Genomic DNA, 47,878 nt, shown 5'->3' with positions numbered 1-47,878 from the left:
GGGGCGCAGGGCGTCGCCAGGCGCTACGCGCTGAGGCGCCGCTACGGGGCGAGGCGGTCGGCGCGGCGGGTGAGGTGGCGGCGTTCGGGGGCGCTGGTGGCGCGGCGCGCGGCGGCGCGGTACGCCCCGGCGGCCTCGGACGTCCGGCCCTGGAGTTCGAGCAGGTGGGCGCGGGTGGCGAGGAGGCGGTGGTGGTCCCTGAGGCGCTTGTCCCGCTCCAAGGCGGCGAGGAGGGCGAGCGCCTCCTCCGGGTCCCGGGCCTTCGCGACCGCGACGGCCCGGTTCAGGGACACGACCGGGTTGTCCGGATCGGCGAGTTCGAGCAGGTCGTAGAGGGCGAGGATCTGCGGCCAGTCCGTCGCGTCCGGGGACCCGGCCTCGTCGTGGACGGCGGCGATCGCGGCCTGGAGCTGGTAGGGGCCGACGTCGCCCCGGGGGAGTGCGCGGCTGACCAGGTCGACGCCCTCGGCGATGAGCGCCCCGTCCCAGAGAGAGCGGTCCTGCTCGTCGAGCGGGACGAGTTCGCCCGACGGGCTCGTGCGCGCGCGACGGCGGGCGTCGGTGAGCAGCATCAACGCGAGCAGGCCGGACGTCTCGGCGTCGTCCGGGACGAGCCCGTGCAGCATCCGGGTCAGCCGGATCGCCTCCGCCGACAGCCCGGGCGCGGTGAGGTCCGGACCGCCGGACGCCGTGTACCCCTCGTTGAAGATCAGGTACAGGACGTGCCGGACCTCCGCCAGCCGCGCGGAGCGCTCCGCGTCCGGCGGCATCCCGGACGCCTTCAGCGACTGCTTCGCCCGGCTGATCCGCTGCGCCATCGTCGCCTCGGGCACCAGGAACGCGGCGGCGATCTGCGCCGTCGTGAGGCCGCCGGCCGCGCGCAGCGTCAGCGCCACGCGGCTCGGCTGCGACAGCGACGGATGGCAGCACAGGAAGAGCAGGAGCAGCGAGTCGTCCCGGTCGAGCGCGGGATCCGGCGCGGCGGGCTCCGGCTCGGCGGCCCGGGCGTCCTCCCGGCGGCGGCGCGCCTCGTCGCTGCGGATCTCGTCCACCAGGCGGCGGGACGCGACGGTCAGCAGCCACCCGCCGGGATTGTCCGGGACGCCCTCCTCGGGCCACTGCAGCGCGGCCGCGAGCAGCGCCTCCTGGACGGCGTCCTCGCACGCGTCGAACATCCCGTGCCTGCGCACGAGCGCGCCGAGGACCCGCGGCGCGCACTCGCGCAGCAGGTCCTCGACGTTCTGCCCGCTCACGACGGGCCGGTCGCCCGAGGAGGGGTGCCCGCCAGCGGAGGGTCGCCCGCCTACGGGGGGTTGCCCGCCCACGGCCGGCCGGGGGCTCACGGGCTTCCGGGGGCCTGGTGCAGGACGGGCCAGAGCTCGACCGGGTCCCGGTCGGACATCGGCATCTCGGCGACGATCTCCTGCGCCCGCTCGGCGCTCTCGACGTCGAGCAGGTAGAGGCTGCCGATGTACTCCTTGGTCTCCAGGTAGGGACCGTCGGTCACGACGGGCGCGCCGTTCTCGCGCCGGACGAGCCGCGCGGTCGCCTCGCTCCCGAGCCCGTAGGCCGCGAGCAGTTCACCGGTCGCCTGGTACTTGGCGTTGAAGGCGTCCTGCTTCGCGGCGACCTCGGCGAACTCCTCCGGCGAGATCGAGTCCCATTTCTCCTGGTTGCCGTAGATCAAGGCGAGGTACTTCACGGTGGGCCCCTCCCGGTTCTGGGGCCCCCATTCTCCCTGGTCCGGGGTCAGGCGGAGAACCCGCCGTCCACGCTGATCGCGGTGCCCGTGACGTACGCGCCGCCCGGACCGGCCAGGTGGACGATCACCGAGGCGATCTCCTCCGGCGTGGCGTAGCGGTTCAGCGCGGTGAAGCCCGCGAACGTCGCGGCCATCTCGCCGTCGGCCGGGTTCAGCTCGGTGTCGGTCGGGCCGGGGTGGACGACGTTGACGGTGATCCCGCGCGGGCCGAGGTCGCGCGCGAGGCCCTTCGCCATGCCGACCAGCGCCGACTTGCTCATCGCGTAGAGCGAGAAGCCGGGGAACGGCACGTGCTCGGCCACGTTGCTGCCGACGCTGACGATGCGCCCGCCGTCCTTCATGTGCCCGGCGGCGGCCTGCGACGCCAGGAACGGCGCCCGGATGTTCAGCGCGATCGTCTGCTCCAGCTCGCCCGTGCCGAGCCGGTCGACGGGCGCGACGATGAACGCGGCGGCGTTGTTGACCAGGATGTCGAGCCGCCCGAGCGTCGCGGCGGCCTCGTTCACGGCCGCGACGACGGCCGCCGCGTCCGCGCCGTCGGCCTTGATCGCGAGGGCCCGGCGCCCGGTCTCCTCGATCGTCGCGACGACCTTCGCGGCCGCCTCCTCGTTGCTCCTGTAGGTGAACGCCACGTCGGCCCCGGCCTCCGCGAGGCGCACGGCGACCGCCGCGCCGATGCCCCGGCTTCCGCCCGTGACCAGTGCGACCTTGTTCTCGATCTCGTTGCTCATGGGGATGAGTCTGCGTCGCTCCGGCGCCTCGGGCTGGCGGGAATCCGACACCTCGTTGAACGCGCAACCACCGTGATCCAGGTCACGGGAACGTTCCCGCTCCCCGCCTCCTCTTCCACGCGACACCACTTCCTGTGAGAGGCGCGAATCGTGAGCGGTGACCTTCGGCGGCGGACGGCGGGACGAGCCGTCGCCACGCTGCTGGCCGTGGACGGCGTGTTCCACCTGTACTGGGCGACCGGCATGACCTGGCCCGCGACCGACGACCGGTCGCTGTCGCTGGCCGTTCTGGGCGGCGAGGTGCCGTTCACCCCCGGCGTCCTGTTGCCCCTGGTCGCCGTGCTTTTCGGCGCCGCCACGGGCGTGCTGCTGTTCAGCCAACGCCGGTTCCCGCGCTGGACGGGCCTGGTGACGTTCGGCGTCGCGACCGGGATGCTGGTGCGCGGGCTGGTCGGCATCGTGTGGGCGTGCGGCGTCCTGGACGGCTCCGGAAGCACCTTCTTCTGGCTCAACCTGCTGCTCTACACGCCCGTCTGCCTGCTCTTCGGGACGGCCGCGGCCTGGCTCGCCGGGGTGCACCGCCACCTCGGACGCGCCGTGGCGATCACGCTTCCCCTGGTGCTGACGGCCGCCGCGATGGTCGGGGCGTACGGCTGGCGGCCCGCTGAGCAGCGCGGATACCGGTCGCCGTTCCTGGCGTCCGTCCCGTCGCGGTACCTGGAGACGCCCGTCGCGCGGTTCCACTACGTCCAGGCGGGGACGGGCGGGTCGCCGGTCGTGCTGCTGTCGCCGGGCGCGGCCTGGGCATTCGCGTGGCAGGAGCAGCTCACGGCCCTGTCCCGGACGCACACCGTGTACGTCCTCGACCTGCCCGGACAGGGGTACACGACCGTCCGCGACCCGCGTTTCACCTGGGACCTCAAGGGCATGACGGCCGCGATCGACGCCTTCCTCACCGGCATGCGGCTGCCCTCGGTGGCGCTCGCCGGGAACTCGTGGAGCGGCGGATGGGCCCTCGCCTACGCGCAGCGGCACCCCGACCGGGTCGGGCGGCTCGCGCTCCTCGCGCCGTCCGGACTGCACGAACGCGACCCGATGACCTGGGAGATCATGAAGATGCCCCTGGTCGGGGAGCTGCTGACGAACCTCGCCGCCGGGCGGGGCACGGTGGCGCCGTCCGTCCGGGCGCTGTTCGTCCACAAGGAGCGCGCGACCCCCGCGATCATCGACGAGATGTGGGCGCCCGGCACCGCGAACGTGAACCTGCGCTCGAACTACCGCCTGGAACGCGGCCTCGACTGGCGCGAGACCCAACGCGCGCTGCCGTCCACCCGGCAACCCGCCCTCGTCATCTGGGGACGCCAGGACACCGTCCTCCCCGTCGCCCAGGCCGGGCGGTTCGGAGCCCTGCTCCCGAACGCCGACGTGCGCGTCCTGGAAGGCTGCGGGCATGCCCTCACGCTCGACTGCCCCGGCCAGGTGAACGGCCTGATGGAAGCGTTCCTCCGGTGACGCCCCTGTCGGAGACCGATCCGCACGACCCGGGCGTCTCGCTCGCCCGGGCGGCGCTCGCGGGCGACACGCTCGCCATGCAGGACCTGCTCGCCCACCTCGCCCCCTACGTCGCGCGCGTCTGCGGCCCGATCGCGCTCGACGGCGGCCCGGACGCGGCGCAGGAGGCGCTCGTCGCGGTGTTCCGGTCGCTGCGCACGCTGCGCGACCCGGCGGCCCTCTACGGCTGGACGCGCGCCATCGCCGTCCGGGAGGCCGTCCGGGTCGCCCGCCGGGACGCCCGCGCGCGGCCCGCCGAACTCGCCGACGTGCCCGCCCCGGACGACCCGGAACTCGCCGCCGACGTGCGCGACGTCCTCACCCGGCTGTCGCCCGAGCACCGCGCCGTGCTCGTGCTGCGCGACCTGGAGGGCCTGGACGAGCGGGCCGCCTCCCGCCTGCTGGACATCCCCGCGGGCACCGTCAAGTCCCGGCTCCACCGAGCCCGGGAGAGCTTCCGGAAGGCGTGGTCGGCATGAACGGAGAAGCGCGTATGAGCGGCGAGAACGGTTGGCCGACGGCCGAGCTGGACGACGTCCGGCGGCTGCGGGTGATGGCGGAGGCGATCCCGGGCGCGCGCGTGAGCGAACGCGTCCTGCCGCACTCCCTGGACGAGGTGTGGGCCGTGATGGGCGACCTCGAGGACGGCTTCGGGCGGTTCCAGCCGGACATGCGGGACGTCCGCGTCCTGCGGGCGGAGCACGGGCGGGTCGTCGCGCTCGCGCGCAGCCGGTTCGGGATGCGCGCCCGCCTGGAGGGGACGCTGCGTCCCGGCTGGTGCTGGCTCCAGAGCCGCTTCCTGATCATCGGGATGGCCGCCGCGCCCGAACCCGGCGGCGGCACGCGGGTGGCGGTCACGGGCGGCGTCCGCGTCCCGTCCCGCGCCGCGATCGTCCCGCTCGGCGCCCGCCGCGAACTCGACCGCGCCCTGACCCGCCTCGAAACGATGTTCTAGCTGGTCAGGGCTTGTGTGGGACGCGTCGGGCGGACGCGTCCCACACGCGCGTCAGGACGGGATGGCCGGGAATGGCCGGATCCGGCCACCGCCCTCAGGTGTACCCGCCGCCGAACGCGAGGCCCCGGGAGGCCGCGGAACGGCCTCCCGGGACGTCCCCGCAGGTCAGCTCGTGCGCTTACGACGCGTCCAGGCGACACCGCCGCCGATCGCCGCGAGCACGACCACGCCGAGCCCGACCCACAGCCACCCCGCACTGCCGCCGCCGCTCGACGACGACTTCGACTCCGCCGACGGAGACGCGGAAGCGGCCGCGGATGCCGACGCGGACGCCGGGGGCGAGGCCGACGTGGTGGACGAGCCGGTCACGGTGAACGTGAAGTCGCCCGTGACCGGATGCCCGTCCGCGGACACGACCCGCCAGCCGACCGTGTAGACGCCGTTCGGCAGCGGGCCCTTGACGTCCTCGGTGACGACGTTGTCCACGGCGCGCGCGGAGCCCGCCTCGTGCCGTCCGCCGGACGCGTCCGTGAGGACGATCTTCGGGTAGCCGACCGGCTCCGCGTACGTGAGGGTGATCTTCGCAGGGGAAGCGATCTTCGCGCCCGCCGCCGGATCCGACGACTTCAGCGCCGTGTGCGCCGACGCCGGAACGGCCGGCAGCCCCAGCATCGCCACCGCCGCGACCCCGACCGTCAGCCGCCGCGCCCTCACGAGCCGCTCCTCGCGTTGCGGGCGCGGACGAGGCCGAACGCGCCGACGCCGATGCCGATGACGCCGACCGCGATGCCGACCCCGCCGAGCGTCCGGGCCGTCCCGTCGTCGGACGTGGCGGACGCGGTGGCGACGGGCCCGCCCCCCGCCTCGGTCGTCTCGGTCGCCGCCTTGGGCGTGAGCTTCAGGACGGGCGAGGGGTGTTCGGGCTCCTTCGTGCCGTCGCCCGGGTCCTGGTCCCAGTTCACGACGCTCTTGTCGGAGTAGGTCTGGACGGCCTTGAACACCAGCCGGTCGGCGTCCTCGGGCAGCGGCCCGACCGACATGTCGAACTCCTGGAACTGGCCGGGGTCGATGCGTCCGCCCGACCAGGTCACGCTGGACACCGCCTCGGTCAGCTCACCGCCCTCGGACTTCAGCGGAGTGGCCAGCTTCGTCTTGGTGACCTTGACCGCCCAGCCCGGGAGGGGCCGGACCGACACGAAGGCGACCGGGTGGTCGGCGGGAAGGTCCACCGTGACCTGGGTGGTCCCGGCGTCCGGCTTCTCGTTCGGGACGCGGAAGGAGACCTTGGTGAAACCGCCCTTCTCGGCGGTCCCGGGGGTGACGCTGACGTGCGCGGACGCGGCCGTGGCGAAACCGACGAGCGAGACGCCCGCGAGCGCGGCGACGGCGACGGCACGTCGCGCGCGGATCGTGGAAGACATGGGAACTCCGTTCAAGCAGGAGGATCCGGACGGCTGAGAGCACGTCCGGAAGTGATCCGGGGGCCGCGCGTGGGTGATGCGCCGCGCGCGGCGGCGACCGGCCCGTCCGGAGGTGGGTCAGGCGGTCGCGGGGATGCGTGAACGGAGAAGCGGCGGCCCGCGCCGGACGACCTGGTGCCGCAGCGCGCGCCGGAGCGCCGCCATGGGCTCGGACTGGACGACCGGAACCCGCACGAGAGGCGCGACGACCTCTGACGCGGCGGCCAGCAAGGCCCGCAGCGCCAGCAGGAGCCGGACGGGACGATCCGCGAACGAGGCGGCCCGGCGGGCCAGCGACCACGCGGCGCGCTCGCCGCGCCACAGCCACCAGCCGGACACCAGACCCGCCGCGACGTGCGCGAACGTCATCCCCGCGCCCGGCCCGTGCGCGGGGATGACCACCGCCATGGCATGGCCGTCGTGGATCGACGAGACCGCGCCCCCAGGGTGGGACGCGGGCGCGCACGGGCCGCAGGCGCTCGTGTACAGCGTGTGCAGGGCGAACTGCCCGCCGACGAGCCCGCCCACGATCGTCGGCAGCGACCGCTCATGCCCGGTGAGCGCGTACGTGACCGCGAGGACCCCGGCGAATCCGGTCAGCGCCGCCCACGCCGGGACGGCCGCCGAGGCCGCCAGGGCATGCCCGAGCGTCGCCAGGGCGACGCACACGGTGGAGAACACCAGGGCGCGCGCGAGGCGGAGCGTCGGCCGGTCGGGCGGGGCGGCCGACCCGTGCGGTGGGGCGGTGGACATGTCGCACTCATGGTGCCATCCCCGCGCCGCGCCGACGACCTGACCCCCCGGATAGGACTTCGGACACGCCCAACATGTTGGGGTTGCAATGTGAGCCGCCTCAAGATGTAGGGTCAAGCCCCGTGCTGGTTCGCCCGCACCGCCGCTCCGCGCCGCCACGCGTCGAGCGGTGGTGCGGGCGTCGTAAGAGGGAACCCGGTGGGAGTCCGGGACTGCCCCGCAGCGGTGAGTGGGAACGACCGCCGTCATGAGCACTGGATCCGCCGCGCGCGGACCGGGAAGCGACGGCCAGTAGGCCAGGCGACGCGACGCGAGAAGCGCCGGCCGTGCCCGCGAGTCCGAAGACCTGCCCGCACGACGGATCGTCCGAGAGCCTCGCGGGAGGCCGAGGACGAGCGCGCGAGCCTGCCCGGACACGGGGCGCCGCCCGCGGACCCGGCACGACGCCGGGGCCCGGCGGCCGACGACGGGAGGGTGACGCGCGCTCGCCCCGGCCGTCCCCGCGAGGGTGGTGTGAGGGGAAGAGGGGCACATGACGCAGCAGCTGGACGCGCCGGTGGAGACCGCACGGGGTGTGCTCGAGGCCGAGGTCGGACGGGCCTGCGCGGGACTCGCGGACGCCGAGCCCGGCCGGGTCCTGGCCGCGGTCCGCGGCGCGGACGGCGCGGACGCGACGGCCCTGCGGGAGCAGGCGATCGCCGAGGCCGCCGCCCTGGTCGCGGTCGAACCCGCCTACTCCAGGGTCGCCGCGCGGCTGCTCAACGCGCACATCGCCGACGAGGCCGCGGGCCAGGGCGTCCGCACGTTCGCCGAGTCGGCCGCCGCCGCGCACCGCGAGGGCCTCATGGCCGACGCCGCCGCCGCGTTCGTCGCCGCCAACGCCGGCGCGCTGAACGCGCTCGTCGACGACACGGCCGACGACCGGTTCGAGTACTTCGGCCTGCGGACCGTCTACGACCGGTACCTGTGGCGGCACCCGCGGACCCGCAAGGTCCTGGAGCGGCCGCAGTTCTTCCTGATGCGGGTCGCGGTCGGGCTGTCGGAGACGGTCGACGACGTCCGGGAGCTGTACGGGCTGCTGTCGACGCTGTCGTACCTGCCGTCCTCGCCGACGCTGTTCAACAGCGGCGCGCGCCGCTCGCAGCTGTCGTCCTGCTTCCTGCTGGACGCGCCGCGCGACGAGCTGGAGTCGATCTACGAGCGGTACGCGCAGGTCGCGCGCCTCAGCAAGTACGCGGGCGGCATCGGGATCTCCTGGACGCGGGTCCGCTCGCGCGGCTCGCTCATCCAGGGCACCAACGGCCTGTCGAACGGGATCGTCCCGTGGCTGCGGACGCTCGACTCGTCCGTCGCGGCCGTCAACCAGGGCGGACGCCGCAAGGGCGCGGCCTGCGTCTACCTGGAGCCGTGGCACGCCGACGTCGAGGAGTTCCTCGAGCTGCGCGACAACACCGGCGAGGACGCCCGCCGCACGCACAACCTGAACCTCGCCAACTGGATTCCGGACGAGTTCATGCGCCGCGTCGAGCGCGACGAGGACTGGTCGCTGTTCGACCCCAAGGTCACCCCCGAGCTGACCGACCTCTACGGCGACGACTTCGACCGCGCGTACCGCGCGGCCGAGGCCGACGGGAAGGCCGTCCGGACGATCTCCGCGCGCCGCCTCTACGGCCGCATGATGCGGACCCTCGCCGAGACCGGCAACGGCTGGATGACCTTCAAGGACATCTCCAACCGCGCCTGCAACCAGACGGCGGAGAAGGGCAACGTCGTCCACCTGTCGAACCTGTGCACCGAGATCCTCGAGGTCACCAGCGACGGCGAGACCGCCGTCTGCAACCTCGGCTCGATCAACCTTGGCGCGCACGTCGTCCCCGGCGGGACGGGCGGGATGGGCGGCACGATCGACTGGGAGCGCCTGCGCGCGACCGTCCGCACCGCCGTCCGCTTCCTGGACCGGACGATCGACCGCGGCTTCTACCCGACCGCCGAGGCCGAGAAGGCGAACAAGAAGTGGCGTCCCATGGGCCTCGGCGTCATGGGCCTCGCGGACGTCTTCTTCAAGCTCCGCCTGCCCTTCGACTCGGACGAGGCCAGGACGCTCTCCACCCGCATCGCCGAGGAGATCTCGCTCGCCGCGTACGGCGCGTCCGCCGACCTCGCCGAGGCGCACGGCCCGCACCCGGCCTACGACCAGACCCGCACCGCGCGCGGCCAGCTCCACATCGACCACTTCCCGGACGCCGCGATCACCCGCCCGGACGCCTGGGACGCCCTGCGCGCCCGCGTCGCCCGCACCGGCCTGCGCAACTCGCTGCTCGTCGCGATCGCCCCGACCGCGACGATCGCGTCCATCGCGGGCTGCTACGAGTGCATCGAGCCGCAGGTGTCCAACCTGTTCAAGCGCGAGACGCTGTCCGGCGAGTTCCTGCAGATCAACCAGTACCTCGTCCGGGACCTGAAGGCCGAGGGCCTGTGGCTGCCGGAGGTCCGCGAGGCGATCAAGCGCGCGAACGGCAGCGTCCAGGGCCTCGCCGACCTGCCGGACGACGTCCGCGTCCTCTACCGGACGGCGTGGGAGCTGCCGCAGAAGGCCGTGATCGACCTCGCCGCCGCCCGCACCCCGTTCATCGACCAGTCGCAGTCGCTGAACCTGTTCATGGAGACCCCGACCATCGGGAAGCTCTCCTCGATGTACGCCTACGCCTGGCGCAGCGGCGTCAAGACCACCTACTACCTGCGCAGCCGTCCCGCGACGCGCATCGCGCAGACGACCGTCTCGGCCACCGAAGCCGTCATCTGCTCGCTCGAGAACCCCGAGACCTGCGAAGCCTGCCAGTAAGGCCCTGCCGGAACGACCTGGAGACCACCGAAATGCTGCTCGACCCCGGCATGGACCTGACCCTGCGGCCCATGCGCTACCCCGACTTCTACGAGCGCTACCGCGCCGCCATCCGCAACACCTGGACGGTCGAGGAGGTGGACCTCGCGTCCGACCTCGCCGACCTGGAGCGCCTCACGCCCGAGGAACTGCACCTGGTCAACCGCCTGGTCGCGTTCTTCGCCACGGGCGACTCGATCGTCGCGAACAACCTCGTGCTCAACCTGTACAAGCACGTGAACGCGCCGGAGGCCCGCCTCTACCTGTCGAGGCAGCTGTTCGAGGAGGCCGTCCACGTCCAGTTCTACCTGACCCTGCTGGACACCTACCTGCCCGACCACGACGAGCGCGTCAAGGCGTTCGCCGCGATCGAGCACATCCCGTCCATCCGCGCGAAGGCCGAGTTCTGCTTCCGCTGGATCGACTCGATCGGCCGCCTGGACGCGCTGACCACGCGCGACGAGCGCCGCGCGTTCCTGCTGAACCTCATCTGCTTCGCGGCCTGCATCGAGGGCCTGTTCTTCTACGGCGCGTTCGCCTACGTCTACTGGCTGCGCTCCCGCGGCCTCCTGAACGGCCTCGCGTCCGGGACGAACTGGGTCTTCCGCGACGAGTCCATGCACATGGAGTTCGCGTTCTCCGTCGTCGACACCGTCCGCGCCGAGGAGCCGGACCTCTTCGACGCCGAGCTGACCGCCTCGGTCACCCGCATGATCGAGGAGGCCGTCGAGGCCGAGCTGGCCTTCGCCCGCGACCTCTGCGGCGACGGCATGCCCGGCATGAGCGCCGACGACATGCGCCGCTACCTGGAGTACGTCGCCGACCAGCGCCTCACCCGCCTCGGCCTCCCGCCCCGCTACGGCACCGCGAACCCGTTCGCGTTCATGGAGCTCCAGGACGTCCAGGAGCTGTCGAACTTCTTCGAGCGCCGGGTCTCGGCCTACCAGATCGGCGTGGAGGGCACCGTCGCCTTCGACGAGGCCTTCTAGTCACACCCCGGGCGGGCGCGGGTGCGCCCGCCCGGCGCGGACGACGATCGTGCCGGCCCGCCGGTCGTGATCACACCGCCGCAGTGCCCGGTCGGACGTCAGGGACAGGAGGTCGTCCAGGACGCCGAGCGAGGCTCGCGACCGGCGCACGTACCGGCGGCCGGCCGCCGCCCGCCATCCCCGGAAGGGCTCGCCGGTCCCGGCGTCCACGACCCGCGTCCCCGCGAGCCGCTGCCCGACCGTCCACCCGAACAGCGCCAGCGCCCCCGTCCGCAGCAGCAGGACGACGGCCATGTCCGCCACCGTCATGACCCCCATCACAGCCGCGGCGCCCTTGGGCCCGGCCACCTCCATGACCCGCGTGGCGACCAGCGCGATCAAGGCCACGGCCGCACCCATGACGACCACGTCCAGAACCCGCCCCACCACGCGCCGCGTCACCCCGGCCACCACCAGCACGGGCCGCCCGCCCTCCACCGGCTCCCCGCCGTCCCTGACCAGGACGAAGATCGGCTCGACACTCATGCCCGCCATGCAACCACGCCCCGAGTGTGCGCTGAAGCCTTCCGTCATGTATCCCATACGGGATGGAAACTGCCGTGACGACGTCCGCCGCGCTGGTGCGGCTCGACTGCACCGTCCGCTGCTATGCCTGGGGCTCGCGGACGGTGCTGGCCGAGCTGCTCGGACGCGTGCCCGGGGACGAGCCGCAGGCCGAGCTGTGGGTCGGGGCGCACCCGGAGGCGCCGGCGCGGCTGCGGGCGGACGGGCGGACGCTGCCGGAGTACATCGCGGGGGACGCCGGCGCGGCGCTGGGGCCGGACGCGGGGGAGCGGCTGCCGTTCCTGCTGAAGGTGCTGGCGGTGGAGCATCCGCTGTCGCTCCAGGTGCATCCGGACGAGCGGCAGGCCCGGGAGGGGTTCGCGCGGGAGAACGCCGCGGGGCTCGCGCCCGACGCGTCCGACCGGAACTACCGGGACGACTCGGCCAAGCCCGAGATGGTGTGCGCGCTGACGCCGTTCGACGCGCTGTGCGGGCTCCGGGAGCCGCGGGAGGCGGCCGGGCTGGTCGGGGCGCTGGGGGTCCCGGCGCTGGACCAGGTCGTGGCGGCGCTCGCGGCGGGCGAGGCGAAGCGGGCCGTGGAGATGCTGCTGACCTGGCCGTCCGGGCGGCGGGGGGCGCTGATCGAGGACGTCCGGAAGGCGTGCGCCGGCCTTTCCGGCGAGCCGTACCGGGTGGTCGAGCTGCTCGCCGGGCTGCATCCGGACGACACCGGCCCGGTCACGTCGCTGCTGATGAACCTGGTCCGGCTGGAGCCGGGGCAGGCGCTGAACGTGCCGCCGCGGACGCTGCACGCCTACCTGCGCGGGACGGCCGTGGAGATCCTCGCGAGCTCGGACAACGTGCTGCGGGGCGGGCTGACGCCCAAGCACGTGGACGTCGCGGAGGTGCTGGCCGTCGCGGACTTCGGGGCGTTCGACCCGGTGCCGCTGAGGGCCGTGCCCGCGCCGAACGGCGAGGGCGTGTTCCCGTCCCCGTCGGCGGGGTTCCGGCTGACGCGGTGCGTGCCGGGGGCGGAGGAGATCGTCCTGGACCGGCCGGGGCCGAGCGCGCTGCTGTGCCTGGACGGCGCCGTGACGGTGACCCGGGACGGCCGCCACGAGGAGCTGCGCCGGGGCGAGGCGCTGTTCGTGCCGTTCAAGGGCGGGCCGGTCGCGCTGACCGGCGAGGGCGAGGTGTTCCGCGCGACCCTGGCGTGAGGGGGCTCGCGTGGTGACGCAATCGCCCGCTTACTAGGCTCGGCGGGCATGAGCGGCGATTACCTGTACTGGGAGACGGTCCCGACCCGGTGGAACGACAACGACGTGTACGGGCACGTCAACAACGTCGTCCACTACATGCTCATGGACACCGTGATCAACCAGTGGATGATCCGGACGGCCGGGTTCGACCCGCTGGGCGGCGGCGCGATCGCGATGTGCGTGGAGTCGCACTGCGTGTACAAGGCCGAGGTGTCCTTCCCCGACACGATCCGGATGGGGCTGCGGGTCGGGAAGCTGGGGCGGTCCAGCGTCCGCTGGGAGATCGGGATGTTCCGGTCGGACGGGACGCTGGTCGCCGAGGGGCATTTCGTGCACGTGTTCGTCGGCCGGGAGAGCCGCCGTCCGCAGGAGATCGCCGATCCGATCCGGTCGGAGATGCAGAAGCTGGTGATCGCGTGAGCCTGACGACCCGGGCGGCCGTGCTGGTGGAGTCGGGACGGCCCGCGCCCTACGCGGAGTCGCGTCCGCTGGAGGTCGCGGAGCTGCGGCTGGATCCGCCGGGGCCGGGGGAGCTGCTGGTCCGGGTGGGCGCGGCGGGGCTGTGCCATTCGGACCTGTCGGTGATCAACGGGTCGCGGCGGCGGCCGCTGCCGATGGCGCTCGGGCACGAGGCGGCCGGGGAGGTCGTCGAGGCGGGCGAGGGCAGCGGGTTCGCGCCGGGCGACCGCGTGGTGCTGGCGTTCGTCCCGGCGTGCGGGGAGTGCGAGCGGTGCGTGTCCGGACGGCCCGCGCTGTGCGGTCCGGGCGCGGCGGCGAACGGGGCGGGAACGCTGCTCGGCGGCGGCCGCCGGTTCGCCCACGCCGACGGGACGCGTCCGCACCACCACCTGGGCGTCTCGGCGTTCTCGGAGTACACGGTGGTGTCGGCGAAGTCGGCCGTGCGGGTCGACGCGGACCTGCCGATGGAGATCGCGGCGCTGTTCGGCTGCGCCGTCCTGACCGGGGCGGGCGCCGCCCTGTACAGCGCGAACATCGTCCCGGGCGACACGGTCGCGGTGTTCGGGCTGGGCGGGGTCGGCCTCGCCGCGTTGCTGGCGGCCCGCGCCGCCGGGGCCGCGCGGATCGTCGCCGTGGACGTCGTGGACCACAAGCGCGACCTGGCGCTGCGGCTCGGCGCGTCCGGGGCGGTGGCGGGCGGGCCGGACGCGGTGGAGGCCGTCCGGGAGCTGACCGGCGGGGGCGCGGAGAAGGTGATCGACACGACCGGGGTCGCGGCCGTCCTCGCGCAGGCGTACGCGGCGACGCGGGCGGGCGGGACGACCGTGACCGTGGGGCTGCCCGATCCGTCCGCGCCGCTGACGCTGCCCGCGCTGAGCCTGGTCGCCGAGGAGCGGACGCTGCGCGGCAGCTATCTGGGGTCGTCGGTGCCGCGCCGGGACGTCCCGCGGTTCGTCGGCATGTACCGGTCGGGGGTGCTGCCGGTGGACGCGCTGCTCTCGCACCGGCTGACCCTTTCCGAGGTGAACGCGGGGTTCGACCGGCTGGCCGCCGGGGACGCCGTCCGCCAGGTGATCACCTTCTGATCGGACGGGCTTTCCGGCCGCGGGAGTTTCTCCTGACCGTTCGCCAGGTAGGTCCGGATCATGACTGTGTACCGGGTGGTGTACGGACCGGCGGAGCAGCCGGTCACCGAGGAGATCGAGGCCGACCAGATCGTGGAGGAGGGCGGGATCGTCACGTTCTTCAAGGGCGACGACGCCGTCCTGCGCGTCCAGAAGGCGCACATCCACAACCTGCCGGACCTCCCGATCCAGAGCTGAGGACCGGGAGGCCCGGGACGCCTACCGCGCGCCGGCGTCGCCGTTGAGGCGGGAGCGGCGCCGTCCGTAGCCGAAGTAGACGACGCAGCCCAGGACGAACCAGACCGCGAACCGCACCCAGGTCTGCCACTGGAGGAAGGTGATCAGCCAGATCGAGAAGCCGATCCCGACCAGCGGGACGACCGGCATGAGCGGCGTGCGGAACTCCCGGGGCAGGTCAGGGCGGCGGTAGCGGAGCACGATCACGGCCGCGCAGACGACGATGAACGCCAGCAGGATGCCGATGTTGGTGAGCTCGGCGGCGTCCGCGATCGGGAAGAACCCGGCGATCAGCGCGGAGCCCGCGCCGAGGATCCAGGTGATCCGGGTGGGGACGTGCCGGGTCGGGTGGGTGCGCGCGAACCAGCCGGGGAGCAGGCCGTCCCGGCTCATCGCGAACCAGATCCGCGCCGCGCCCATCATGAAGGTGAACAGCACGGTCAGGATGCCGATGATCGCGCCGGCCGCGATGACGAACCCGACGCCGTTCATCCCGACGCTCTTGAACGCCGAGGAGAACGCGGCGGTCGGGTTGATCTCGGTGTAGGGGATCATCCCGGTCAGCACCAGGCAGGCCAGGACGTACAGGACCATCGAGACCGCGAGCGACAGCAGGATCGCCTTCGGCATGTGCCGCTGCGCGTCCTTGGACTCCTCCGCCGCCGTCGACATGGCGTCGTAGCCGAACACGGCGAAGAACACCGTCGCGGCCCCGGTGAACGCGCCGCCCCAGCCGTGCGGGAAGAACGGCGAGTAGTTCCCGGCGTGGATCTTGAAGACGCCGACCACGATGACCAGAAGCACGATGCCGATCTTCAGGTAGACGGCGGCCGTCTCGAACCGCGCCGCGCTCTTCATGCCGAGGTTCAGGACGTAGGCGATGAGCAGGCAGAGCAGCGCCGCGAACAGGTTGATCTTGTAGCTGTGCGCGGCGACCCCGGCCGGTTCGGTGCCGGGCGCGCCCATCATCCAGGCCGGCAGGTGGACGTGCAGGAAGCCGAGCAGGTCGTTGAAGTACCCGGAGATCCCGATCGCGACGACCGCGACGATCGCGGTGTACTCGAGCAGCAGGTCCCAGCCGATGGCCCAGCCGGTGAACTCGCCGAGCACCGCGTACCCGTAGGTGTAGGCGGATCCGGCGCGCGGGATGAGCCCGGCGAACTCGGCGTAGGAGAACGCGGCGGCGGCGCTCGCGACGCCCGCCACCAGGAACGAGATCAGGACGGCCGGTCCGGCGTCCTTGTGCGCGACCGCCCCGGCGAGGGAGAAGATCCCGGCGCCGATGATGCCGCCGATGCCGATGGCGGTGAGCTGCCAGAGGCCGAGCGTCCGGGTGAGCGCGGCCCCGCCGCCCCCGCCCTCCTCCTCGATCCGGTCGATGGGTTTGCGTCGGGTCAGGTCGCCGAACAGCGCCATGGGCCGTGCCCTCCTCCGCGGTGTGTCCCCCGACTCGGAAAGGTCTCCAAGATCGTCACATATCGCTATCGAGAGGGGAAGGTCCCCCTGACCGGCCGTTAACCCGCGGCGCGCGATCCTGCGTCGATGACCAGCCGACGGACGCTCCTGGGCGCGGCGGCGGCCGCGCCCCTCCTGGCCGCCTGCGAGGGGGCCCGGCACGGCGCCGCGAGCGCCGCGGGCTCCGGCGCCGACCTCGTGATGATCATCCGGCACGGTGAGAAGCCGCCCGCGCAGGGCGCCCCGTACGGCGTCACCGAGGACGGCGTCCGCTCGGACGGGTCGCTGACCGTCCGCGGCTGGACGCGCGCGGGCGCCCTGGCCGTCCTGTTCGCCGATCCGCGCCGTCCGGGGCTGCGCCGTCCGGACCGGATCTTCGCCGCGAGCCCCGGCGGCGGCGCCGGCGGTGCCGGTGGCGGCAAGGCCCTGCGCCACAGCCAGACCGTCACCCCCCTGGCCGGACGCCTCGGGCAGCGCCTCGACCTCACCTACACCAAAGGCGAGGAGCGGAAGCTCGGCAAGCACCTCGCCCGCCTCACCGGTGTGACCCTCGTGGCCTGGGAGCACAAGGCCATCCCCGACATCGCCCGGGGCCTCGGCGCCTCCGTCCCCGCCTGGCCCGACGACCGCTTCGACCTCGTCTGGCTCTTCGCCAGATCGTCCACCACCTGGAGGTTCTCCCAGGCCTCGCAGCTCCTTCTCCCCGGCGACCGCCCGGTGTGACGGTCACTCCTCGGGGAGGTAGAGCAGGGCGTGGACGGCCCGCCGCTGGACGCCCGCGTCCCACAGCGCCACCGCGCCCGCGACGAGACCGTCCAGTTCGGCGAGGTGGTCGGCCCGGCCCGTCCGGCGCTCGGCGTCCCACGCGCCGACCCAGCGGGCGTGCGCCGCGTTCAGGTCGATCAGCCGGACGGCCGTCGTCTCGCAGAACGCCCGGACGCCGTGCCGCCGCATCGTCCCCCACGCGGACGCGGGGGACGAGACGAGCGGACCCGTCCAGCGTTCGGCCAGGTCGGAGAGGTCGAGACGGCCGACCCGCTCGTCCAGCTCACCCCAGAGCCGGGACCGGTCGCCGTGCTCCAGCAGGCGGGCCAGCAGCGCTTCGGCCCGCTCCAGGTTGACGGCCTTGGCCCGGAGGACGCCGTCCACGCCGCGCCGCGTCCGCGCGGCCCCCGACCGGACCGCGTGGACGGCCTCGCCGAGCCGGACGGCGTACCCGCCCTCCAGCGACAGGCACCGGGAGAGCCGGTCCCAGGCGTCGACCGGCCCCCTCTCCGCATAAGATCGGAGAATTGCATTTCCCTGGAATCCCATGAAGAACACCCTCCCGAGGCAGTGGAGAACGCGGGTGTCTCCATTCTGGGAGCGGTGATCTGAGGGGGCCACACAGCCGTCAGCCCAATTATCCACACAAGGCTGGATCAATCGGAGACCCCGGCGGACACTAGCGTTGTGTCGGAATATCGGGGAAATGACTTGCTTCGTCGAGCCCGGACCGCCCTCGGGTACTCACAGCATGAGTTCGCCGAGCGACTCGGCGCGTTCATGCGTGAGAATCTCAAGATCAATGTCGCCCCCAACGGTAATCTCGTCGGCCTCTGGGAAAGGGGTGAAGTCCGTCCGGGCCGGAAATATCGGCAGGGGCTGAGCTCCTTCACCGGCCTGTCCGAGACGGATCTGGGGTTTCCGGAGGCTTGGGTTGGCAAAGCGCCGATCGTGTCGCGAGTGACGGCGCGGGTCGTCGGGCAGGATTCCCGGGACGACGAAGAGGCGGGTGAGAACGTGCTCCGGCGAGAACTGCTGATGCTGGGCGGCGTGACGCTGGCCGGGGGGCTTGTCGGCTCGTCCGCCGATCCGGTGACCGGCCCGATCGAAGCGGTTCTGGTCGCCGCGCCCGAGCGGATCGCGACACCGGGCGTCCCGGTCCTGCGGCGGGTGCTCGACCGGGCGTGGCGGGCGTACGCCGACTGCCGGTACGCCGAGGCGGCCCGGGGGCTTCCCCGGCTGATCAACGCGGCCTCGGTGGGACGCGACGACGGCGTGGGCGAGGAACGGGCGCGGTACTCGGCGCTGCTCGCGCAGGCGTACATCCTGTCGTGCGAACTCGCGGTGAAGCGGAACGAGAACAGCCTGGCCTGGGTGTCCGGCGACCGGGCGCTCCAAACCGCGCGCGCGAGCGGCACCCCGTCCGTCGTGGCCGCCGCGTCGCTCGCCGTCGGAATGTCCATGCGCCGCGTCGGACGCTGCGACTCGGCGACCCGGCTTCTCGCCGGGACCGCGAACGACCTGGTGCGGCACGCCCGGCCCACGCCCGAGACCCTCGCCGACTACGGGTCGCTGCTGTGCGCGGCGTCCTACGCGGCGGCGCAGGGCGGTCGCGACGGCGTCGCCCTGGACCTGCTGGACGAGGCGGAGCGGGCGGCCGTCCGCATCGGCGGGACGTCCGCGCGGACCGCCGGGCACCGCTCGTTCACGCCGACGAACGTGGACGTCTACCGGATCAGCGTGTGCACCGCGCTCGGCGACACCGCCGCCGCCCTGGACGCCGCCGACCGGGTCCGTCCGCACCGCCTCGCCTCGGCCGAGCGCAGGCAGCGCTTCGTGATCGACAAGGCCCGCGCCCTCGTCCGCCACGGCCGCACCGCGGACGCGTTCGTCCTGCTGAGGACGGCGGAGGCGACCGCCCCGGAGGAGTACCGCCGCCCCTCCGTCCGCGCCCTGGTGGGGAACATCATCCAGGCCCCCGGCCCGAAACCGCACGGCCTGTACGAGATGGCCGCCCGCATCGGCGCCCCCCGCTGACAAGCACTCGGGACGCTCGACGTCCCGACGGCGCGAAACGCGATGAGTTTTCGGGGAACCCGCGGTCTGAGCGTGCGAATGATCGGAGCACGCACGTGCCCCTCCCCGGAAGGAAGAGCCCATGGCCTCACTGGTCCTCAAGATGTCGGTCTCGCTGGACGGCTTCGTCGCACCGGCCGACGGGAGCGGCGACTGGATCGCCGCAGGGGGCTCCGCCGACGCCCTGAGCTGGAGTGTCGAGACCGTGAGCAACGCGGCCGCGCACCTCATGGGCTCCGCGTCCTACAAGGTGATGGCCGCCCACTGGCCCGGCGACTCCGGGCCGTTCGCGAAGCCGATGAACGAGATCCCCAAGATCGTGTTCTCCGACTCGCTCACGTCCGCCGACTGGCCCGAGACGACGATCGTCCCCGGAGACCTGACCGAGGCCATCACCCACCTCAAGAAGGAAGAGGAGGACGGATACCTTCTCGCCCACGGCGGCGTCCGTTTCGCCAGGTCACTGGTCGCGACGGGCCTGATCGACGAGTACCGCCTCATCGTCCACCCGGTCATCCTGGGCACAGGCGAGCGCATCTTTCTCGAGCGCCTCAACCTCACCCCGACCAGCACCACCGCCTTCACCGCCGGAGCCGTGGCCCACACCTTCACACCCCAGCCCTGACCAAACGCACAAGGGCCCCGGCCGCACCCAGCGACCGGGGCCCACCAAGCCCGAAGGGACGTCCGTCAGGCCGCAAGTTCCCGAACGGACCGGACGAACGAACGCCACTCCCGCCCGTCCAACACCAGCCGACCCCGATCAGGCGCCTTGGAGTCCCGCACCCCCACTGATCCCGTCAGATCCGCAACCTCCACGCACTGCCCGCCCTCGTGTCCGCTGTGACTGCTCTTGCGCCACTGTGCCGCTGCCTGATCCACCAGCTTCACAATTCCTCCAGGAGTCTCCTGATCAGAGCAAGTGACTCTGATACGGAAATGGCATATCCCCTGAGCGTCTCGTAACGCAACAGGTATTTGGCGACCTGCGTGCGTTCGTTGATCAACATCCCGGTTCCTGCGGATTCCGTGTAGCCAACGTGGGTGCCATCCTCTAGGCCAAGGACAGTGAAGCTCCCGGTCAGGCCCGGGTGGTATCCGGTATCCGCCGGAATCACGCTGATCGAGACGTTCGGAAGCTGCGCGGCATCGATCAGGGCCTGATACTGCTCGCGCATCACCTTCTTGTCGCTCACCTGCCTGCGCAGGGCGACCTCGTCGATGACGAAGAAGCAGTAAGGGGCGTTCGGCTTCGTGAAGATCTCCTGGCGCTTGAGTCTCTCTGCCAACAAGCCCTCCGCCAAGTCCGGGAACTCGTTGGCGCTGAACACAGCGCGCGCGTATGCCTCGGTCTGAAGCAGGCCATTGATCAGGTTCGCGTCGAAGAAGCGGCAGGACGTCGCCGTGCCCTCGTAGATCAGGTACTCGGGGAAGCCCGGGGGGACGGCGGCGTGGAGCTCGATCTCCTTGGAGAGCTCCCACATGCGGAGGAAGATGCCGTCCGTCTTGAAGAACGTGTCGAGGTCTTCGGCGCTGTCCTTCGAGATCTTCTTTCCGCTCTCCATTTTTGATACCCATCCGGGGGAGCAGCCGAGTTTGGACGCGAGCTGCTCCTGTGTGAGATCGAGGCGAGTGCGCATGCGCTGCAACTCGCGGCCGAAGAACGCGCAGGCGGGGTTGAGGACGTTCGACATTCGACCCTCCCGGGGAGCTTGACCGGACGCGCCGGTCACGTTGGATCCCACCTGACCAGGGGGCTGGTCGGGCGGTGGTCTTGCCCAAGCCCTTCCGAGAATAACCCCGTGACTGTGATGGTGTTCACACGAATTCGAAACGGTTCTCAAACGCGAAGGTTCTCCCGATATGGACATGCGGCGCATCCCCGACGGCGCAGCTCTTGCCGCCCTTGAAGAGGATTTCCCGGCGTGGAGATTCATCCTCAGCGATAAGGGACGCTGGTGGGCACTAAGAGGCCCGCTGTCGATGGACGAACTGCACGAGCGGGACGCGTTCGACGCCGATACCGCCACCGAACTGCGGGCCGCGCTGCGCGCGCACGGGTGGGGGAACGGGAAGTTGGGAGGCTCCCGATGACCCCGCCTTACGGCCACAGCCCGGCTCGCCGGGGGGAGGGGACGGCGTGGCCGGTGAGTGGGCCCCCACCCTCACCGTCCGCGCCCCCTCCCCCCACTCCACCCCGCCCGTCCGGCGACGTCTCGTACATCCTGAGGAGGGACGTCCCGGACGGGCGGCACCCCACGCCCATCGCGCGTCTGCGCGCGTGCTTTCCGGGCATCCACTGTTGGTGGGGTGTCTTCACGTTCAGCTGGTGGGCCTACGTTCCCGGCCCTGGCCTCGGCTACCTGATCGAAGCCGAAACCCCCGACCAACTCGGCGACCGCCTCGCCCGCCTACGCGCCCAGTCCGGCCTCTGAACAGACGTGGTGGTGATTTCGCGTGAGCTCGTTCGACTATGACTTCTGGAAGTGTGAGCCCGAGGTGTGGACGGGCATGCAGGTTCACTGGCATTGCCATTTGTGGCGGGCTACCGGGGATCAGTACCGGAGTGACGCCCAGCGGCGGGATCCTTCGTCCGACCTCGCGCCGCTCGTGGTTCAGGAATGGCTTCAGAAGTCCCCGCGGCTCATCGATCACGTCGCGCGGACGCCGGAGGACGGTGTCGCCTGGTTGTCCCGGCAGTGGGACGACCTGAAGTCGAAGGTCGCGGGCGCGTCCGCCCCTTCGGATGAGACGCGGCTCGGGACGGCCCTCTACGAGCTGCGTCTGGGCCAAGGGGTGGCGTGGGGGTTCTGGACGCTCGACTCGTCCTACTTCGTCGGCCTGTACGTGGTGGCCGCCGAGCAGGACTGCCACTGACCCGGAGGTAGCGTTCACTTCCAGTTCAATGCAACGATAGTGAGAGTGTTCGTTGCGTTAGCGTCGAGGGCGTTGCAACAATATTGCGGGCATGAACTGCGGTGATGTTTGTTTCATGCAACGTCGAGCTTGTAGAGATGTGGAAAGCAACGTAGCGTTTGCATTGTTCGAAACGACGGGCGGCATCGGTCGCCCCAGTCCCTCAGGAGCTCACGATGCAGAAGTTCGACACCGCCGCCCCGATCGCCCTCGTCCTGGACGTCCCCGCCGGGCGGGTTCGGATCATCGCCGTCGAGCAGGACGAGACCACCGTGGTGGTCCTGCCCGCGAACGACTCCAAGGGCCGCGACGTCAAGGCCGCCGAGCAGACCACGGTCGAGTTCGCGGACGGCGTCCTGCGGATCGGCGCGGCAACCGCCGGCAACCAGTACTTCGGCTCGTCCGGGTCCGTCGAGGTCACGGTGCAGCTGCCCGCCGGGTCCACCGTCGAGGCGAAGTCGGGCAGCGCCGAGCTCGTCACCACCGGACGCCTCGGCGACGTCGCCTTCGAGGGCGCGTACCGCGAGATCAAGCTCGACGAGGTCGCGGGCCTGCGCCTCAAGGCCGTGGACGGCGATGTCGAGGTCGGGCGGATGAGCGGCTCCGGTGAGATCTCCACCTCGCGGGGAGACATCACGGTCGGCGAGGCCCAGGGCGGCAAGGTCGTGCTGGCCACCCAGACCGGTGACATCACGGTCGGCGCGGCCGCGGGCGTCTCCGCCTCGCTGGACGCGGGCGCCGGCAACGGCCGCGTCACCAACTCCCTCAAGAACGACGGCACCGTCGCGCTGGAGATCCACGCGACCACCCCCAACGGCGCCATCACCGCCCGCAGCCTCTGAGTGGGCGGGCGCGACCGACCGGCCGATCAGCGGCGATCGAGGTTCCCTCGGTCGCCGCTTCGGTCGTCCGCCGGCTTGAGGCCTGTAGGTTCCGGGCGTGAGCGACGACAAGATCCGGATCCGGGACGCGGAGGCGGCGGACGCCGCTGTGATCGCGGAAATCCACATGACCTCTCGGTCGCAGACCATGCCCTATCTGCCCCCACAGACGCATACTCGCGAGCAGGTGACGCAGTGGGTCCGGGACGTCCTTTTGAAACAGTGCCGTGCCTGGGTCGCCGTGCGCGATGCGGAGGTCGTCGGCTACGCGGCTCTGGACGGCGACATGCTCGACGACCTCTACCTACGCCCGGACGTCCGGCGACAGGGAATCGGCACGCTCCTTCTCGACGAGGTCAGGCGGCATAGCCCCGACGGGCTGTCCCTGCACGTCTTCCAGCAGAACACCGACGCCCGCGCGTTCTACGAGCGTCGCGGCTTCACCGTCCTGGACACCAACGACGGTGAGCGCAACATGGAGAACCTGCCCGACATGACACTTCGCTGGACGCCGGACACCACTCGGTGAGTGCTGGTGGGACGGGCGGCCGCAGGCCGATGGCGTCGAGCGCCATCGGCCTATGGACGGGACGAGGTCACACGCGCTGGAGCTCGGCGACGGCCTGTTCCGGGACCTCGATGACGACCGAGTGCAGCGAGTCGATCCGGGAGACGATCGCCTCCCGGGGGCCGTGGCGCCACTCGTCGCTGGAGTAGAACGCGTCCTCCTGCTCGCGGTGCTGCTCGACCGAGGTGAACGCGCGCAGCAGGTACGCCTCCTCGTGACCGTCCTCGGCCACCAGGGACGGCCCGCAGTCGACCACGCGCAGCCCGGCCTTCTCCAGCAGCGGCATCGCCTCCTCCCGCATCACGCGGAGGAACTCGTCGCGGGTGCCTGGCTTGAGGCGATATGTACGCATCTCGAGAATCACGAGGGTCATCCTTCGCAGGGGGTCCGATCGGCCGCGACCAGGTTCCTGATCATGGCGATCGGACTCTACAAGCCGCCGCCCGGGGTGGTCTCCGGAAGCCCGGAGGCCACCCCGGGCGGTCAGGCCGGGGAGGCGACGGCGATGTGCGGACGCCCGGTGAGCGGATGCGGGCCGATGTGGGCGCGCACGCCGAACACCTCGGCGATGAACGCGGGCGTCAGCACCTCCAATGGCGGCCCGGACGCCTGGACGCGTCCGTCCCGCAGGACGACGACGTGGTCGCAGTAGGCGGCGGCATGGTCGAGATCATGCAGCGCCGCCACGACGGTGAGCCCCAGCGAACGGACCAGGTCGAGCAGGCCGAGCTGCGCGCCGACGTCCAGGTGGTTGGTCGGCTCGTCCAGGACGAGCAGCGGCGCGCGCTGCGCCAGCGCCCGCGCCAGCAGGACGCGCTGCCGCTCGCCACCGGACAGCGTCGCGAACAGGCGGTCGGACCTGCCGTCCATCCCGACCCGCTCCAGAGACTCCGCGATGACCGCCCGGTCGGCCTCGGACTCGCGGTCGAGCAGCCCCTGGTGCGGGCCGCGTCCCATCGCGACGACCTCGGCGACCGTGAACTCGCCGCCCGGATCGCCGTGCTGCGTGACGGCGGCGCGGCGGAGGGCGGCCGTGCGGGGACGCATCCGCCACAGGTCGTCCCCGTCGAGCGACACGACACCGGTGGACGGACGGAGCGTCCGGTACACGGTGCGCAGCAGCGTCGACTTGCCGCTGCCGTTCGGGCCGATGAGCCCGACGAACTGCCCCGGTTCCGCGGTCAGCGCGACGCCCGTGACGATGTCGGTGCCGTCGACCGTGGCCGTGACATCGGAGAGATCGAGACGCATCAGGCCGTCCCTCCCGTCCGGCGGCGCAGCAACCACAGGAAGAACGGCACGCCGATCGCCGTCGTGAACACGCCGACGGGCAGCTCGTTCGGACGGTCCACGGTGCGTGTCGCCAGGTCGACGACGACCAGGAACACCGCGCCGAGCAGCGTCGCGACGGGCAGGACGCGCCGGTGGTCGGCCCCGACCACGAACCGGGCCGCGTGCGGGACCATCAGCCCGATGAACCCGATCCCGCCGACGACGCTGACCGCCGTCGCCGTGAGCAGCGACGCGATGGCGAGCAGCGTGATCCGCAGCGTCCGGACCGGGGTGCCGAGCGAGGTCGCGGCGTCGTCCCCGGCCAGCAGCGCGTTCAGCTTCCGGGCCTGGGCGAGCAGGTACAGCGTGCAGGCGGCGATGACGGCCGCGGGCAGCCGCAGGTCGTTCCAGGTCGCGCCCGCGACGCTCCCCATCAGCCAGAACATCAGCTTCTGCAACTCCGACGGGTCCAGCTGCAACTGGACATAACTGGTCGCCGCCTGGCACAGGTACCCGACGGCGACCCCGGCCAGGACGAGCCGCGAGTCGAGCAGCCGCCCGCCGCGCTGCGCCAGCACGTACACCAGCAGGACGCTGACCAGAGCCGCCGCGAACGCCGCGCCCGTCACGCCGAGCCCGCCGAGCGCGGGCGCCCCGAGCGCCGCGACCAGCACCGCGCCGAGCGACGCCCCGGACGAGACGCCGAGCACGTACGGATCGGCGAGCGGGTTGCGCACCAGCGCCTGAAGCGCGACGCCCGCCGCGCTCAACCCGGCCCCGACGAGCGCCGCGACCAGCACGCGCGGCGTCCGGATGTCCCAGATGACCTGGTCGTGCAGCGGATCCGCGCCGCCGCTCCCGGTGACGTGCGCGACGATCACGCGCCACGTCGCGCCGAGCGGCACCCCGACCGACCCGAGCGAGATCGCGACGACGCACACCACACCGAGTGCCACCGCCAGCCCGGCCACGAGCACCCCCGTCCACACCCCCGACACGAGATGTGGACGCCGCGCCGCCCTGCCGCCATCGGCCCGAGCGGCGTCCGCCCTGCCGCCGCCCATGCGGGCTGCTGCGTTCTCGTTCGTGTCAGCCAACGCCGTGCACCGCCTTCGCGATGCGCTCGACGGCCCAGGCGTTGAGCGGGCCGAGGAACGCTCCGTCCGACACCGTCGTGTAGGTGCGCGTGCGGGACGCCGACCACTGCGGGTACGCGGCGAACAGGGCGCGGGCCTCGGCGTCCGGGTCCTCCTTGGCGGAGAAGACGCCGACGACCAGCACGTCCACCCGCGCGGTCGCGAGCTGCTCCTTGTTGAGGGTGCTGGTGGTGTCGCGGTCGCGGCCCGCGAAGGCGTTGACGCCGCCCGCGGCGCGGATCACGTCGTCGGTGATGCGCCCGGTCATGACGGCGGGCAGCCCGTTCGCGTTCATCATCGCCATCCCGGGATAGGCCAGCAGCACCTTCCGGGTGGGTTTCCCGGCGACCGCGCGCTGGACGTCGTCCACGCGTTTCCGCAGGTCGTGGACGACGTCGGCGGCCTTGTACTGGACGTCGAAGATCCGTCCGAGCAGCAGCAGGAACGCCCGGGACGAGTCGATCGACACGCCCTCGTACGCCTTCTTCTCGGCGGGCCCCGCCTCCGGCTTGCCGAGCGCGCAGTTGACGGGGTTGACCAGCGTGTTCGCCCCGGCCGCGGTGATCTGCCCGCGCGTGGCGAGCCCGCGCTTGGGGTCGAACCCGCCCGACCAGGTCGAGATGACGAGGTCGGGCTTGGCCGCGAGGGTCTGCTCGGCGGGGACCTCGAAGTTCCGGTTCATCGTGAGGCCGCCCTTGGGGAGGGCGGCGACGCGCGCGGTCATCGACGGGTCGTCCGAGACGCCGTACGACTGGGCGTTGGCGAGGACGCGTCCCTGCAGGCCGAGCAGCACGAAGCTCTCGGACTCGGCCACGGACGTCCCGTTGAGGATCAGCACCCGCTCGGGCGGACGCGTGAACGTCACCTTCTGTCCGCAGTTGTCGACACTGAACGGATAGGTCGTCCTTCCGGGAGAGGTCAGGACGTCGTCGAGCGCGTCCGTCGACGAGCCGGTGCCAGCGCCCGCGCATCCGGCGGACGTCAGGAGGGCGGCCGTGACGGCCGCGAGGGTCCTGCGTTTGAACATGAGGGGTCGTTCCCTGTGATCCGGTGGTGGAAAGGGCATGCGAGGCACGCCCGACCGGCCCACCGGCCACGAACGATCCGAGGGGGCTCAGGCGGCGTGCGACGCCGCCACCGGAGGCCCGCGACGCCGCACGGCCCGTGCCAGCAGCACACCGAGCCGGGGAGCGGGGGAGTCGGCGAACGCGATCCGGGACGGCCGCCACGACTCGGCCGGACGTCCCAGCACCAGCAGGACGACGGCGGCGACGGCGAACACCGCGCCCCACAGCCACCACAGCGCGCGCTCGGCCCCGGCCAGCAGCACCGACGCGGCGAGCGCCGCGACCGCGTGCCCGGCGATCATCGACCAGGTCAGGCCGCCCGCCGCCATCGCGGGCGGCGGCGCCATGCCGTGGTGGACGCCGGGACCGCTGAACACCGTGAACGCCACGTGGAACGCCACCTGCGCCCAGCCCACGACGACGAGGATCTTCCAGAACGACATCATCCGGCCCGCGACCGCCACGCACAGCAGCCCGACCACGGCACCGGTGCCGAGGACCGCGGGCAGCGGCGGGACGCAGCAGGCGCCGCGCGCGCCGAGGGTGTGGCCCGCGAGCGAGAGCGCGGTGCAGGCGGCCGCGAGGAACAGTCCCCGCGCGCACCGCGGCGCCGCCGCTCCCGGAGTGATCACGAAGGCAAGCCTAAGATCCTTTTTCCCGTGGCCGCATGCCGACCCCCGCCGTGGGGCCACGGCGGGGGCCGGCGGCACCGGGACTACTTGCCGAGCTGGTTCAGGAACCAGGTGGCGAGCGGCTCGGTGACCAGGCCGTGCGGGGAGTTGGTCTCGTCGCAGACGAACGCGTCGAGGTCGTACTGGTCGGGGTCGAGGTCGTTGGCGCGGGTCGTCAGGTCCATCGGCCAGGCGACCGGGTCGAACGAGGCGGCGACCGCGCTGATCGTCGGGACGAAGCAGGTGTTCTCGAAGACCGGGTCGATCTCGATCCCGAGCTCCTCGGCCACCAGCTTGAACGAGTCGAGCGTGCCGCCCGGAGCGCCGTCGTGGGCCGGGACCGCCGTGGTCGTCGAGTTGGCCCGCCACAGGATCTTCTTGCCGCCGATGTACTGGTCGACGCCGCCGTCCGGCTGGGTGAGGGCCGTCGCCTGGACGCCGAGCGGGCCGTTCCAGTCGAAGACCTGCGCCCCGGCGGGCACGCCGTTGCCGGTGCCGTCGCCGCGTCCGGACGCCATGCCGAGCTTGATCGGCCGCATCGGGAACCAGCCGACGGCGCGCAGGTCCTCCAGGAACTGGGCGCGCAGCGGGCTCGCCGTCGCGACCGGGCCGGAGTAGTCCTCGGACGGCACCCACGCCCACAGCAGCTGCTGCGCGGCGGGGCTCTTGATCAGGTCGGCCTGGGACGGCTGCCCCGGCTCCGGCTTCTTGCCGTACTTCTCGGAGAAGTAGGCGAGCTGCTGGAGGATCAGCGGGACCCACGCCCCGTTGTGCGGCGAGTCCAGCGAGAAGTACCGCGCGGTCCGGTGGTCCATGCGGTTTCTCTCGAGCCGGGCCAGCGCGTAGCGGGTGATGAGCCCGCCCATGCTGATCCCGCCGACCGTCAGGTCCTCGTCGCCCACGCTCTCGGCGATGGCCCGGAAGATGCAGGACGCCGCGACGCCCGCGTTCGCCTGGATGTAGGTGTGCCGCTCGCCGAAGCCGAGCAGGATGACGTCGTGGCCCCGCTGCCGGAGCTCGTCGAGCAGGCCCGGCTGCCCCTCGGTGTACGGGGTGTTCAGGTAGTCGTACAGGCCGGGCATGTCGCTCGGGCCGTACCGGAAGCCGTCCGCGAGGATCAGGGGCCGCCGCAGCTCGGAGTGCCCCTGCCCGAAGTAGACGTGGGCGGTTCCGGTGGCGGGAAGGCCCTGGTAGCTCCAGGCGCCGATCAGCTCCCACTCCAGGTCCGGCGGACGGTGCGCCGCCGTGGTGTTCGGGTAGGGCGGCGAGAACAGCACCCCGGTGGGGAGCGCCGCCTCGACCTGGGCGATCTGGCTTTCGGGGAGCGTCTCGTCCTGCGAGGGCTTGTTGCCGACCTTGACGTCGATCCGAGCTTCCACCGGCACCTCCGAGATCCAGGGGATGTTGCCTCCCCTTCTCTACGTGGAGGACTTCGATGGTGACAACACGCTCTCCATTAAGGACGGTGAGTGACTTTCGGTGAGTCCTGAATCCGCTCCTTACAGGAGTCGGACGTCCAGAAAAGGTGTTCCGGGCCTCGTGACCGGCGGAAGTGTCGGCGTAGCTGTCGGCGGAACTGTCGGAGGCGGATGTGAGGGTGGACGGCATGCGCGCACTGACACTGGACGAGATCGCGGGGGCCCTGCGGGCGAGCTGGGCGGGCGACACCTGCTCCCCGGACGACCTCGAACGCGCCCCCTGGACGCCCGGCAACCCGGCCTGGGGGCACTGCGACATCACGTCCCTGGTGGTGAACGACTTCTTCGGCGGACGCCTCGTCTGCGGCGAGGTCCTCACGGCCGACGGCGAACCCGTGTGCGCGCACTGGTGGAACCTGCTCGACAGCGGCCTCGAGATCGACATGACGCTGGAGCAGTTCCTCGACGGGCAGCGCGTCGTCCGGTGCGAGACCGTCGAGCGCCCGCTCCCCTACCCGCGCATCAGGCAGGACGAGTACCTCCTGCTGCGCGACCGCGTCGCCGAGCACCTCGGCTGGTATCCGGAGCTAGGGGGTGGTGACGTGCTCGAGGATGAGGCGGTCCAGGTCGGCCGCTAGGGCGCGGTAGTTCTCGCGCAGGGCCGGGCCGGGCCAGCCGGGTGGGAGGAGCTCGTCCGGGAGGATCGGGTCCTCCAGCAGGTGGCGCAGGACGGCGGCCGAGATCGTGAACCGGTCGGCGAACGTGCGGCACGTGCCGAGCGCCTCCAGGAGGGCGTGGGCTGTGCCCGCCCATTCGGTGAGGTCCCAGAGCGTCGCGGCGAGCTCCACGGGGGAGCGCTCGGGGCCGCCGGTGAGGAAGACGCACTGGCTCTCGACGATCTCGGGGCGCGGACGCGCCAGGTTCGCCGGGCGCAGCCACGTGCCCTCGCGGAGTTCGGCCAGGCGTAGTTCCGACATGGCCTGGCGGAGCGCCGCGCGGGCGGCGGCGGGGCGGCGCTCGGCGGTGACGACGGCGATCTCCCACATGCCGTCCCAGGGGCGGGTGCGCGGGTCGCGGGACTCGTCCAGGCGGCGCTGGCGGGAGAGCAGCCGCTCGGTGAGCGCGTACGCGCCGTCCTCCTGGACGAGGTCGCCGGACGCCACCATGCGCGACAGCGCGACCCGGACGGTGCCCTCGGCGATGCCGAAGCGCTCGCCCACGCGCACGAGGTAGCGCGCCGGGAGCCGGGGCGGATGCACGCCGAGAAGCGTGCTGAGCACGACCGACCGGGCGGTGAGCGGGCGCATTCCCAGATGGTTCGTCATCCTGAGCCGGACCCTACCGGCCCCCACCCTCACAACGCTTACCCGACCGCTGCGCGGGCCCCGGGCCTGGGGCGGGCCGGGGTGGGCTCGTACGCTGCCGGGGATACCGAACGACGCTCGGAGTGTGGTGCGCATGACGTCCTCCCCGCCTTCCCCTTCGGCCTCCCGGCCCGCGCGGCCCGGGCCCGCGTCGTCGCGGACGACTCCGCCGCCCGGTGCGCCGGCGCCCGCGCCGTCCGGCGAGGGGGCCGCGGTCATGCTCGCCTCGCTGGCGGGGTTCGACGGGTGCTTCGGCTGCGGCAGCGAGGCCGAGAGCGGCCTGCGCATCCGCCACACGGGGGTCGAGGACGGCGTCGTGACCTGCGAGTTCACCGTCCGAAGAGAGCATCAGGGCGCGCCCGGCCTCTGCCATGGCGGGGTGCTCGCCACCGCGATGGACGAGGCGCTCGGCGGTGCGGCCTGGCTGCTCGGAAACCGTTATGTCACCGGACGGCTGGAAACCGACTACCTCGCGCCGGTCCCGGTCGGGTCGGACGTCCACGTGCGGGCATGGTGCACCGGCCTCGACGGTCGTAAGGCATACCTCGAAGGTGAGGCGCGGGTGGGCGGGCCGGACGGGCCGGTCGCGGTCCGGGCCGCCGGCGTGTTCATCGAGGTTCCGCAGGAGCACTTCGTTCCGGAAAGCTGACGCGGACGCGGCCGACAGCGCCATGCTGACGGGCGAAGCCGCCGATGCCGACGGGCAAGGGCGGCGGGTCGGGCCGGCTACCAGAGGAGCTGATCGTCATGGGTGTTCGCGTCGAGCGCGACGGGACCGTCACCACCGTGATCCTGTCCCGGCCCGAGGTGCGCAACGCGGTGGACGGGCCGACCGCCGAGGCGCTGGCCGAGGCGTTCCGGGCGTTCGACGCCGACGACGACGCGTCGGTGGCCGTCCTGTGGGGCGAGGGCGGGACGTTCTGCGCGGGCGCCGACCTCAAGGGCCTGGGCGACGGGCGCGGGAACCGTGTCGCGCCGGACGGGGACGGCCCGATGGGCCCGACGCGGATGCGGCTGTCCAAGCCGGTGATCGCGGCCGTCGCCGGGCACGCCGTCGCGGGCGGGCTGGAGCTGGCGCTCTGGTGCGACCTGCGGGTCGTCGAGGAGGACGCGGTGTTCGGCGTCTACTGCCGCCGGTGGGGTGTCCCGCTGATCGACGGCGGGACGTTCCGGCTGCCGCGGCTGGTCGGGACGTCCCGCGCGATGGACATGATCCTCACGGGGCGTCCCGTGGACGCGGACGAGGCGTACGACATCGGCCTGGCGAACCGGGTCGTCCCGGCGGGGACGTCGCGGGAGGCGGCGGAGGAGCTGGCGGCGTCGCTGGCGTGCTTCCCGCAGTCGACGCTGCGCAGCGACCGGTTGTCGGTGCTGGAGTCCGAGGGACGGCCCGACGAGGAGGCGATCGCGGTCGAGTACCGGCACGGCCTGGGGTCGCTGGACACGGCCGTCACCGGGGCCGCGCGGTTCGCCGCCGGGCATGGTCGGCATGGGGATTTCTCCGACATCTAACGACAAGATCGACAAGGCTTGACCGAATGGGATTCGGCTTCTAGGTTCCGTAACGGACCATCCTCCCGAGGAGCCGAGATGACACTGACGGCAGACGAGGCCGGCCGGGCCCTCGCGAACCCGGCGGCCTACGCCGACGACGCCCGGTTCCACGAGGCGCTCGCGCTGCTGCGCCGCGAGTCCCCGGTGCACAAGGTCGAGCCGGAGGGCTACAACCCCTTCTGGGCGGTCACCAGGCACGCCGACATCCTCGAGGTCGAGCGGCGCCACGACCTGTTCCGGAACGCGCCCCGGCCCATCCTCGGAACCGCCACGTTCGACCGGATGAACGCCGCGCGCATCGCCCAGGGCACCGCGATGCGCACGCTCATCCACATGGACGACCCCGACCACCGGGTCATCCGGGCGATCGGCGCCGACTGGTTCCGGCCCAAGGCGATGCGCGCGCTCGAACCGCGCGTCCGCGAGCTGGCCCGCCGGTACGTCGACCGGCTCGCCGACCTCGGCGGACGCTGCGACTTCGCCCAGGAGGTCGCCGTCCACTTCCCGCTGTACGTGATCCTGTCGCTGCTCGGCCTGCCCGAGTCGGACTTCGACCGGATGCTGAAGCTCACCCAGGAGCTGTTCGGCGGCGACGACGAGGAGATGCAGCGCGGCACGACGCCGGAGGAGAAGCTCGCCGTCGTCCTCGACTTCTTCGCCTACTTCCAGGAGCTCACCGCCGCCCGCCGCGCGCACCCCACCGACGACCTCGCCTCGGCCATCGCCAACGCCCGCGTGGACGGCGAGCGGCTGAGCGACATGGACACCGGCTCCTACTACGTGATCATCGCGACGGCGGGGCACGACACCACCTCGTCCACGATCGCGGGCGGGCTGCACGCCCTGATCACCCACCCCGACCAGCTGGAACGGCTGCGCGGCGACCTGTCCCTGATGCCCCTCGCCGTGGACGAGATGATCCGCTGGGTCACCCCGGTCAAGGAGTTCATGCGGACCGCCACGACCGACTACCGGCTGCGCGGCGTGACGATCCACGAGGGCGACTCGCTGCTGCTGTCCTACCCGAGCGCGAACCGGGACGAGGACGTCTTCGACGACCCGTTCCGCTTCGACGTCGGCCGCGACCCGAACAAGCACCTCGCGTTCGGGTTCGGCGTCCACTACTGCCTGGGCGCGACGCTCGCGCGGATCGAGGTCCGCGCGTTCTTCGAGGAGCTGCTGCCCCGCCTGGAGTCGGTCGAGCTGGACGGCGAGCCCACCGGCATCGCCACGACGTTCGTCGGCGGCCTCAAGCGCCTGCCGATCCGCTACGTCCTGAAGGGCTGACCGGGGCGTGGTCACCGCGAAGGCCGGGGTCACCGCGACGGCGGGAGGCACCGCGAAGGCCGGGGTCACCGCGACGGCGGCGGTCCTGCGCGCCCACGACGGCCCGTACACGCTGGAACCGGTGGAACTGGCCGAACCGGGCCCGGGCGAGGTGCTCGTCCGGATCGCCGGGGTCGGCATGTGCCACACCGACCTGCTCGGACGCGTCCCCGGCGACCGGGTGCCGAAGCCCGTCGTGCTCGGGCACGAGGGATCGGGCGTCGTCGAGGCGGTCGGGCCGGGCGCGAGCGGGCTCGCCGTGGGCGACCACGTCGTCCTGTCCTACGACTCGTGCGGGCTGTGCGCGAACTGCGGCGACGGACGGCCCGGCTACTGCGTCCAGATGGCGCGCCTCAACCTGGCCGCCGCCGTTGTGGACGGCCGTCCACGGGCTTTCGACCGGGCCGGATCGCCCGTCCACAACCGGTGGTTCGGGCAGTCGTCGTTCGCGTCGCACGCGATCGCGACCGTCCGGAACACCGTGAAGGTCGATCCGGAAGCGCCGATCGAGATCCTCGGGCCGCTCGGCTGCGGGATCCAGACGGGCGCCGGGTCGGTGCTGCTGGCCCTTTCGGTCCGTCCGGGAGAGGCGATCGCCGTGTTCGGCGCGGGCGCGGTCGGGCTGTCCGCCGTGATGGCCGCGCGGCTCGCCGGCGCGAACCCGATCGTGGCCGTCGACCTGCACGCCTCCCGCCGCGACCTGGCCCTGGAACTGGGCGCGACGCACGCCTTCGACGGCGCCGACCCCGACCTCGCCCGGCGGCTCCGGGCCCTGGTTTCGGACGGTTTCCACCACACGCTCGACACGACCGCGCGGCCCGACGTCGTCGCGACCGCCGTCGCCGCGCTCCGCACGACGGGCGTCTGCGGCCTCGTCGGCGTGGGTAGAGAGGACTATCGACTCGATTCCACCCTCATGCTGATGGGACGGACGGTTCGGGGCATCATCGAGGGCGATGCCGTTCCCCGGACCTTCGTCCCCCGGATGATCGACCTGTGGCGGCGCGGCCTGCTGCCGTTCGACCGCCTCGTCCAGACCTATCCGCTCGCCGACATCGCCCGCGCCGAGGCGGACGCGATGTCCGGCACGACCGTGAAGCCCGTCCTGCTGCCGTAGGCCCGAAGTACCGCCGCAGGCCCGCAGGGACGGATCCCCACCCCGCTCTTCCGCGACGTCCGTGAAACCCCCGAGGTGGACATGAGCACCGAAGACCGCGCCCTCGCCCTCGTTCTCGGAGAGACCCGCCCGGAGCCGGGCGAACTCGCGACCCTGTTCCGGGCGCTGCCGCCCGTCGAGCCCGGCGGACTGACCGGGCTGTGGCGCGGCGGCGTGTTCGACCCGGACGACCGGATGGCCCGGCTGCTCACCCGGCTGCGCTGGTACGGCAAGCGGTTCACCGACCCCGAGAACGTGGACCCGCTCGTCTGCCGCACCGACGACGGAGCCCTCTACACCTACGACGGGATGGGCTCGGCGCGGCTGCGCGAGGTCGTCCGCGACGGCGTCGCGTCCGCCGCGATGATCTACGACGGGCGGCCGATCATCGACCACTTCCGCCGGATCAGCGCGGACGTCCTCATGGGCGCGATGGACGCCAAGGGCGAGGCCGCCGTCCTCTACTTCCACCTCACCCACCAGCCGGTGGAGCCCTAGCGGACGCGGTGGAGGAGGTCGGCGCCCGACTCCAGGCGGCGGACGTTCTCCATCGCGACCTCGAAGTACCGGTCCCACGTCTCGTGCGTGAGCCACGCGACGTGCGGCATCACCACGACGTCCTCGCGCTTCAGCAGCGGGTTCCCGGGGGCGACGGGCTCCTGTTCGAAGACGTCCAGGCCCGCGCCCGCGAGGTGGCCGGAGTCGAGCGCGTCCACGAGGGCGCGCTCGTCGATGACCGCGCCCCGGGCCGTGTTCACGACGACCGCGCCCGGACGCAGCAGAGCGAGCCGGTCGCGGTCCAGCAGGTGGTGCGTCTCGTCGGTCAGCGGGATGTGGACGGACACGATGTCGCTCGCCCGCAGCAGATCGTCCAGCGGACGCCACGCCGGGTCGTCCGGACGCGGCGTCCGCGACGTGTACAGGACGGTCGCGCCGATCGCGGTGAGCATGCCGCGCAGCAGCGTCGCGATCTCGCCGCCGCCGAGCAGGCCGACGGTGCGCCCGGCGATCTCGCCGCCGGTCAGTGCCGGGTCGGCGGGCCAGCCGCGCCCCGCGCGGGTGTGCGCGTCGAACGCGACGACCTTGCGGAGCGCCGCGAGCATGAGCAGCAGCGCGGTCTCGGCGACGGCCTGCGCGTTGCGGCCGGGCATGTTCGCGACGGCGACGCCGCGCTCCTCCGCCGCGTCCAGGTCGATGGTGTTGACGCCCGTGCCGAGCTTCTGGACGAGCCGGAGCTTCGGCGCCCGGTCGAAGTCCGCGCCGGTCAGGGGGCGCAGGACGTGCCAGATGACCTCGGCGTCCGGGAGGAGCCCGGCGAAGCGCGCCTCGTCCTGCTCCGAGCAGGTCACCACATCCCAGCCGGGCCGTTCGAACTCCCCGTCGTAGTGCAGCAGGATCCGCACCCCGGCCCCCTCCCGATCGCGCCGCGCCGTCCGGCGACTATCTTGCCGAGAGGAGGGGCGGCCCCGGCGAGCGGGGCCCCGCGTGGGCTCGGGAGGTTCGTATGGGCGGTCCGCCCCCGGCCGGACTGCGGCCCGTCGTGCTGGCGCCGATGGCGGGCGGGGCGGGCCGCCCGGAGCTCGTCGCCGCCGTGATCGAGGCCGGTGGCCTGGGCTTTCTCCCGGCCGGATACAAGACGGCGGCGGGGATGCGCGCCGACATCGAGGCGACCCGGGCCCTGACGGGCGGCCCGATCGGCGTGAACCTGTTCCTGCCGTCCCACGACGAGATCGACGACGCGGCCGTCGCCGCCTACCGGGACCGGCTCGCGGACGAGGCGTCCCGCCTGGGCGTCGAGCCGGGCACGCCGAAGGCCCGCGACGACGACTACGACGCCAAGGTCGCCGACCTCCTCGCCGACCCGCCCGAACTGGTGAGCTTCACCTTCGGCTGTCCCGGACGGGACGTCATCGGGGCGTTCCGCAGGGAGGACGTCATCACCGTCGTCACCGTGACGACCGTGGCCGAGGCGCGCCAGGCCGTCGAGTCCGGCGCGGACGCGCTCTGCGTCCAGGGCGCCGAGGCGGGCGCGCACCGGGGATCGTTCACCAACACGACCGAGGGCGCGCTGCCCTTGCGCGAGCTGCTGCCCGCCGTCCATGCCGTCACCGGGCTTCCCCTGGTGGCCGCCGGAGGCGTCGCCACGGCCGCGGACGTCGAAGAGCTCCGCGACCTCGGCGCCGTCGCGGCCCAGGTCGGAACGCTGTTCCTGCGCTGTCCGGAAAGCGGCGCGTCGCCCGTCGCGAAGGCCGCCCTCGCCGACCCCCGCTTCACCGAGACGGCCGTGACCAGGGCGTTCAGCGGACGTCCCGCGCGCGGCCTGGTCAACCGCTTCCTCACCGAGCACTCCGACGAGGCCCCGGCCGCCTACCCGGACGTGCACTACGTCACGTCCCCGCTCCGGAAGGCCGCCGCCGAGCGCGGTGACGCGGACGTCGTCAACCTCTGGGCCGGAACGGCGTTCCGGAGCGCGACCGAGAGCCCCGCCGCCGAGATCGTGGAACGCCTCACCCCGCGCTGATCCCGCCGGATTCCGATCCCGCTTCGGGTGAGGCGACCGGGCCGTCCCGGCGGGGCGGGTAACAAAGGGGGGTGAAACGCCGCTAGGTTGTGGCTTCGGGGATCTTTGACGGGGAGGTTGCCGGGTGGGGACCGGTATTTCCGCCGCCTTCGGGCGGCTCGGGGCGGGCGCCTGCTGCGCCGCCCTCCTGCTGGCCGGGACGGCCGCGTGCTCGGCGTCCGGCGCGTCCGAGAAGGACGGGCCGCACAAGGGGCCGGAGAACATCAAGGGCAAGGACGGGACGCAGGTCGACCCGTCCGCCTGGAAGAAGTGGGGGCTGAAGCCGATGCGGCCCGCGCCCCCGGCGCCGGCCGACAAGCCGATCAAGCTCTCGAAGAAGGGCCCGGCCAAGGTCTTCAACACCGTCCCGACGAAGGAGAAGATCGTCTTCGTCACGATCGACGACGGCGCGGAGAAGGACCCGAAGTTCGTCGAGATGGCGCGTGAGCTGCGCGTCCCGTTCTCGATGTTCCTGATGAACGACGCGGCCAAGACGAACTACGCCTACTTCAAGCCGCTCCAGGCGCTCGGGAACCACGTCCAGAACCACACGCTGACCCACCCGGTCATGCGGAGCCTGGGCCCGGAGGCGCAGAAGCAGCAGATCTGCGGTGACCAGTCGATCCTGGTGCGGCAGTACACGACCAAGCCCTACCTGTTCCGCCCGCCCTACGGCATGTACAACATGGCGACCCAGGAGGCGGCGGCGTCCTGCGGGATCCACGGCATCGCGCTGTGGCGCGAGTCCATGCAGATCCACGACATGCAGTACGACGACGCGGGGAAGAAGCTGCACCCGGGCGACATCATCCTCGCCCACTTCCGCGGGCCGAAGGAGCTCAAGGGCTCGACGATGACGCAGATGTTCGCGGCCCTCTTGAAGCACATCACCAAGCAGGGCTACACGGTCGCCCGCCTCGAGGACTACGTCCGGCCGCCCGCCTGACCGGTCCACCCCGTCGGCCCGACCGCTCACGTTCCGTCCGGGTTTCCTCCGCTCCGTCACCGGGGACAGGGAAGCCATGGACGGAAGGTGACGCGCGGTCATGCAGGGGCAGGGGTGGGTCCAGCTCGGTGAGCTGCTTCTGGCGATGGTGCTGTCAGCGGCCATCGGGGTGGAGCGCGGGCTCCGCAACAAGAGCGCGGGCGTGCGGACGCACACCCTCGTCGGCGTCGGCGCGGCCCTGTTCATGCTGGTCAGCAAGTACGGGTTCCAGCACGTCCCGGGGCCGCACGTGTCGTTCGACCCGTCCCGGGTGGCGGCGCAGATCGTGTCCGGCATCGGGTTCATCGGCGGCGGGCTGATCTTCGTCCGGCGGGACGCGGTGCGCGGGCTGACCACCGCCGCCGTGGTCTGGGTGACCGCCGCCGTCGGCATGGCCGCCGGGGGCGGGCTCTGGCTGCTCGCCGTCGCCGTCACCGCCGCGCACTTCGCGGTGGTGCTGGGGCTGAACACGGTCGTCCGGTGGCTGCCGCTGCAACGCTTCGTCCGGCATCCCGGACGCGTCCGCCTGCGCCTGGTCTACAAGGACGGACGCGGCGTCCTGCGGCGCGCCCTCATGGAGTGCACGGGCCGCGGCTTCGTCGTCGAGGAGGCCGCCGTCGACCGCGAGTACCTCGACGACGACGACGGCGCCGGGGGCGGACGCGACGAGCGGCTCGGCCGGGACGAGGCGGAACACCCCCGCACGGCCGCCGTCACGCTCGTCCTGGACGGGCCGGGCGACGTCCACGACCTCACCGCCGCGCTCTCCGAGCAGCCCGGCGTCATCTCCGTCACCAGCGGCGGCGAGCACGACGACCACGACTGAGCCGGCCGCCTTCTCCGGCGACGTCGACGGCGACGGCGAGCGAGCGGGCCGTTCTCCCCTGGAATGGCGAAAGGCCCGTGCATGACCCCTGCTCGCGGACTCGGCCGACGAGAGTTGCCTTGCGTTCGGACCCTTCGCGTTCACCATAGGTCAGCCCCGGCGTCCCGTAAAGAGGTGGTCACGGTTGGTGAGAGGGAGGTCAGTGGGCCCCGTGGGTGCCCGTGTTGCGGATGGTGACGTTGATGCGGTTCCAGGCGTTGATGGCCGCGATCGTCATGACGAGGTAGGCGAGGTCGTCCTCGCCGTAGTGGGCGGCGGCCTCGTTCCAGACGGCGTCCGGGACGGCGTCGGGGGTGTCGGCGATGCGGGTCGCGTACTCGGCCAGGTTCAGCGCGGCCCGCTCCTCGGCGGTGTAGAGGGTGGACTCGCGCCAGGCCGCCAGCGACCAGAGGCGCCGGTCGCTCTGGCCCGCCTTCTTCAGCTCGGCGGAGTGCATGTCGACGCAGAACGAGCAGCCGTTGATCTGGCTGACGCGCAGCCGGATCAGGTCGAGCGTGACGTGGGGGACGCCGCCGCGGCCGAGGGCGGCCTCCAGCGAGAGCATCGCCTTGTAGGCGTCGGCGGTCGTGGTCCGGATGGTGCTCAGACGGCTCTGCATGACGCTTCCTTCCTGGATACCTCGTATCCAGATTCAGGACCCGCGGAGAGGGCGGGCCGGTCGGGGGGATTCAGTTGAGCTCGTACCAGGAGCGGACGCGGTCGGCCAGCGTCGGCAGCATGCGCTCGGTCTTGGCGCGGATGTCGGCGAGGGTCTGCGCGGCCAGCGCGCGCCGCCACGCGTACTCCGCGTGGCGCATCGCCGTGTGGACGGTGCAGGGCAGCTCGAAGGCGCTCTCGGCCTGGTCCGCGCCCATGCCCCGGCGCCGGATGTCGGCGCACTGGAACGCCTCCTCCGGGCCCTCGATCGCGGTCACCACGTCCATCAGGGTGATCTTCTCGAGCGGTCTGACCAGGCGGAACCCACCGCGCGCGCCCGGCGTGGAGGCGAGGATCCCGGCGCGGGCGAGCGCCTGGAGCTGCTTGTTGAGGTACGGGGGCGGCAGCTCGTAGCCGGCCGCGAGCCGCGTCGTCGACACGGGCTCGCCCGTCCCCATCCAGTCGAGCAGGAGGCAGACGTGCACCGCCCACTCGACGCCCTCGTTCATCCGCACATTCAGGACCTTACATATCCAGGTTCCCGGACGCAACGGGCCCGGCCCCCGGAGCGCGCGGCATAGGGATAGCCCTACGCGGCATCCGTAACCATTGTCCTCTTTTGAGGGGACGTTCAGTCTTCATGAAGACCGGGGCTCCCACCCCGCCGTCGGGTGTGCTCCACCGCCAAGGGCGCGTCGCGTCCGGAGCCGACCGCGACGGTGCGGCTCCCTCGGTACCGCCATAACCGAGGGGGCCGCTCTTGCGGCCTGCGCGTTTGGGACCCGTGCGTGGCCGGCGGTGTGGAGGTGTGCCCGTGGAGCGTCCGGTCGCCTGCGGGCGCGTCGCCAAGGTACGCGCCCCTGTCCCACGGAGGGATACACCCCGTGAGCTCCCACCACCTGCCCAGGCGCGCCGGACTGACCGTCCTCGCCGCCACGGCGCTGACCGCGGCCGTCGTACCCGGCGCGCACGCGGCCCAGCCCAAGCCGCACGACCCCGCGACGACCGCCCGCGAGCTGGCCAAGCGGCTCGGCGGACGCACCGCGGGCGCCTACGCCGACCCGGCGACCCACAAGCTGGTCGTCACGGTCACCAGCGATGCCGACGCGCGGACCGTCCGCGCCGCCGGCGTCGAGGCCAGGACGGTCGGACGCGACGGCACCGCGCTGCGCGCCGCGACCGCCCGGCTCCGCCAGACCGCGCGCGTGCCCGGCACCGCGTGGTCCATCGACCCCCGCACCGACCAGGTCGTCCTGTCCGTCGACCGGACGGTCACCGGGGCCAAGTTGGCCAAGGTGAAGGCCGCGGCGGCGGCGCTCGGACAGGCCGTGCGGATCAGACAGGTCCGCGGCACGTTCCGGCCGCTCATCAGCGGCGGGGACGCGATCTACGGCGCGAACGTCCGCTGCTCGCTCGGCTTCAACGTGCACGACTCCAGCGGCACGGCCTACTTCATCACCGCGGGCCACTGCGGCAACGACTCCTCCTCGTGGACGGACGGCAGCGGCAACGAGCTCGGCCAGAACGTCGACAGCCGCTTCCCCGGGACGGACTACGCGATCGTCCAGTACACGGGCGGCGCGGACCACCCGAGCGACGTCGACCTGTACGACGGCTCGACGCAGCCGATCACCCAGGCCGCGGACGCCTACGTCGGCGAGTCCGTGCAGCGCAGCGGCAGTACGTCCGGCGTGCACGGCGGCACCGTCCAGGGCCTGGACGCGTCGGTCAACTACCAGGAGGGCACCGTCGACGGCCTGATCGACACCGACGTCTGCGCCGAGCCCGGCGACAGCGGCGGCTCGCTGTTCGACGGCACCTCCGCCCTCGGCCTCACCTCCGGCGGCAGCGGCGACTGCTCGTCCGGCGGCGAGACCTTCTTCCAGCCGGTCGGACCCGTCCTCAGCGCCTACGGCGTCGACGTCGGCTGACCGTTCCTCCAGGAGGCCGGGTCGCGCCCGGCCCCGTCACTCCCGGCCGGCCGCCGATACCCCGCCGGTGGCCGGCCGGGCGTCCCGCCCCAGCGCGGCGAGGGCGGTGCGCGCCCGCTCGACCAGCGGGTTCGGGTCGTCCGCGCGCCACACCAGGTGCAGCGCGGTGGACGTCCCGGCGAGCGGGCGCGCGGTCACCCCGACCCGGCGCAGCGAGCGCATCGCGTCGGGCAGGACCGCGGCGCCGAACCCGGCCGCGACCAGTGCGAGCAGCGTCGGGACGGTCCGTCCCTCGGCCGCGATCCGGGGCACCACCCCGGCCCGGTCGCAGAGCGCGATGACCTCGTCGTGCGAGCGCGCCGACGCCTCGCGCGGCCACAGCACCAGCGGGATCCGGCCGAGCGCGGTCAGCGGCAGCGGCCCCGTCCCGGACGCCAGCGCGTGGTTCTCCGGGACGAACAGCGTCATCGGCTCGCGCCACCACACCTGCGCGGCGAGCCGCGCGTCCCGCCCGGGCAGCCGGTGGACCGACAGGTCGTACCGTCCGTCCAGCACGCCCTCGGACATGTCGGCGTCGCTGAAGCTCTCCTCCAGGCGCAGGTCGACGTTCGGCAGCTCGCGGCGCAGCCGGCCGAGCGCGGCGCCGAGCGGCCCGTTGATCCCGGACGGCCCGAACGCGACGGTGAGCCGCCCGGACAGCCCGAGCGCGGCGAGCCGGACGTCCTCCCGCGCCGCCTCCGCCTCGGCGAGGATCACCCGGGCCCGGCGCAGCAGCGCCCGCCCGGCCTCGGTGGGAATCAGCCCGCGGCCCTCCCGCTCGAACAGGCGCGTGCCGAAGTCGCGTTCGAGTTCACGCAGCTGGCGGCTCAGTGTCGGCTGCGTGAGATGCAGCCTGCGCGCCGCCGCGCTGATCGATCCCTCCTCGGCGATCGCGACGACATAGCCGAGCAGTCGAATCTCCATCCATACCTCCCAGGCATGGACAGCATAGAAGGTCATGCTCAGAAGGCTGTGCCCTGGCCGCGGTGGGACAGGATCAGGACATCACCGAAAACGGACGAAGGAGTCCCGAGATGGACCGGAACGAGCGGAACGAGCGCTTCGAGCACGGGATGAAGGTCCTGGAGCGGGTGGACGGCGAGGGCGGGCAGCGCGTCGTCGCGTCGCTCGGCGACGTGTCGCCCGAGCTCGGCCACCAGGTCGTGGCCTGGGCGTTCGGCGACATGTACGACCGGCCCCAGCTGCCGCCCCGGGACCGCCAGCTCGTCACCCTCGGCATCCTCGCCGCGCTCGGCGGCTGCGAGATCGAGCTGGACGTCCACATCAACGCCGCGCTGAACGTCGGGCTGACCCCGACGGAGATCTCCGAGGCGCTGCTGCACACGGCCGTCTACGCCGGGATGCCCCGCGCGATCAACGCGCCCCTCGTCGCCAAGCGGGTGTTCGAAGAGCGCGGCCTCCTCCCCTTGAATATCGCCGGAGATGATCTAACCTCTGCCTGATCACCGACCTTTGGGGGGACAAATGACCTGGTACGAGCCGACCGAGACCGAGCGCGCCCACCTGCGCCGCTGCGTGGACCTGGCCGCCGAGGCCCTCGCGGACGGGGACCAGCCCTACGGCTCGGTGCTCGTCGCGGCGTCCGGCGAGGTGCTGTTCGAGGACCGCAACCGGGTCAAGGACGGCGACCAGACCCGCCACCCCGAGTTCGAGATCGCGCGCTGGGCGGCCGAGAACGTCCCGGCGTCCGAGCGCGCCGCCGCGACCGTGTACACCTCCGGCGAGCACTGCGCGATGTGCTCGGCCGCGCACGCCTGGGTCGGCCTGGGCCGCATCGTCTACGCGTCCTCGACCGAGCAGCTCGGCGCGTGGATGGCCGAGCTGGGCGCCCCGGCCTCCCCCGTCCTCCCGCTCGCGATCGGGGAGGTCGCCCCCGGTCTCCCGGTGGACGGCCCGGTCGAGGAGTTCGCGGACGAGATCCGGGAGCTGCAGCGCGCACTCGTCGCCCGGGGATGAACCCGCAGGTCAGACCGGTGGAACAGCGGTAGGCGTGGGTATGGGTCCCCCCGGGGGGCGGCGGACGGTCGCCCGAACGATCGGGGGGAACCGGCGATGAGTGATCTCGTGGCGATCGCCTACGACGACGTCGACACCGCCAACAAGGTCCGGGAGAAGGTACGGCAGCTCCAGACCCAGCACGTCATCGAGGTCTCGGACGCCGTGGTCGTGGAGCGCCGCCAGGACGGCAAGATCAAGCTGCACCAGGCGGTGAACACGGTCGCCGGGGGCGCGGCGGGCGGCGCGCTGTGGGGCGGCCTGATCGGGTTGATCTTCCTGCAGCCGCTGATCGGCGCGGCCATCGGCGGCGCGACCGGCGCCGCGATGGGCGCCGCCACCGACCTCGGCATCGACGACTCGTTCATGCGCCGCCTCGGCGAGGGGCTGCGCCCGGGCGCGGCGGCGGTCTTCCTGCTCATCAGCAAGAGCACGCCGGACAAGGTGCTGCCCGAGCTCGCGCAGTTCGGCGGCCAGGTCATCCAGACCTCGCTGTCCCAGGAGCAGGAGGAGCAGCTCCGCGCGGCCCTTCAGACCCAGCCGCAGGCCGGCGGGCAGGACCATCACGAGTCCGGCAGCGCGATGCCGTCCGACTGACCGCCCGGCCGGGGAGAGGGGCTCGCGCGGGGTCTCCACGGTCCGCGATCATGGGCGGATGAACATAACCCGACTTGTCACCCTGGCGGACGCGGCCGAGCTCGCCGGCGCCTACGACGCGAACCGGGAGTTCCTCGCACCCTGGGAGCCCGTCCGGGACGAGGAGTTCTACACCGAGGCCGGGCAGCGGGCCCTGCTGGAGGTGATGCTCGAAGGCCACGCGCGCGGGACGGCCGTCCCACGCGTGATCCTGGACGACACGGGCGCGATCGCCGGACGGATCCACCTGGTCGACATCGTCCGTGGAGCGTTCCAGTCCGGGAACCTCGGGTACTGGGTGAGCGGCGCCGCGAACGGGCGCGGCCTCGCCACGCGCGCGGTCGGGGAGATCGTGCGGATCGCGTTCGACGGCCTGGACCTGCACCGGGTCCAGGCGGCGACGCTCGTGCACAACGAGCGGTCGCAGCGGGTGCTGGAGCGCAACGGCTTCGCCCGGTACGGGCTCGCGCCCGACTACTGCAAGATCGCGGGACGCTGGCAGGACCACGCCCTGTTCCAGGCGATCCGCGAGGAGTGAGAGTCCCCGGCCGCCCCGGGGCGGGGCGGCCGGAGCGGGGGCTACCCGGCGGGCTAGCGGCCCCGGTTGAACTGGCGGGTGGGGGCGCGGCCCGCGTTCTTGCGGCCGCTGTCCACGACGCCGGCGCCGCGCTGGATCTGAAGGTCGAGCTTCGACCTCTTCTTCGCCAGGGCCTTGGCGAAGGGCGTGTTGTCGTCATTGTGGAATCGCATGAAGAGACACCTCCGGGCATGCTCGAATTCGGCCTGGAAAAGGCCGCGAAAAATGGCCGGACGTCCATGAGGGCAGGCGTCGGACACCGCTGGACGCGCAGGTGACGGCGCGGCAGGCGGGCATGACGAGACCGTGGGACGGCCGAGAGGGAGATGGGGGAGCGGGCCGCGGACGTGCGCGCCGTTCAGGACGGGCACGTGGCGGGCGGCTCAACCCGGAAGATGAATCAAAGCTCCATGGCCGCAATAGTAGTGGGGCGCGCCCGGCAGTTGTCAACCGCTATTTCGCGGATTCATGGATGAATGCGCCGCACGCCGTTTGGCGCGATCTGTGGGGTACCCGTCGTTGACGCCGTCCTCCCGGCGGCGGCACGCTCGAAGCGTGCAACGTGTCGTGTTCGTCGTCTTCGACGGGTTCCAGTCGCTCGACCTGACCGGGCCGTTCGAGGTGTTCTCCTTCACCGGGCGGTACGAGTGCCTGGTCGTCGCGCCCGAGGCCGGGGAGGTCCGGGCGAACAGCGGGCTGCCCGTCGTCGCGCGGCACGGCGTCCGCGACCTGGACCCGTCCCGCGGCATCGACACGCTCGTCGTGGTCGGCGGGGCCGGGGTGGACGCGGCCGTCCGGGACGAGGCGCTGGTCGGCTGGATCCGGGACGCGGCGCGGGGCGCGCGGCGGGTGGCGTCGGTGTGCAGCGGCGTGCTGCTGCTCGGCGCGGCCGGTCTCCTGACCGGACGGCGCGTCACGACGCACTGGGAGCGCGAGGAGCAGGTCCGGCACGCGCATCCGGAGGCCGTCGTCGACTGCGACCCGATCTTCGTCCGGGACGGGCGGATCTGGACCTCGGCGGGCGTCACCGCCGGGATGGACCTCGCGCTCGCCCTGGTCGAGGCCGACCTCGGCCGGGACGCCGCGCATCACGTCGCCCGCGAGCTGGTGCTGTTCCTGCGCCGTCCGGGCAGCCAGTCGCAGTTCAGCGTCCCGCTGTGGACGGCGCGTCCGGAGAGCGACCCGATCCGGACGGCCGTGGACGCCGTGCACGCCCGTCCGGGCGACCGGCACGGCATCGGTGACCTGGCCGAACGTGCCGGGCTCAGCACCCGGCAGTTGCAGCGCCGGTTCACCGCGGAGATGGGCGTCCCGCCCGGCGGCTACGTCGAGCGGGTCCGGATCGAGGCGGCGCGGCGCGCGCTCGCCGAGACCGCCGAACCGGTCGAGGCGCTGGCCCGGCGGCTCGGCTTCGGCACCGGCGAGACCCTGCGCCGGGCCTTCCACCGGACGGTCGGGGTCGCGCCGTCCGACTACCGCGAACGGTTTCGCACTACGGAGAGGGACGTCCGATGACGGATGACGAGCGGATGACGGCGGCGGAACGGATGACGGCCGAGGGGCTGACGTACGGGCTGCTGCTGTTCGAGGGGGCCGAGGAGCTCGACTTCGCCGGCCCCTGGGAGATCTTCACGGCGTCCTCGGCGGTCCGGGACGGGCGGGACACGGCGGTGCTGATCAGCGCGTCCGACGCCCCCGTCCGGTGCAACAAGGGCATGCGGGTGCTGCCGGACGCCACCTTCGACGACCATCCCGACCTGGACGTCCTGCTCGTCCCGGGCGGGAACGGGCGCGTCGCGGCGGGCAAGGACCCGGTGATCACCGGGTGGCTCGCGGCGACCGCGCCGAAGGTGCGCTGGCTGACCAGCGTGTGCACCGGGTCGCTGCTGCTGCACGACGCGGGCCTGCTGGACGGCCGCCGCGCCGCGACCCACTGGGCGGGCGAGGACGAGCTGGACGCGCGTGAGGGCGTCACGCTCGTCCGGGGCGAGCGGTTCGTCGTGGACGGCGACGTCGTGACCAGCCAGGGCGTCTCGGCGGGCATCGACATGGCGTTGTGGCTGGTCGGCGCGCTGCACGGCGCCGACCACGCGCGGGCCGTCCAGAAGTACGTGCAGTACTACCCCGAGCCGCCCTACGCCGAATGACCCGGGGCCCGGCGGCCTAGAGGGCCTGTTCGGTGTCGGCCTCGGCGAGGGCCTGGGCGCGCATCTCCTCCATCTCGCGGAGCACCTTCTTGCGGGCGCGGCCGGAGAGGCGGTCGATGTAGAGCTTGCCGTTCAGGTGGTCGGTCTCGTGCTGGAGGCAGCGGGCGAGCAGCCCCGTCCCCTCGACGGTGACCGGGTCGCCGTTCACGTCGAAGCCGTGGCAGGTGGCGCGGTCGGGGCGGGCGAGCGGCGCGTGCGGGCCGGGCACCGACAGGCAGCCCTCGTCGCCGTCGTCGAGGTGCCGGTGCGGGCCCTCGGGCAGGACGAGCGTGGGGTTGCAGATCACGCCCTTCTGGTTCACCTCGTCGCCGTCCGGGCAGTCGTAGACGAAGACGCGCAGGTCGACGGCGATCTGGTTCGCGGCGAGCCCGACGCCGTCGGCCTCGTACATGCTGGCGAACATGTCGTCCACCAGGGCCGCGAGGTCGGCGTCGTACGTCTCCACGGGACGCAGGGCGCGGTGGAGGATCGGCTCCCCCACCACGGTGATCGGTCGTGCCTGTCCGCTCGTCATGGCCTGCATGGTAGTCAGCCGGAGGTCCGGCCTGCGCAAAGGGCGGTTCGGGGCGATAATCACGTTCATGCGGTTCGGGGTGCTCGGGGCGACGGCGGCATGGCGGCGCGACGGGACGCAGGTCCCGCTCGGCGGCCCGGCACGCCGTGCCCTGCTGGCGTTGTTGCTGGTCAGGCCGGGTGAGGCGGTGTCCGCCGAGGGCCTGGCGGACGAGCTGTACGGCGCCGGCGGCCTGACGAGCCGGGGTGGCCCGGGTCACGCGCTCCAGTCGCAGGTGTCGCGGCTGCGGGGCGTCCTGCGGCCGGACGCCGACATCGAGAGCACCCCTGCCGGATATCGCCTGACGGGCGCGTCCGGCGCGTCCGGCGCGGACGTGGACGTCGATGTGGACGTGGACACGGCGCGGTTCGAGGTGCTCGCGGACGACGGCCGGGCCGCGCTCGCCGCCGGGGACGCGTCCCGGGCCGCCGACCTGCTCGCCGAGGCGCTGGGCCTGTGGCGGGGCCCGGCCTTCGCGGACGCGGCGGAGACGGCGTCCGGCGAGGCGGCGGCCGCCCGCCTG

Annotated in this window: 57 protein-coding genes and 1 riboswitch; of the genes, 33 read left to right on the top strand and 24 right to left on the bottom strand. The window is 72.6% G+C overall.

The features are described from left to right. Positions 1–41 precede the first annotated feature (41 nt). From EBO15_RS28985 to EBO15_RS28975, 3 genes are all read right to left on the bottom strand, one after another. A complete protein-coding gene (locus EBO15_RS28985) occupies positions 42–1,253 on the bottom strand; it encodes an RNA polymerase sigma factor (RefSeq protein ID WP_199744877.1) in 1,212 nt (403 codons plus the stop codon). A gap of 86 nt (positions 1,254–1,339) precedes the next feature. Then, positions 1,340–1,702 carry a YciI family protein gene (locus EBO15_RS28980; protein WP_122197627.1) on the bottom strand — a complete coding sequence of 121 codons (363 nt, stop codon included), beginning with the start codon at positions 1,700–1,702 and terminating at the stop codon, positions 1,340–1,342. 47 nt (positions 1,703–1,749) lie between these two features. Further along, complete coding sequence (locus EBO15_RS28975; protein ID WP_122197626.1) at positions 1,750–2,493, bottom strand: SDR family NAD(P)-dependent oxidoreductase; 744 nt, start codon at positions 2,491–2,493, stop codon at positions 1,750–1,752. Between the two features lie 150 nt (positions 2,494–2,643). Here EBO15_RS28975 and EBO15_RS28970 point away from each other — a divergent pair, with 150 nt between their 5' ends. Genes EBO15_RS28970 through EBO15_RS28960 form a run of 3 tightly spaced genes read left to right on the top strand, consistent with a single transcriptional unit; the run spans position 2,644 to position 4,999 of the window. Further along, on the top strand, positions 2,644–4,005 hold the full coding sequence (locus EBO15_RS28970; RefSeq protein ID WP_147481691.1) for an alpha/beta fold hydrolase: 1,362 nt from the start codon (positions 2,644–2,646) through the stop codon (positions 4,003–4,005). After that, a complete protein-coding gene (locus EBO15_RS28965; RefSeq protein ID WP_199744876.1) occupies positions 4,002–4,523 on the top strand; it encodes an RNA polymerase sigma factor in 522 nt (173 codons plus the stop codon). The genes EBO15_RS28970 and EBO15_RS28965 overlap by 4 nt, the downstream gene beginning before the upstream one ends. A 14-nt stretch (positions 4,524–4,537) precedes the next feature. Further along, on the top strand, positions 4,538–4,999 hold the full coding sequence (locus tag EBO15_RS28960) for a hypothetical protein (RefSeq protein WP_122197624.1): 462 nt from the start codon (positions 4,538–4,540) through the stop codon (positions 4,997–4,999). Positions 5,000–5,164: 165 nt separating this feature from the next. Here EBO15_RS28960 and EBO15_RS28955 read toward each other — a convergent pair whose 3' ends face one another. The 3 genes from EBO15_RS28955 to EBO15_RS28945 all read right to left on the bottom strand — a co-directional run bounded on the left by EBO15_RS28955 (position 5,165) and on the right by EBO15_RS28945 (position 7,212). Then, positions 5,165–5,713 carry a copper resistance CopC family protein gene (locus EBO15_RS28955; RefSeq protein WP_233616504.1) on the bottom strand — a complete coding sequence of 183 codons (549 nt, stop codon included), beginning with the start codon at positions 5,711–5,713 and terminating at the stop codon, positions 5,165–5,167. Further along, complete coding sequence (locus EBO15_RS28950; RefSeq protein ID WP_122197623.1) at positions 5,710–6,420, bottom strand: YcnI family copper-binding membrane protein; 711 nt, start codon at positions 6,418–6,420, stop codon at positions 5,710–5,712. The genes EBO15_RS28955 and EBO15_RS28950 overlap by 4 nt, the downstream gene beginning before the upstream one ends. 117 nt (positions 6,421–6,537) lie before the next feature. After that, the gene (locus EBO15_RS28945; protein WP_122197622.1) at positions 6,538–7,212 is read right to left on the bottom strand and encodes an MFS transporter; all 675 of its coding nucleotides are present in this window, start codon (positions 7,210–7,212) and stop codon (positions 6,538–6,540) included. A 159-nt stretch (positions 7,213–7,371) separates the two neighbouring features. Then, a riboswitch (cobalamin riboswitch) is annotated at positions 7,372–7,580 on the top strand. 164 nt (positions 7,581–7,744) lie between these two features. On the opposite strand from EBO15_RS28945, the gene EBO15_RS28940 reads away from it, so the two are divergent. Next, on the top strand, positions 7,745–10,054 hold the full coding sequence (locus EBO15_RS28940) for a ribonucleoside-diphosphate reductase subunit alpha (protein ID WP_122197621.1): 2,310 nt from the start codon (positions 7,745–7,747) through the stop codon (positions 10,052–10,054). Between the two features lie 32 nt (positions 10,055–10,086). After that, on the top strand, positions 10,087–11,082 hold the full coding sequence (locus EBO15_RS28935) for a ribonucleotide-diphosphate reductase subunit beta (protein ID WP_122197620.1): 996 nt from the start codon (positions 10,087–10,089) through the stop codon (positions 11,080–11,082). Here the strand turns inward: EBO15_RS28935 and EBO15_RS28930 are convergent, their stop codons facing one another. Further along, positions 11,083–11,607 (bottom strand): RDD family protein, encoded by a 525-nt coding sequence (locus EBO15_RS28930; RefSeq protein WP_158628377.1) that lies wholly within the window; start codon positions 11,605–11,607, stop codon positions 11,083–11,085. Between the two features lie 62 nt (positions 11,608–11,669). Here EBO15_RS28930 and manA point away from each other — a divergent pair, with 62 nt between their 5' ends. The 4 genes from manA to EBO15_RS44510 are packed head-to-tail and all read left to right on the top strand — an operon-like array spanning position 11,670 to position 14,665. Continuing rightward, the gene (gene manA / locus EBO15_RS28925; protein ID WP_199744875.1) at positions 11,670–12,842 is read left to right on the top strand and encodes a mannose-6-phosphate isomerase, class I; all 1,173 of its coding nucleotides are present in this window, start codon (positions 11,670–11,672) and stop codon (positions 12,840–12,842) included. 48 nt (positions 12,843–12,890) lie between these two features. Beyond that, positions 12,891–13,304, top strand: a complete 414-nt coding sequence (locus EBO15_RS28920; protein ID WP_122197618.1) for an acyl-CoA thioesterase — start codon at positions 12,891–12,893, stop codon at positions 13,302–13,304. Then, positions 13,301–14,428, top strand: a complete 1,128-nt coding sequence (locus tag EBO15_RS28915; protein ID WP_233616503.1) for a zinc-binding dehydrogenase — start codon at positions 13,301–13,303, stop codon at positions 14,426–14,428. Before EBO15_RS28920 ends, EBO15_RS28915 begins: the two co-directional genes overlap by 4 nt. A gap of 60 nt (positions 14,429–14,488) precedes the next feature. Continuing rightward, positions 14,489–14,665 carry a hypothetical protein gene (locus EBO15_RS44510; protein WP_158628376.1) on the top strand — a complete coding sequence of 59 codons (177 nt, stop codon included), beginning with the start codon at positions 14,489–14,491 and terminating at the stop codon, positions 14,663–14,665. Between the two features lie 21 nt (positions 14,666–14,686). On the opposite strand, the gene EBO15_RS28910 is transcribed toward EBO15_RS44510, so the two are convergent. Then, positions 14,687–16,120 (bottom strand): amino acid permease, encoded by a 1,434-nt coding sequence (locus EBO15_RS28910; protein WP_122197617.1) that lies wholly within the window; start codon positions 16,118–16,120, stop codon positions 14,687–14,689. Positions 16,121–16,246: 126 nt separating this feature from the next. Between EBO15_RS28910 and EBO15_RS28905 the strand changes: the two genes are divergently transcribed. Continuing rightward, positions 16,247–16,882, top strand: coding sequence for a histidine phosphatase family protein (locus EBO15_RS28905; RefSeq protein WP_199744874.1), 636 nt, complete (start codon positions 16,247–16,249; stop codon positions 16,880–16,882). 3 nt (positions 16,883–16,885) lie between these two features. On the opposite strand, the gene EBO15_RS28900 is transcribed toward EBO15_RS28905, so the two are convergent. Beyond that, positions 16,886–17,473, bottom strand: a complete 588-nt coding sequence (locus EBO15_RS28900) for a hypothetical protein (RefSeq protein WP_147481690.1) — start codon at positions 17,471–17,473, stop codon at positions 16,886–16,888. A gap of 411 nt (positions 17,474–17,884) precedes the next feature. Here EBO15_RS28900 and EBO15_RS28895 point away from each other — a divergent pair, with 411 nt between their 5' ends. Continuing rightward, positions 17,885–18,961 carry an XRE family transcriptional regulator gene (locus EBO15_RS28895; RefSeq protein WP_122197615.1) on the top strand — a complete coding sequence of 359 codons (1,077 nt, stop codon included), beginning with the start codon at positions 17,885–17,887 and terminating at the stop codon, positions 18,959–18,961. A 121-nt stretch (positions 18,962–19,082) separates the two neighbouring features. After that, the gene (locus EBO15_RS28890; protein WP_122197614.1) at positions 19,083–19,625 is read left to right on the top strand and encodes a dihydrofolate reductase family protein; all 543 of its coding nucleotides are present in this window, start codon (positions 19,083–19,085) and stop codon (positions 19,623–19,625) included. Positions 19,626–19,690: 65 nt separating this feature from the next. Here EBO15_RS28890 and EBO15_RS46285 read toward each other — a convergent pair whose 3' ends face one another. Both EBO15_RS46285 and EBO15_RS28885 read right to left on the bottom strand, forming a co-directional pair. Next, the gene (locus EBO15_RS46285; RefSeq protein WP_233616505.1) at positions 19,691–19,882 is read right to left on the bottom strand and encodes a DUF397 domain-containing protein; all 192 of its coding nucleotides are present in this window, start codon (positions 19,880–19,882) and stop codon (positions 19,691–19,693) included. 5 nt (positions 19,883–19,887) lie between these two features. Continuing rightward, on the bottom strand, positions 19,888–20,694 hold the full coding sequence (locus EBO15_RS28885) for a helix-turn-helix domain-containing protein (protein ID WP_233616502.1): 807 nt from the start codon (positions 20,692–20,694) through the stop codon (positions 19,888–19,890). A 169-nt stretch (positions 20,695–20,863) separates the two neighbouring features. Here EBO15_RS28885 and EBO15_RS44505 point away from each other — a divergent pair, with 169 nt between their 5' ends. The 4 genes from EBO15_RS44505 to EBO15_RS28870 all read left to right on the top strand — a co-directional run bounded on the left by EBO15_RS44505 (position 20,864) and on the right by EBO15_RS28870 (position 23,326). Continuing rightward, the gene (locus EBO15_RS44505; RefSeq protein WP_158628375.1) at positions 20,864–21,094 is read left to right on the top strand and encodes a hypothetical protein; all 231 of its coding nucleotides are present in this window, start codon (positions 20,864–20,866) and stop codon (positions 21,092–21,094) included. A gap of 363 nt (positions 21,095–21,457) precedes the next feature. Further along, positions 21,458–21,877 carry a hypothetical protein gene (locus EBO15_RS28880; RefSeq protein ID WP_122197613.1) on the top strand — a complete coding sequence of 140 codons (420 nt, stop codon included), beginning with the start codon at positions 21,458–21,460 and terminating at the stop codon, positions 21,875–21,877. A gap of 215 nt (positions 21,878–22,092) precedes the next feature. Further along, positions 22,093–22,758 carry a DUF4097 family beta strand repeat-containing protein gene (locus EBO15_RS28875; protein ID WP_122197612.1) on the top strand — a complete coding sequence of 222 codons (666 nt, stop codon included), beginning with the start codon at positions 22,093–22,095 and terminating at the stop codon, positions 22,756–22,758. 97 nt (positions 22,759–22,855) lie between these two features. Next, positions 22,856–23,326 (top strand): GNAT family N-acetyltransferase, encoded by a 471-nt coding sequence (locus EBO15_RS28870; protein WP_122197611.1) that lies wholly within the window; start codon positions 22,856–22,858, stop codon positions 23,324–23,326. 67 nt (positions 23,327–23,393) lie between these two features. On the opposite strand, the gene EBO15_RS28865 is transcribed toward EBO15_RS28870, so the two are convergent. The 6 genes from EBO15_RS28865 to EBO15_RS28840 all read right to left on the bottom strand — a co-directional run bounded on the left by EBO15_RS28865 (position 23,394) and on the right by EBO15_RS28840 (position 28,890). Then, positions 23,394–23,729, bottom strand: a complete 336-nt coding sequence (locus EBO15_RS28865; RefSeq protein ID WP_122197610.1) for an NIPSNAP family protein — start codon at positions 23,727–23,729, stop codon at positions 23,394–23,396. Positions 23,730–23,848: 119 nt separating this feature from the next. Next, complete coding sequence (locus tag EBO15_RS28860) at positions 23,849–24,616, bottom strand: ABC transporter ATP-binding protein (RefSeq protein ID WP_122197609.1); 768 nt, start codon at positions 24,614–24,616, stop codon at positions 23,849–23,851. After that, entirely contained in the window at positions 24,616–25,734 is a 1,119-nt protein-coding gene (locus tag EBO15_RS28855) for a FecCD family ABC transporter permease (protein WP_233616501.1), read from the bottom strand. The genes EBO15_RS28860 and EBO15_RS28855 overlap by 1 nt, the downstream gene beginning before the upstream one ends. After that, on the bottom strand, positions 25,727–26,800 hold the full coding sequence (locus tag EBO15_RS28850) for an ABC transporter substrate-binding protein (RefSeq protein ID WP_122197607.1): 1,074 nt from the start codon (positions 26,798–26,800) through the stop codon (positions 25,727–25,729). The genes EBO15_RS28855 and EBO15_RS28850 overlap by 8 nt, the downstream gene beginning before the upstream one ends. An 87-nt stretch (positions 26,801–26,887) precedes the next feature. Next, positions 26,888–27,472, bottom strand: a complete 585-nt coding sequence (locus tag EBO15_RS28845; protein ID WP_122197606.1) for a hypothetical protein — start codon at positions 27,470–27,472, stop codon at positions 26,888–26,890. 83 nt (positions 27,473–27,555) lie between these two features. Then, positions 27,556–28,890, bottom strand: coding sequence for an esterase/lipase family protein (locus EBO15_RS28840; RefSeq protein WP_122197605.1), 1,335 nt, complete (start codon positions 28,888–28,890; stop codon positions 27,556–27,558). Positions 28,891–29,117: 227 nt separating this feature from the next. On the opposite strand from EBO15_RS28840, the gene EBO15_RS28835 reads away from it, so the two are divergent. Further along, complete coding sequence (locus tag EBO15_RS28835) at positions 29,118–29,567, top strand: YunG family protein (RefSeq protein ID WP_122197633.1); 450 nt, start codon at positions 29,118–29,120, stop codon at positions 29,565–29,567. Here the strand turns inward: EBO15_RS28835 and EBO15_RS28830 are convergent. Then, positions 29,517–30,236 (bottom strand): PaaX family transcriptional regulator C-terminal domain-containing protein, encoded by a 720-nt coding sequence (locus EBO15_RS28830; protein ID WP_233616500.1) that lies wholly within the window; start codon positions 30,234–30,236, stop codon positions 29,517–29,519. The genes EBO15_RS28835 and EBO15_RS28830 overlap by 51 nt on opposite strands. 274 nt (positions 30,237–30,510) lie before the next feature. Here EBO15_RS28830 and EBO15_RS28825 point away from each other — a divergent pair, with 274 nt between their 5' ends. The 5 genes from EBO15_RS28825 to EBO15_RS28805 all read left to right on the top strand — a co-directional run bounded on the left by EBO15_RS28825 (position 30,511) and on the right by EBO15_RS28805 (position 34,827). Then, positions 30,511–30,942 carry a PaaI family thioesterase gene (locus EBO15_RS28825; RefSeq protein WP_233616499.1) on the top strand — a complete coding sequence of 144 codons (432 nt, stop codon included), beginning with the start codon at positions 30,511–30,513 and terminating at the stop codon, positions 30,940–30,942. A gap of 44 nt (positions 30,943–30,986) precedes the next feature. Then, on the top strand, positions 30,987–31,805 hold the full coding sequence (locus EBO15_RS28820; protein WP_233616498.1) for a crotonase/enoyl-CoA hydratase family protein: 819 nt from the start codon (positions 30,987–30,989) through the stop codon (positions 31,803–31,805). A gap of 78 nt (positions 31,806–31,883) precedes the next feature. Beyond that, a complete protein-coding gene (locus EBO15_RS28815) occupies positions 31,884–33,134 on the top strand; it encodes a cytochrome P450 (RefSeq protein WP_122197603.1) in 1,251 nt (416 codons plus the stop codon). 7 nt (positions 33,135–33,141) lie between these two features. Further along, the gene (locus EBO15_RS28810; RefSeq protein WP_122197602.1) at positions 33,142–34,290 is read left to right on the top strand and encodes an NAD(P)-dependent alcohol dehydrogenase; all 1,149 of its coding nucleotides are present in this window, start codon (positions 33,142–33,144) and stop codon (positions 34,288–34,290) included. An 81-nt stretch (positions 34,291–34,371) separates the two neighbouring features. Continuing rightward, the gene (locus tag EBO15_RS28805; protein ID WP_122197601.1) at positions 34,372–34,827 is read left to right on the top strand and encodes a DUF4334 domain-containing protein; all 456 of its coding nucleotides are present in this window, start codon (positions 34,372–34,374) and stop codon (positions 34,825–34,827) included. On the opposite strand, the gene EBO15_RS28800 is transcribed toward EBO15_RS28805, so the two are convergent. After that, on the bottom strand, positions 34,824–35,732 hold the full coding sequence (locus tag EBO15_RS28800; RefSeq protein WP_122197600.1) for an NAD(P)-dependent oxidoreductase: 909 nt from the start codon (positions 35,730–35,732) through the stop codon (positions 34,824–34,826). The two genes, EBO15_RS28805 and EBO15_RS28800, sit on opposite strands and share 4 nt — an antisense overlap. Positions 35,733–35,833: 101 nt before the next feature. Between EBO15_RS28800 and EBO15_RS28795 the strand changes: the two genes are divergently transcribed. The 3 genes from EBO15_RS28795 to EBO15_RS28785 all read left to right on the top strand — a co-directional run bounded on the left by EBO15_RS28795 (position 35,834) and on the right by EBO15_RS28785 (position 38,700). After that, positions 35,834–36,850, top strand: coding sequence for a nitronate monooxygenase (locus tag EBO15_RS28795; protein WP_122197599.1), 1,017 nt, complete (start codon positions 35,834–35,836; stop codon positions 36,848–36,850). A 124-nt stretch (positions 36,851–36,974) separates the two neighbouring features. Then, the gene (locus EBO15_RS28790) at positions 36,975–37,835 is read left to right on the top strand and encodes a polysaccharide deacetylase family protein (protein ID WP_233616497.1); all 861 of its coding nucleotides are present in this window, start codon (positions 36,975–36,977) and stop codon (positions 37,833–37,835) included. Positions 37,836–37,935: 100 nt separating this feature from the next. Next, entirely contained in the window at positions 37,936–38,700 is a 765-nt protein-coding gene (locus tag EBO15_RS28785; RefSeq protein ID WP_122197598.1) for an MgtC/SapB family protein, read from the top strand. Between the two features lie 199 nt (positions 38,701–38,899). Here the strand turns inward: EBO15_RS28785 and EBO15_RS28780 are convergent, their stop codons facing one another. Further along, entirely contained in the window at positions 38,900–39,358 is a 459-nt protein-coding gene (locus EBO15_RS28780; protein ID WP_122197597.1) for a carboxymuconolactone decarboxylase family protein, read from the bottom strand. A gap of 70 nt (positions 39,359–39,428) precedes the next feature. Then, positions 39,429–39,905: an RrF2 family transcriptional regulator gene (locus EBO15_RS28775; RefSeq protein ID WP_199744878.1), complete on the bottom strand. Its 477-nt coding sequence runs from the start codon at positions 39,903–39,905 to the stop codon at positions 39,429–39,431. A 375-nt stretch (positions 39,906–40,280) separates the two neighbouring features. On the opposite strand from EBO15_RS28775, the gene EBO15_RS28770 reads away from it, so the two are divergent. Further along, positions 40,281–41,327 carry a S1 family peptidase gene (locus tag EBO15_RS28770; protein WP_199744873.1) on the top strand — a complete coding sequence of 349 codons (1,047 nt, stop codon included), beginning with the start codon at positions 40,281–40,283 and terminating at the stop codon, positions 41,325–41,327. A 36-nt stretch (positions 41,328–41,363) separates the two neighbouring features. Here EBO15_RS28770 and EBO15_RS28765 read toward each other — a convergent pair whose 3' ends face one another. Continuing rightward, a complete protein-coding gene (locus EBO15_RS28765; RefSeq protein WP_122197595.1) occupies positions 41,364–42,326 on the bottom strand; it encodes a LysR family transcriptional regulator in 963 nt (320 codons plus the stop codon). Positions 42,327–42,400: 74 nt separating this feature from the next. On the opposite strand from EBO15_RS28765, the gene EBO15_RS28760 reads away from it, so the two are divergent. The 4 genes from EBO15_RS28760 (at position 42,401) to EBO15_RS28745 (ending at position 44,556) form a co-directional block, all read left to right on the top strand. After that, positions 42,401–42,829 carry a carboxymuconolactone decarboxylase family protein gene (locus EBO15_RS28760; RefSeq protein ID WP_122197594.1) on the top strand — a complete coding sequence of 143 codons (429 nt, stop codon included), beginning with the start codon at positions 42,401–42,403 and terminating at the stop codon, positions 42,827–42,829. Between the two features lie 22 nt (positions 42,830–42,851). Then, complete coding sequence (locus EBO15_RS28755; protein WP_122197593.1) at positions 42,852–43,343, top strand: nucleoside deaminase; 492 nt, start codon at positions 42,852–42,854, stop codon at positions 43,341–43,343. Between the two features lie 96 nt (positions 43,344–43,439). Then, positions 43,440–43,979 (top strand): DUF1269 domain-containing protein, encoded by a 540-nt coding sequence (locus tag EBO15_RS28750; RefSeq protein ID WP_122197592.1) that lies wholly within the window; start codon positions 43,440–43,442, stop codon positions 43,977–43,979. Positions 43,980–44,037: 58 nt separating this feature from the next. After that, complete coding sequence (locus tag EBO15_RS28745) at positions 44,038–44,556, top strand: GNAT family N-acetyltransferase (protein WP_122197591.1); 519 nt, start codon at positions 44,038–44,040, stop codon at positions 44,554–44,556. A gap of 53 nt (positions 44,557–44,609) precedes the next feature. On the opposite strand, the gene EBO15_RS44500 is transcribed toward EBO15_RS28745, so the two are convergent. Next, a complete protein-coding gene (locus tag EBO15_RS44500; RefSeq protein ID WP_158628374.1) occupies positions 44,610–44,768 on the bottom strand; it encodes a hypothetical protein in 159 nt (52 codons plus the stop codon). 382 nt (positions 44,769–45,150) lie between these two features. On the opposite strand from EBO15_RS44500, the gene EBO15_RS28740 reads away from it, so the two are divergent. After that, entirely contained in the window at positions 45,151–46,110 is a 960-nt protein-coding gene (locus EBO15_RS28740) for a GlxA family transcriptional regulator (RefSeq protein ID WP_233616496.1), read from the top strand. Beyond that, on the top strand, positions 46,107–46,742 hold the full coding sequence (locus tag EBO15_RS28735) for a DJ-1/PfpI family protein (protein ID WP_233616495.1): 636 nt from the start codon (positions 46,107–46,109) through the stop codon (positions 46,740–46,742). Before EBO15_RS28740 ends, EBO15_RS28735 begins: the two co-directional genes overlap by 4 nt. A 16-nt stretch (positions 46,743–46,758) precedes the next feature. Here EBO15_RS28735 and def read toward each other — a convergent pair whose 3' ends face one another. After that, on the bottom strand, positions 46,759–47,316 hold the full coding sequence (def, locus tag EBO15_RS28730) for a peptide deformylase (protein WP_233616494.1): 558 nt from the start codon (positions 47,314–47,316) through the stop codon (positions 46,759–46,761). Between the two features lie 67 nt (positions 47,317–47,383). On the opposite strand from def, the gene EBO15_RS28725 reads away from it, so the two are divergent. Further along, positions 47,384–47,878, top strand: a 495-nt coding sequence (locus tag EBO15_RS28725) for an AfsR/SARP family transcriptional regulator (RefSeq protein WP_199744872.1), incomplete at its 3' end; no start/stop codon positions are given.

The sequence above is a fragment of the Actinomadura harenae genome (genome assembly GCF_003696215.1).
In the GTDB taxonomy this organism is placed as follows: domain Bacteria; phylum Actinomycetota; class Actinomycetes; order Streptosporangiales; family Streptosporangiaceae; genus Spirillospora; species Spirillospora harenae.
This window is presented reverse-complemented; position numbering and strand designations above follow the sequence as displayed.

Bases quoted from the DNA above. Each gene is read 5' to 3' on its own strand.
- EBO15_RS28775 (WP_199744878.1), bottom strand. From the start codon at position 39,905: ATGAACGAGGGCGTCGAGTGGGCGGTGCACGTCTGCCTCCTGCTCGAC.
- EBO15_RS44510 (WP_158628376.1), top strand. From the start codon at position 14,489: ATGACTGTGTACCGGGTGGTGTACGGACCGGCGGAGCAGCCGGTCACC.
- EBO15_RS28780 (WP_122197597.1), bottom strand. From the start codon at position 39,358: ATGCAGAGCCGTCTGAGCACCATCCGGACCACGACCGCCGACGCCTAC.
- EBO15_RS28755 (WP_122197593.1), top strand. From the start codon at position 42,852: ATGACCTGGTACGAGCCGACCGAGACCGAGCGCGCCCACCTGCGCCGC.
- EBO15_RS28975 (WP_122197626.1), bottom strand. From the start codon at position 2,493: ATGAGCAACGAGATCGAGAACAAGGTCGCACTGGTCACGGGCGGAAGC.
- EBO15_RS28835 (WP_122197633.1), top strand. From the start codon at position 29,118: ATGCGCGCACTGACACTGGACGAGATCGCGGGGGCCCTGCGGGCGAGC.
- EBO15_RS28805 (WP_122197601.1), top strand. From the start codon at position 34,372: ATGAGCACCGAAGACCGCGCCCTCGCCCTCGTTCTCGGAGAGACCCGC.
- EBO15_RS28795 (WP_122197599.1), top strand. From the start codon at position 35,834: ATGGGCGGTCCGCCCCCGGCCGGACTGCGGCCCGTCGTGCTGGCGCCG.
- EBO15_RS28885 (WP_233616502.1), bottom strand. From the start codon at position 20,694: ATGTCGAACGTCCTCAACCCCGCCTGCGCGTTCTTCGGCCGCGAGTTG.
- EBO15_RS28825 (WP_233616499.1), top strand. From the start codon at position 30,511: ATGCTCGCCTCGCTGGCGGGGTTCGACGGGTGCTTCGGCTGCGGCAGC.
- EBO15_RS28950 (WP_122197623.1), bottom strand. From the start codon at position 6,420: ATGTCTTCCACGATCCGCGCGCGACGTGCCGTCGCCGTCGCCGCGCTC.
- EBO15_RS28945 (WP_122197622.1), bottom strand. From the start codon at position 7,212: ATGTCCACCGCCCCACCGCACGGGTCGGCCGCCCCGCCCGACCGGCCG.
- EBO15_RS44500 (WP_158628374.1), bottom strand. From the start codon at position 44,768: ATGCGATTCCACAATGACGACAACACGCCCTTCGCCAAGGCCCTGGCG.
- EBO15_RS28960 (WP_122197624.1), top strand. From the start codon at position 4,538: ATGAGCGGCGAGAACGGTTGGCCGACGGCCGAGCTGGACGACGTCCGG.
- EBO15_RS28745 (WP_122197591.1), top strand. From the start codon at position 44,038: ATGAACATAACCCGACTTGTCACCCTGGCGGACGCGGCCGAGCTCGCC.
- EBO15_RS28850 (WP_122197607.1), bottom strand. From the start codon at position 26,800: ATGTTCAAACGCAGGACCCTCGCGGCCGTCACGGCCGCCCTCCTGACG.
- EBO15_RS28735 (WP_233616495.1), top strand. From the start codon at position 46,107: ATGACGGATGACGAGCGGATGACGGCGGCGGAACGGATGACGGCCGAG.
- EBO15_RS28750 (WP_122197592.1), top strand. From the start codon at position 43,440: ATGAGTGATCTCGTGGCGATCGCCTACGACGACGTCGACACCGCCAAC.
- EBO15_RS28760 (WP_122197594.1), top strand. From the start codon at position 42,401: ATGGACCGGAACGAGCGGAACGAGCGCTTCGAGCACGGGATGAAGGTC.
- EBO15_RS44505 (WP_158628375.1), top strand. From the start codon at position 20,864: ATGGACATGCGGCGCATCCCCGACGGCGCAGCTCTTGCCGCCCTTGAA.
- def (WP_233616494.1), bottom strand. From the start codon at position 47,316: ATGACGAGCGGACAGGCACGACCGATCACCGTGGTGGGGGAGCCGATC.
- EBO15_RS28940 (WP_122197621.1), top strand. From the start codon at position 7,745: ATGACGCAGCAGCTGGACGCGCCGGTGGAGACCGCACGGGGTGTGCTC.
- EBO15_RS28920 (WP_122197618.1), top strand. From the start codon at position 12,891: ATGAGCGGCGATTACCTGTACTGGGAGACGGTCCCGACCCGGTGGAAC.
- EBO15_RS28860 (WP_122197609.1), bottom strand. From the start codon at position 24,616: ATGCGTCTCGATCTCTCCGATGTCACGGCCACGGTCGACGGCACCGAC.
- EBO15_RS28765 (WP_122197595.1), bottom strand. From the start codon at position 42,326: ATGACCTTCTATGCTGTCCATGCCTGGGAGGTATGGATGGAGATTCGA.
- EBO15_RS28820 (WP_233616498.1), top strand. From the start codon at position 30,987: ATGCCGACGGGCAAGGGCGGCGGGTCGGGCCGGCTACCAGAGGAGCTG.
- EBO15_RS28830 (WP_233616500.1), bottom strand. From the start codon at position 30,236: ATGCGCCCGCTCACCGCCCGGTCGGTCGTGCTCAGCACGCTTCTCGGC.
- EBO15_RS28815 (WP_122197603.1), top strand. From the start codon at position 31,884: ATGACACTGACGGCAGACGAGGCCGGCCGGGCCCTCGCGAACCCGGCG.
- EBO15_RS28875 (WP_122197612.1), top strand. From the start codon at position 22,093: ATGCAGAAGTTCGACACCGCCGCCCCGATCGCCCTCGTCCTGGACGTC.
- EBO15_RS28935 (WP_122197620.1), top strand. From the start codon at position 10,087: ATGCTGCTCGACCCCGGCATGGACCTGACCCTGCGGCCCATGCGCTAC.
- manA (WP_199744875.1), top strand. From the start codon at position 11,670: ATGGAAACTGCCGTGACGACGTCCGCCGCGCTGGTGCGGCTCGACTGC.
- EBO15_RS28930 (WP_158628377.1), bottom strand. From the start codon at position 11,607: ATGAGTGTCGAGCCGATCTTCGTCCTGGTCAGGGACGGCGGGGAGCCG.
- EBO15_RS28900 (WP_147481690.1), bottom strand. From the start codon at position 17,473: ATGGGATTCCAGGGAAATGCAATTCTCCGATCTTATGCGGAGAGGGGG.
- EBO15_RS28905 (WP_199744874.1), top strand. From the start codon at position 16,247: ATGACCAGCCGACGGACGCTCCTGGGCGCGGCGGCGGCCGCGCCCCTC.
- EBO15_RS28890 (WP_122197614.1), top strand. From the start codon at position 19,083: ATGGCCTCACTGGTCCTCAAGATGTCGGTCTCGCTGGACGGCTTCGTC.
- EBO15_RS28910 (WP_122197617.1), bottom strand. From the start codon at position 16,120: ATGGCGCTGTTCGGCGACCTGACCCGACGCAAACCCATCGACCGGATC.
- EBO15_RS28785 (WP_122197598.1), top strand. From the start codon at position 37,936: ATGCAGGGGCAGGGGTGGGTCCAGCTCGGTGAGCTGCTTCTGGCGATG.